We start from the raw sequence: 56,306 nt of genomic DNA, 5'->3' as shown, positions 1-56,306 counted from the left end.
GCAGGCGCTGGGCTTCGGCTTCCGCTGCGGTTTCCTGGGCTTGCTGCACATGGAAATCGTGCAGGAGCGTCTGGAGCGCGAATTCGACATGGACCTCATCACCACGGCACCGACCGTGATTTATGAGGTCGTGCAGCGCGACGGTACGACGATCACGGTCGAGAACCCGTCGAAGATGCCGGACCCGGGCCGTATCGAAGAGATTCTCGAGCCGATCGTCACGGTCAACCTGTACATGCCGCAAGAGTATGTGGGCTCAGTGGTCACGTTGTGCCAGCAGAAACGCGGCTTGCAACTCGACATGCAATATCACGGGCGTCAGGTCAAATTGATCTACGAAATCCCGATGGCGGAAATCGTGCTCGACTTCTTCGATCGTCTGAAGTCGGTGTCGCGCGGTTATGCGTCGATGGATTACGAATTCAAGGAATATCGCTCGTCGGACGTGGTCAAAGTCGACATGCTGATCAACGGCGACAAGGTCGACGCACTGTCGATCATCGTGCACCGTTCGGAAAGCCGTCGTCGTGGCAATCAGGTCGCGGCGAAGATGCGCGAAATCATCCCGCGTCAGATGTACGATGTGGCAATTCAAGCCGCGATTGGCGCGAACATCATCGCGCGTGAGAACATCAAGGCGTTGCGCAAGAACGTGCTTGCCAAGTGTTATGGCGGCGACATCTCGCGTAAGAAGAAGCTGCTGGAGAAACAGAAGGCTGGTAAGAAGCGTATGAAGCAGGTGGGGAATGTGGAAATTCCGCAGGAAGCGTTCCTCGCCATTTTGCAAGTCGAAGACAAATAACGTAGCGACAGGTCCCGCATGAATTTCGCCCTGATTCTTTTGATCCTGGTGCTGGTTACCGGGGTGGCCTGGGTGGCCGACAAGTTGGTGTTTCAACCGGCGCGCCGCCGGGCAGCACAGCAGGCGGTGACGCAATTCGATCAGCAGCAGCTTGTATTGCAAGGGTCCGGCATTCAGGGCTCTGGCGTGCAGGAGGGTGGTGCAGTCGCGAGTGCGCGCGCCAAGGTGCGTGACGACAAGCTGCGTCAGCCGTGGTGGCTCGAATACTCGGCGAGCTTCTTCCCGGTGATTCTTGCGGTGTTCGTGCTGCGCTCGTTCGTGGTCGAGCCGTTCAAGATCCCGTCGGGCTCGATGATTCCGACGCTGCTGGTGGGTGACTTCATCCTCGTGAACAAGTTCGACTACGGCATTCGCCTGCCGGTGATCAACAAGAAGGTCATTGATCTGGGCGAGCCGAAGCGTGGCGACGTGGTCGTATTCCGCTACCCGAAAGATGAGTCGATGGACTACATCAAGCGTGTGATCGGTGTGCCGGGCGACGTGGTGGCCTACGAGAACAAGAAGCTCACGGTGAACGGCGAGCCGGTGCCGGAGACGGCACTGCCGGACTTCTTCGACGACGAGCACATTGCTTACTACAAGCAGTTCGAAGAGACGGTGGGCGGTGTGAAGCATCGCATCCTGAACGATCCGAACGTGCCGCCGTACATCATGGGTGCCGACGATTTCCCGAACAAGCAGAACTGCCAGTACAACAGTCAGGGTGTGATCTGCAAGGTGCCGCCGGGCAACTACTTCATGATGGGCGATAACCGCGACAACAGCGCGGACAGCCGCTACTGGGGCTTTGTGCCCGAGCAGAACATCGTGGGCCGGGCGTTCTTCATCTGGATGAACTTCTCGAACCTCAAGCGTCTGGGCGGCTTCCAGTAATTGGAAGGTGCGCCGGATATTCACCGAGAGGTGAGATCCGGAAGCCTTGAAGTATTAATGCGGGAATTGGCGATAAATCGCTGATTTCCGCATTATTGTTTCTGATTTTGTATTTAATCATGCGGCTGGCTTGGGTCGCCGGGGGAATCTCTCTGCAATCACCCCGGCGTTGTCTGAGCCACCGTCCTCACGCGAGTCTGAAAAGCCCGTCGGACGGCGGTTTCGCCCGTCGTTTCTTGGCGACGACGCGCGCCGGGGCGGGAGCGTCGCGCTATACTTGCGCCATGCCTCAATCACTGAATCAACTGGAAGAACGCCTCCAGTATCGCTTCCACGATGCGGAATTGCTTTGCCAAGCACTGACGCATCGTAGCCATAGTGCCGCCAATAATGAGCGGCTGGAGTTTCTCGGCGATTCCATTCTGAATTGTTCCGTTGCGGCCATTCTGTTTCGTCGTTATCCCAAACTCGACGAAGGCGATCTGTCGCGTGTGCGGGCCAATCTCGTCAAGCAGCAGTCGTTGTACGAAATTGCGCAGGTGTTGGGCGTTTCCGAATTTCTGCGCTTGGGTGAGGGTGAGCTCAAGAGCGGTGGTTTCCGCCGTCCGTCGATTCTGGCCGACACGCTTGAAGCCCTGTTTGGCGCGATGTACCTCGACGGCGGATTCGAAGCGGCGTACGCCGTGATCGAACGTCTGTACACGCCGGTGCTCGAACACGTCGATCCGAGAACGCTCGGCAAGGACGCGAAGACGTTATTGCAGGAGTACCTGCAAGGTCACAAGATCGCGTTGCCTCAGTACACGGTGACGGCGACGCACGGCGCGGCGCATAACCAGCAATTCGAAGTCGAATGCGCGGTGCCGAAGCTCGACATCAAGGTAGGTGGCGCAGGCGCGAGCCGCCGTGCGGCCGAGCAAGCGGCGGCCAAGAAGGCGCTTGAAGAAGTGCAGAAGATGCCGGCACTCGCGAAGCCCAAGGCCGAGAAGAGCGCGAAGGCGGCCAAGAAACGTGCGGCGAAGGCCGCGGCGTCGGAGGCGAAGAAGGCCGATCAGGCGGCGGGTACGCCATCGCCGGAGACGCAGGCGAAGGAAGTGCCGAAAGACACCAGAGACGCCAAGGACACCAAGGATGCCAAGGATGCCAAGGATGCGAAAGCCACCAGCATTCCGGTGCCGGCGATGACCGCCGCGCATGGTCATGGTGCAGCGCGTGTCGCGATTCCGGCCGCGGAAAAAGCGACAGATAAAGCGACTGACAAGGCGACAGACAAGTCGGCAGACAAAGCGGCAGACAAGGTCGAAGCTGCAAAGCAACCACCGGCAGCCGCCTGAGTACCATTCAAGGGGAGGGCGCAGTGCGCCGCCCCTATCACGAGAGTTTCCAAACATGAACGATAAGACGGATTTTCGCTGCGGGACCGTGGCGATCGTCGGGCGTCCGAACGTCGGCAAATCGACGCTGCTTAACGCCCTCGTCGGTCAAAAGATCAGCATCACTTCACGCAAGGCGCAGACCACGCGCCACCGCATCACCGGCATCTGCACCACGGACGACGCCCAGTACATCTTTGTCGATACCCCGGGTTTCCAGACACGTCACGCCACGGCACTGAACCGCTCGCTTAACCGCGCGGTCACGTCCACGCTGTCGAGCGTGGATATCGTGCTGTTCGTCATCGAAGCGGGCAATTTCGGCCCGGACGACGAGAAAGTGATGAAGCTTCTGCCTGACAACGTGCCGGTGCTGCTGATCATCAACAAGCTCGACCGTATTACCGATCGCGCCGAGATGCTGCCGTTCTTGCAAAAAGTGGGTGCCGTGCGCGATTTCCGTGAAATCATCCCGCTCTCGGCCAAGCGTGCCGACGACATCAAGCGTCTGCTCGGCGTGCTTCGTCCGTACCTGCTCGAAGGCGAGCCGATTTACGGTGAAGACGATCTGACCGATCGCAGCGAGCGCTTCATGGCGGCCGAAATCCTGCGCGAGAAAGTGTTCCGCTGGACGGGTGATGAGCTGCCGTACACGAGCACGGTGATCATCGACAAGTTCGAAACGGAAGGCAATCTGCGCCGCGTTTTCGCGACGATTCTGGTCGACCGCGACAACCACAAGGCGATGATCATCGGCAACAAGGGCGCGAAGCTCAAGCAGATTTCCACCGACGCGCGCATCGATATGGAGAAGCTCTTCGACGGCCGCGTGTATCTGGAAGTCTGGATCAAGGTCAAGGGCGGTTGGGCCGACAATGAGGCCGGCCTGCGGGCGTATGGCTACGAGTGAACTCGACACGACTCGTGACGAGATTGCTACGTCGGCCGACCTGACGCCGACGGCCGGCAAGGCGTCGGCTGCCCGGGCCGCATCCCCATCTCAGATGTCCCAGATGTCTCAGCCGTCCCCGCCGGCCCGCCCGGCGCGTCCTACTCGTTCCTCGCGCTCGTCCAGTGCCGCGACGCGGGTGGTCGATGACGAAGCGTCGGAAGCCTTTCGCGAGGCCGACGTGACTGGCAAGGGCAAGGTCGATGCCGACCCGCCGCCAGCCAAAACTGACAAGACTGCCAAGGCCACCAAACGCGTGCGCCGCGCGCCTTCACCGGCGCGTGCTGCGGAACGCGAGCAAAGTCGTGTCACCGAGCAGCCGGGCTTCGTGCTCCACAGCTACCCGTATCGCGAAACCAGCCTGATCATCGACGTGCTCACGCGTGATCACGGCCGTATCGCGTTGGTCGCCAAAGGGGCCAAGCGCCCGCATTCGGCGCTGCGTGGCGCGCTGCAAACGTTTCAACCGCTCTCGCTGGCGTGGCTTGGCAAGGGCGAACTGCGCACGCTGACCAAGGCCGAATGGGTGGGCGGGCTGCGTCCGCTCGAAGGCGACGCGCTGCTCTCCGGTTTCTACCTGAACGAACTCCTGGTGAAGTTTTGCGCGCGTGACGATCCGCACGACAAGCTCTTCCAGCATTATCTGACGACGTTGCACCACCTCGCCCATGGCGAGCCGGCCGGCATCATCCTGCGCGCCTTCGAGCGTGTGCTGTTGCGTGAGACCGGTTATGCCGTGGCGTTCGACCGATGCACGCAGACGCGCGGCAAAGTGGTGCCGGAGCGTCAGTACGTATTTCACCCCGACTGGGGTGTGCGGCCGGCGCGCGGCGACGAGTTGTCTGACTGGCCCGTGGTGAGCGGCCAGACGCTGCTCGACATGGAGCAAGACGATTACACGCGTGCGCAGACCGTGCAGCAAAGCAAGCTGCTCATGCGCTTTCTTCTCAACCACCATTTGGGCGGCGTGCCGCTCAATACCCGGCAGATCCTGCTCGACCTGCAAAAACTATGAGCCTCTTCTTTCACGGCAACCCCATCGACCTCGGGGTGAATATCGATCACGTCGCAACGGTGCGCAACGCGCGTGGCACGACATATCCCGACCCGATCAAGGCGGCGTTGCTGGCCGAAGAGGCGGGTGCGGATGTCATCACGTTGCACCTGCGCGAAGACCGTCGCCATATTCGCGACGACGATGTGACGAATTTGCGCGGTCTGCTCAAGACGCGCATGAACCTCGAATGCGCGGTGACGGAAGAAATGCTCGCCATCGCTTGCAAGGTCAAGGCACACGATGTGTGCCTCGTGCCCGAAAGCCGTCAGGAGCTCACCACCGAAGGCGGGCTGGATGTCGTGGGGCTCTACGATCAGGTGGCGGCCGCCACGCAACGGCTCAGCGAGGCGGGCAGCCGCGTGTCGTTGTTCATCGATCCGGAGGAAGCACCGATTCGTGCGGCGGCTCGCATGGGCGCGCCGGTGGTCGAACTGCACACCGGGCGTTACGCCGAAGCGCATGACGAAGCCGAACGGGAAGCCGAGTTCGCCCGCATCGAACGCGCGGTCGCGCTCGGTGTATCGCTGGGTTTGAGGGTCAATGCCGGACACGGCCTGCACTACGAAAATGTGCAGCCCATTGCGGCCATCGAAGGCATCAGCGAGTTGAACATCGGGCATGCCATCGTGGCGCACGCCATCTTCGCCGGTTGGGAAAATGCCGTGCGCGAGATGAAAGCGATCATGGTCGCCAGCCGTATCGCGGCGCGCGGCTGAGCGGCCGGACGACTGCGCTCGCTGACGGTTACGACACTCACGCAAACGCGAACCCTAACCCGCTCCCATGAGTATTCAGGACACGCCCCCGCCCGACGGACTCGCTGCATCCGATACGGCCGGCGCTAGCCAAGACGCTACGCCGACGCCATCGATCGCAGCACCGGCCACAGCAACCACGTTAGTGACGCCAGCGACGCCGACCACCCTCTACGGCGTGGGCACCGACATCCTCCAGATCAGCCGCGTCGTAGGCGTGATGGAGCGCACCGGCGGGCGCTTTGCCGAGCGAGTGCTGGGACCGGAGGAACTCAAGGTTTATCACGCGCGTCAGAACCGGTCTGCCGTTCGCGGCCTCGCGTACTTGTGTACGCGCTTCGCTGCGAAAGAAGCCGTGTCCAAGGCCATCGGCCTCGGCATGCGCTGGCCGATGACGTGGCGCGCCGTGCAGACGCTCAATGCACCCTCGGGCAAGCCCGTGGTGGTGGCGTCGGGCGAGCTGGCCGAGTGGCTGGCCGCACGGCAACTGTCGATCGAGATTTCGATCACGGACGAAAAAGAATATGCGGTCGCGTTCGCGATCGCTTCACGCAAGATTGCATCGGAGAATACGCAATGACGAAGCGCAGGCCGGGTCCGGTGATGCTGGATGTCGTCGGATTGACCCTTAGCCAAGACGACATTCGCCGCATCGAACACCCGTTGACCGGGGGTGTCATCCTGTTCGCGCGCAATTTCGATGACCGCGCGCAACTGTGCTCGCTCACGCAGCAGATTCGTGAAGTGCGCGACGACATCCTGATTGCGGTCGACCACGAAGGCGGGCGCGTGCAGCGCTTTCGCACCGACGGCTTCACGCATCTGCCCGCGATGGGCAAGCTCGGCAAGCTGTGGCACGACGACGTCTTCAAGGCGACGCGCGTGACGACGGCGGTCGGGTACGTGCTCGCCGCCGAATTGCGCGCGTGCGATATCGATCTGAGTTTCACGCCGGTGCTCGATCTCGACTACGGCACGTCGCAGGTGATTGGCGACCGGGCTTTCGACAGTGACCCGCGTGTCGTGGCGATGCTCGCCAAGAGTCTGAATCACGGCTTGCTGCTCGCCGGCATGGCGAACTGCGGCAAGCATTTCCCGGGGCATGGTTTTGTGGCGGCTGACTCGCACCACGAGATTCCGGTCGACGAGCGCTCGCTCGACGAGATTCTCTCGATCGATGCGCAACCTTACGATTGGCTCGGCATGTCGCTCGCCGCGGTGATGCCCGCGCACGTGATTTATCCGCAGGTCGATCCGAACCCGGCAGGCTTCTCCGCCAAGTGGCTCAAGGAGATTTTGCGCGGCAAGTACGCCTTCGACGGCGTAATCTTCAGTGACGATTTGTCGATGCAGGGCGCGAGCGCCGCAGGCGACGTCGTCACAGCCGCACACGCCGCGCTGGATGCCGGATGCGACATGGTGCTCATCTGCAACAGCCCGGAGAAGGCCGACCGTTTGCTGCGCGAGATGAAGACGGATATCGACTCGGTGTCACAGCGCCGTATCAAGCACCTCAAGGGCCGCGGCAAGGTGCATGGCTGGGAGAAGATGCTCGCGCAACCGGAGTATCAGGCGGCGAAGCGGCTGATTGCCGAGACGTTCGGCGGGTAATTCCCGCGTCCGAGTTTCGCGCCCAAACAAAAAGCGCTCGACCCCGAAGGGGCGAGCGCTTTTTTGTGGCTACCGCGTTGCACACCGCACTGCGCCATCCGGAGATGGCACAGGCGCGTGGCAATCGCTTAAGCGCGGCTCTTGTATTCGTCGGTACGGGTGTCGATCTCGATCAGATCGTCCGTGTTGACGAACAGCGGCACTTGAATTTCGAGCAGACCGTTGATCTTGGCGGTCTTCAGCACGCGGCCCGACGAGGTGTCGCCCTTGACGGCCGGTTCGGTGTACTCGACCTTGCGCACGAGCGTGGTCGGCAGTTCGACCGAGATGGCCTTTTCGTCGTACAGCACGATTTCGCAAGCCAGGCCGTCTTCCAGATACTTGATGGCGTCGCCCATGTTTTCGGCTTCGACTTCGTACTGGTTGTATTCTGTGTCCATGAACACGTACATCGGGTCGGCGAAGTACGAGTAGGTCACTTCCTTCTTGTCGAGCATGACGACGTCGAACTTGTCGTCAGCCTTGTACGACAGTTCGCCACGGCCTTCGGCCAGCAGCTTCTTGTACTTCAACTTCACGACGCTGGAGTTCCGGCCCGACTTGACGTATTCGGTCTTCAGCACGACGTTCGGCTGACCATCGATCATGACAACGTTGCCGACGCGGAGTTCTTGAGCGGTTTTCATAAAAAACGAGATCCTGTGACGAAATAAGCGATTTGCCGCTTGTTGAGCGCTTCCATACGCTCATTCGCCGCTTGATTCCCGCGCCCGCCCGGAATGGTCCGGGGCAGCAGGTTCAGCAGCAAAGCGTTGAAAAACCAGCTATTTTACCTGATTTTCCACGAAGCTTGCCAACTGTCGCGCAAGGTCGGGCAGGGCCCCCTGCCGGCTCGCCCAGCCACGTGCATGGCCGGTGAGTGCAGGCAGGGCGGCGGCCAGTGCGGGCCAGTCGGGCGGCGTCTGAGCATAGCCGTTCCAGAGGTGCACGAAAGTCCGCAGGGCTTCGCGTGAAGTCTGGGGCAGGGCAATGTCGCCCGTGGCTGGATCGGCGTTCTCCGCCAGATATCGGCCCAGAAACGCATCGAGCTTCACGTGGTGAACGTTGTCGTCCTGCGGGTAGATATGCCAGACGAACGGCTTTGCCGCCCATTGGGCCCGGACGAAAGAGTCTTCGCCCCGCACAAAATTCAGATCGCACGCCCACAGCAGCGCATCGAAATCGGCCTGCGGGACGAACGGCAAACCGTACACCGTCAACGAACCCCGGGTAGCCGACTCGCGTGCGCCCAGCGCGTCACACCCAAACCAAGCGCCGAGCGCCGGGGCGATACGTCCTTGTGGCACCAGACACACTACTGGGGTAGCGCTGTCGGCCCATTGCGCCAGCAAGCCCGGAAGTGCTGCATTCTCATACGCAAATAGAGATACGACGAGGGCATCCTTCGGCGCGGCGTCCCGCCCCAGCGTGCGTTGCCACCAGCCGTCCCGCAATTCGGGGGAAGCGTAGAAAGCATCGCGCCGGGAGAACAACTCACGCTCACGCGCCAGACCGCCAGTGCGCGCCGTGAAGCCGGGGAAGAAGAACGTCTTGATCAAGCCGAGTTGCGGGTGAATCGAGCGCTGCAAGTGGCAGTCTTCCACCCAATCCTCGGCGCTTAGGTATTCCAGATTGATCCACACGGGCGCGCGTCCGGCTTGTTTGTACGCATGCATGGCCTGAACGTAGGTGTCGGGCACGTTGCATGCGAACGCTTCGATGACGATATCGCCCGGGGCGTTGTCTTCGGTGATCGGTCCGAAGTCCGCACCCCAATGCCGCACGTCGACGCCGTCACAGCGTTGCTGGGCCAGCGTCGGATCGATGTCGGGCCGCAGATAACGGAAGCTCGTCAGATCGTCGACCCACAGCCGCACCGACCAGCCGTGCTCGCGTACGAGTTGCCGGGCGAGCCGCCAGCACACGCCGATGTCGCCGAAATTGTCGACGACGGTACAGAAGAGATCGCAGCGCGGCACGAGGGGCAAAGCGGCGGGCGGCGAATCGAGGTGAGGCGTGGGCAGGGACATTACGAGGCGGCGACGCGGATTGGTCTAAACTTGCGATTCTAGTCCTTGTGACGCGTGACACCGCGACAGCGCTCACGCCAACGGCGAATCAAACGCCGCTTGATCCGCTCGCAGGACGCTTCAGATGCCCAGAGTTCATGACCGAAGACGCCAACGACGTCACGCCACCCCGCAAGTCTCGTAAAGCGAAAGCCGCCTCCGAGGCAAAGGCTGCGCAGGCGCCCGCGCCCGAGCAAGATGTTTCGAAGGCTAAAGCCGATGCCCCCCCCGCTTTCGATGCGCGCGAGGTGCTCGCCCAGTTGCCAAATCTGCCGGGCGTTTATCGTTACTACGACGCCGCAGGCAACGTTCTCTACGTTGGCAAAGCGCGCAATCTGAAGAAGCGGGTGTCGAGCTACTTCAACAAGACCCAGCTCTCGCCGCGTATTGCGTTGATGGTGGCGCGCATTGCGAAGCTGGAAACCACGGTCACGCGGTCCGAGGCCGAGGCGCTGCTGCTCGAAAACAACCTGATCAAGGCGCTGCACCCGCGTTACAACATCCTGTTCCGCGACGACAAGTCGTATCCGTTCCTCAAGCTCACGCAGCATAAGTACCCGCGCATGGCGTACTACCGGGGTTCGGTCGATCGCCGGGGGCAATACTTCGGCCCGTTCCCGAGTGCGTGGGCGGTGCGCGAGAGCATTCAGATTCTGCAAAAGGTGTTTCAACTGCGCACGTGCGAAGACTCGGTGTTCACCAACCGCACGCGCCCCTGCCTGTTGCATCAGATCGAGCGTTGCAGCGCGCCGTGCGTTGGTGCGATCAACGACGAGGATTACACGCGCGACGTGAACAACGCCGCGGCGTTCCTCTCCGGACGCCAGAAGGAAGTGCTCGGCGCTCTCGAAGCGAAGATGATGACGTACGCCGAGGCGCTCAAGTTCGAGCAGGCGGCCGTCGTACGTAATCAGATGCAGGCGCTTTCGGGCGTATTGCAACAACAGTCGGTGGAAACGGCGGGCGATGTCGATGCCGATATTCTTGCCGTCGCCTACGCCGGTGGCCGTGCTTGTGTGAACCTCGCGATGGTGCGCGGCGGCCGTCATTTAGGTGACAAGGCGTACTTCCCGGCGCACGTGGAGCGAGGCGTCGAGGGCGGCATCGCCGACGAATTCGACGAAGACGACGTCGTGCCAGAAGCAGTGACGCAACCTGTTGATGCGGGCGACAGCACCGAAGCCACCAACACCGAATCGCCCCTCTCCCCGGAGATCGTGTCGGACATGCCGTCCGACACGCCGGCAGCATCGCTCGAATCACGTTTGCTGGAAGCCTTCGTGGCGCAGCACTATCTGGGGCAGTCGGTGCCGCCGGTGCTGGTCGTGAGCCATGCGTTACCCAGCGACGAACTGCTGACGGTGCTTTCCGAGCAGGCCGGGCGCCGTATCGTCATGGTGCGTCAACCGCAGGGCCAACGCCGCGCATGGCTCGACATGGCGGAGCAAGGTGCACAACTGGCGCTCACGCGCTTGCTGACCGAGCAGGGCAGTCAGCAGGCGCGCACGCGTGAGCTGGTGCAGACGATCGGGCTCGACATCGACGACGCAGCGTTGCTGCGCGTGGAGTGTTTCGACATCAGCCATACACAGGGTGAGGCGACGCAGGCGTCGTGCGTGGTGTTCCACCATCACAAGATGCAAACGAGCGAATACCGTCGCTACAACATCACCGGGATTACGCCCGGTGACGACTACGCGGCAATGCGTCAGGTGCTCACGCGGCGCTATGGCCGTCTGATGGAGGCGGCTGCCGAGAAGGTGAGCGATGCGGCGGACCCGTCGTCCGTTGCGGCCGACGTGGCACGTGCCGAAGCCGAGACGGCGGTCATGCCCGACACGTCGTCTGGTGATTCGCAAGACACCAGCGCAACGGCAGACACCATTGTGAAAGACGCGGCCGCACCGTCGGATGTTTCCGATGTTGAAGCCAATCTGCCGCAACTGGTACTGATCGACGGCGGCAAGGGACAGGTGGAAGTGGCGCGGCAGGTGTTCGTCGAGTTGGGCATCGACATTGGCCGGCTGGTCGGTGTTGCCAAGGGCGAAGGCCGCAAGGTCGGGCTGGAGACCTTGGTCTTTGCCGATGGCCGTGCGCCGCTGGAGTTGGGGCGCGAGAGCGCGGTGTTGATGCTGATCGCGCAGATTCGCGACGAGGCGCACCGCTTCGCCATCACGGGGATGCGTGCCAAGCGGGCGAAGGCGCGCCAGACGTCACGACTCGAAGAGATCGAAGGCATTGGCGCAAAACGCCGTCAGCGCCTGCTGATGCGTTTCGGCGGCCTGCAAGGCGTGGCCGCGGCAAGCGTTGACGAACTCGCCAGTGTTGAAGGCATTTCCACGACGTTGGCCGAGCAGATCTTCCGCCAACTGCACTGACGCGCGGGGGCGTCCACGGACGGCGGCGCTGCTTCAATCGCCACCCCTCACTTATCGGTATCGCCATGAAACAGCAGGCGCATCACCGTATCGTTGTCGACCGTCTCGCCGGAGAGCGTGCGCGCGAGTAACTCGCCGCCGACGACAGGGGGCGCGAAGATCATGTCGGGCTGCACGCGCTTGAGCTTGCTCAGGTGCTTGCTGTCGTTGACCGACGCGATGGTCCGCACCGTGGGTGCGATTTCCTTGGCGGCGAGCACGATGAACGCGTTCTCCGAGTCGTCGGCGCGCAGGGCGAGCACGGCTTTCGCGTGTTCGATACCGGCATGCGTGAGCACGGCGTTGTCGCTGGCGTCGCCGTGCATCACGTCGGCGTCTTCCGGATACGGATTATCCACACCGCTCGCGATGATGACCGTAACGGGCCAGCCGCGTTTGGTGAGTTCGTGGTGCACGTTGATGGCGAGCGGCGACGCGCCGGCCACGATGAAGTGTTGTTTGCGGATCACGTGCGTAAATCTCCCGGCGAGAATTTTCTTGAGATTGCCGCCGACGAGCGGACCGATGACCACCGTGAGCGACGTCGCGAACACACTGATCCCGAAGATGATGACCGATGCCGTGAAGAGCCGGGCGTCGGTCGAGTGCGGCACGATGTCGCCGTACCCGACGGTCGTCATCGTGACGATGGCGAAGTAGAAGGCGGTGGCCAGATCGGTGACGGGCGGGGCGAATTCGGCGCCGAGATACATCGTGCCGAACGTGGCATAGACGATCAGGGCGAACACGGCGACGAGCGTGTAGAGCGTGGCGGCGGCGAAGCTTGCGCGATCGAATTCGCGCCAGTACCAGAGCAGCAGCAGGACGCAGACGATCGACAGGGCGAAGGTCAGATCGAAGCGGATGTTGAGATGAACGTTGATGATCGCCGCGAGCGTGAGCATCACGAGCGAAAAAGCCCATGCGGTGCGCGCGCGGATGACCAGCCCGCAGGCGAGGGCAACGAGCGAGAGGCCGACGAGCGCGCGGGGCAGGTGAGAAAAGTCGATGCGCTCGATGGCGTTCAGGCCGAAGAGCAGACGGGGCAGATGACGGGCTTCGATGCGCTCCAGCGCCGAGAGATCGCCGCGCACGAAAAGGTCGACGAGCAAGCTGCCGGGCACGCGCAGCAGCACGGAGGCGACGAGCAGCAGCCCGTTGAGGCCGACCAGCAGGCTGATGATCACGTGCGGCGGCAGCAGACGGCGTCGCAGGGTGGGCAGAGACGACCAGAGCAGTTTCACGAGATCGGAGCTAATGGCGGGTGGTTGCGAGCAAGATAGGGGCACAGTCACGCATATGTCAACCGGGCAGCGGTGCCTCGGCCTTGTCGCTGCGGGGCATACACGGCACAATGCGGGTCTGGTACGGCTGCCGAGTGCGCCGTGTGTCGACTGCCGTTTGCCGAACTCATGCTGCCATGCCTTTTAATGTCCCCATATTCCTGACCTGGCTTCGGATCGTCCTGATCCCGCTTGTGGTTGGCGTTTACTACTTGCCGACGACTTGTCTGACCCCGGTCCAGATGAATTGGGTGGCGTGCGCGATCTTTGTGCTGGCGGCGCTGACCGACTGGTTTGACGGGTTTCTGGCGCGCCGCTGGAACCAGACCTCGGCCTTCGGGGCGTTTCTGGACCCGGTGGCTGACAAGCTGATGGTGGCGGCGGCCCTGTTGATGCTGTTGCAGATGGGGCGGATCAATGCGTTGGTGGCGTTGATCATCATTGGCCGCGAGATCACGATTTCGGCGTTGCGTGAGTGGATGGCGCAGATTGGCGCGTCGCGCAGCGTGGCGGTGCATCAATTGGGCAAGATCAAGACGGCGGCGCAGATGGTGGCGATTCCGTTGTTGCTGTTCAACGGCACGGTGGTGTGGAACGGGTTGCGTTTCGACTCGCGGTTCTGGGGCACGTGGCTGATTTACGTGGCGGCGGTGCTCACCTTGTGGTCGATGCTGTATTACTTGCGCCGCGCGTGGCCGCAGATTCGCGAGCGTGGCGGGGGTGAGATGTGAGCGTAAATCACTGAAAGTGCGGGATTTGCGCGGTGGGGGAGAAAATTCTTCACAAATTTTCAGTGCAGGTGCTTGACACTGAATCGACGTTTGGACATAATCTCCTTCTCGCTGCTACGGCGTTAGCCCGGCAGCGAAATTTTGAGTAGTGTGGATTGGTAGTACGCATGAAAATGCGGGAGTAGCTCAGTTGGTAGAGCGCAACCTTGCCAAGGTTGAGGTCGCGAGTTCGAGACTCGTCTCCCGCTCCAGTTTTCACACTGGACATTGAGTGAATGAATCCTTGATGTCGGGTGTCATGCGGGAGTAGCTCAGTTGGTAGAGCGCAACCTTGCCAAGGTTGAGGTCGCGAGTTCGAGACTCGTCTCCCGCTCCAAATCCAGAGGGAAGCCTGGCTTCCCTTTTTATTTGCCGAAAAGCCCACGGCGATCGATCCGAAGGGCGCCCTCGATGGCGACAGCGAGTGGTTACAATGCGGCATACCTGATGGCGGGATGGCAGAGTGGTCATGCAGCGGCCTGCAAAGCCGTGAACGCCGGTTCGATTCCGACTCCCGCCTCCAAAATTCAAAAGCCCTGACTTGTCAGGGCTTTTTCTTTTGCTGCGCCCGATTTCATACCCACGTAATGCCGCTGAAAGTGGCATAAACCGGTCTCTGCCAACCGGGAGTTGGTGTTTCGCCACTCGGAATAGATGGACAATTGCCGTGTACGTGAGTTGAGGAATGGCAATTAAAAGGCTTCGGGGTAGTACGTGAGAGTACGTCGTCAAGCGCAGCGGCCTGTTGCCCAAACCAATCTATCTGCGATTTGAGAGCGAGGCCGAGGGCGACGATTATGTGCGCCGTCTCGAAGCGCTGCTAGATGCGGGTGTCGTGCCCGAAGAGTTTGCGCCGACTGCGGCCGGTAAGTTAACGCTCGCCGAACTGAATCGAGCATACCAAGTTGCTTTGCACGTGCCTGACGAAGATCGAGCGCTGCTAAATGTCATTCACGCGCGTCTCGGCAAAACGCTGCTCCTGACGCTCGACTACAAGTGGGTCGAACGTTGGGTGTCCGATATGAAGCGCGAGCAGAACCTCGCGCCGTCGACGATCCGCCATTACGTTGGGGCGCTGAGTCGGTGTCCCGCGTGTCACGGCCGAAGGTTTCTGTACCCCGATTCGAACACGCGGGCCGCAATGCGCACCGACCTTTGTCCTGCATGCTCTGAATCGGGGAGGGCCAAGGTGGACCACCCGGCACGAGCACGTGCACTCGGCGTCGCACTCGATGTGTACCGTAAGCGATGGGAAAAGGTCTTTCATGACATGCTCGAGATTTTGGACTGTCTCGACGCAGAAACGGCAGTGACGGTGCGTTTTCAATGTCGTCGATGAGGGTCGAAAGTTACTTTTTCGGAACTTGAGCCGCCGCAGCGGCGGGGGGGCCGTACGGCCGCCATGTGATGCCGGGAGCGTAGCAGTCGACCATTCTGGCGCTAATTGGTTGAGCGGCTAAGTCATCAAAAGACTTGCTAAAAATTCCGTGTTTGGCGGGTGGGTTGAACTTGGCGGCAATTCCTTTCTGAGCACTCATCGATAGCAAAAGTACTCTCTCATCTTTGCTGACACCGGCGCAGGCGTGAACAGTTGTGAAGTCATATTCCATCGCGAGATGTGCGATCAGCAGTTTGTCGCCTTTCATCATTGCGAAGGTGCCGAGTGCGACCCCGAGAGCCGGGCCTGCCAGGAAGGCAAAAAAGAGTTGAAATAGGAAAGCCCGCCGATTTATCAATCCGCGCACTGTTCCCACGGTCATCGAGTCCCGGCGTGCAAATTGGATCAACCCACGGAGGAGCGAAACAAAGTTGTGCACGGTGACGTAACCGGCCACAACAAACATCACAGAACTCAGAATCACGGCAATTGTGAATGCCGCCTCCATCGCGGTTGAAAGCACGATGGCGTTGGTGAGTTCATAAGGCGATATCGGGAAGATCGAAGATGCTTTATCTCGCACCGAAGATGCGCACCAGGTGAGAGATCCAGCGATGACGGCGCCTGCAAAGATCTTCATCGGCAGAAGCTCAGCGAGCGCGCGTACGACCTTTATCTGCCACGCCGCACATGCTGAGATCAACAATGTCAACCAACCTAGTCCTAAGAAGATAAACACACTCGGCCAGAGTTGGGACGGCGACTCAAACCAAGCGAGCAGTAGCCAGACGCCGTATAGACCAATGTTTGCTGCCACCAATCGAGCGAATAGTGCCGGTTCATGAACGTACTCGCGAGAATCAAAAATTACCCCATTTCTGAGTGGCGCAATAAACGGCCAAAGTAGGGCGTCCCTCATGTTTTTGAGGTATCTGAGCCGATGTGGGGGGAAATGAGTAAGGTTCATGCTGGTCTGATTTTGTTATCGGTTGAGTTCGTATAGCTAACCAATGTTACCCGCAGATTTCGCGATGGATATTGCACGTCGGGGAATTCTTGAAATACAATCTGCTCCATCCAGTGCCCCCGGTGGTGAATCCAACGGCGCTCATTGGTGAATCGCTGGCACCGCGCGTTAGTCGTGCAAACCTCTCGGGACATGACAAACGGAGCCTGTGAGGTGGGGTTGGGGAAGGTCCGCCCTAGATTATTGCGAAGAACACAGTGAAGCCCTGAACGTGAAAGCGTTCGGGGCTTTTTGTTTTGTCCAACCGGCCGCGCCCGTCTCCTCACGGCCGACCGCTCGTCGCCGTCCACCGCTATGGACGTGCGGCGAGCACCTAACCCGTGAACGTATGCCATCGAGCGCTCCCCGCCCACGCCGAAAGCCGAATTGTCGCGCGCTCGTTCGCGATGGCTCGGCATATTGCGATCAACACAAACGCGTTGCGCGTGGCTCGTTCGTTGATCGTGAGCGTGGCACTCGGCAACAGCGGGCTACGGAGCTGGATGGGACGCCAAGCGACAACGCGTATTCGCGCGTGACAAGTTCTTATGCCAAGCGTGTTTGCGGGCAGGGCGTATTACGCCCGTCGGCGACAAACCCTATAGCGCTTGGTGTGATCACATCGTACCGAAATGCGTTCGTATAACGATAAGCAAGGCGAAAGCGCCTGGGGCGACGAGCAGCGCTCGAAGTGGGAAGCGATGCGTGCCGATCTGAAGCGCATCGATGAACTGATCGAGCGCGAGGAAGAACTGCGCGCGCTCGATCAAAGCTTTGTCGAGGGCAACGCGGCCGAACTGGCGAAGAAGGCCGCGCGAGAAAACGGCGGGCAGTCGGACGACGAAAAGCGGGCCGTTGTTTTCGACCGCTTCGTACGGGTTGGCCTTGCCGAGATGGAGCCGGAAGAACGTAAGCTCCTGAACGAGAGCCGAGCGCAGGCGGCGGGCGACGGCAAGGATGGCGGTTATACGGTGCCCAAGACCTTCTTGGCGCAGGTCATCGAATCGATGGTGTCTTTCGGGGGGATCGAGTCGGTCGCACAAATCCTGAATACCGACGCCGGCAACGCAATCGAATGGCCGACGAGCGAATCCGGCAGCGACGAAGGCGAGCTTGTCGGAGAAAACAACGAGGCGGGCGAAAGCGACGTCGAGTTCGGTACTGGCAATCTCGGTTCGCATAAGCTGACGTCGAAGCTGATCCGCGTGTCGAACGAACTCCTGGCTGATTCCGGCATTCAGATGGATTCGTATCTGGCGACGCGCATCGCCGGGCGTATCAACGGCGAACTGGTGAACCTTTACCGTGTGGTTCAGAATCATCTGGAAGAATTTGTGCGGCAGTTCAAGTGGGCGCTTTCCAGCAGGGATGTGTTCAAGTGGCTGCAAGACACGCCACCTCGTGTGCTGACGGATATTCAGCGTGCTGCCCGGTTCTACTACCTTCAGCAAAATTGCTTTGGTGGCAAGGTGGAGGGGCAGTCGTTCGGCACGGCTACAACGGCACCACCGGGTCTCAATCTGCTGCGGCTGGAGGAGAACCTGTCGGCCGCTCATCTCAGGCTTTCGAGCGCATATATCGAAAATCAGGAGTGGCATGCCTGCATCGAGCGCTATGACCGTGAGCAGACATTCTTCTATCTCGACCCGCCCTACTGGCAGACGGAAGGCTACGGGGTGGCGTTTCCGTTCGAAGAGTACGAGCGAATGGCCGAATTGCTCGGCAGGCTCAAGGGGAAAGCGATTGTGAGTCTGAACGACCACCCCGACATTCGGCGCGTGTTCGCGGGATTCGAGATCGACGCATGCGACATTAAATACACGGTCGGGGGTGCGAGCAAGCCTGCGGACAGAAAGGAGGTGATCATCTACAGCTGGGACCGGCACGCGGAGCCAGTTGGGCTCTTCGGGTAGGCCGTGTGCACCCGTACCACAGCACGCCGTGCGTATCGGTGGTGCGGGCGCTTCCGAGCGTCAAGCCGTTGCGGCTTCCGTCGGCTCAGAATTTGCCGTCAGGGTGAGGTGCAGGCCGAGGGCGCTTACCACTTTCACTATGGTGGCAAATTCCGGGTTGCCTGTGTCCGACAGCGCCCGATAAAGTACTTCACGAGCGATCCCGGATTCTCGTGCGAGCGCACTCATTCCACGCGCACGGGCGACCGCGCCAAGCGCCCGCTGAATCTCGCGCGGGTCCCCCCCTTCGAAGGCGAGCGACAGATAGTGTCGGATCGTCTCGTCGTCCTTGAGCGCCTCAGCGGCGTCAAATTCTTTCAACTCACTCAGTTTCATTTTTCAGTCCTCCAGCTCGTCAGCCAGCTTCTTTGCGTGCTTGATGTCTTTTGCCTGTGTCGACTTGTCTCCACCGCAGAGAAGCACAACCAGCACGGCACCGCGTTGCACGAAGTACACCCGATAGCCCGGGCCAACATCCACCTTCAACTCCGATACCCCTTCGCCTACCGGCTTCAGGTTTCCGGGGTTGCCGAGCGCAAGACGGTCGAGCCGTTGCGCGATGGCGGCGACGCCCTTGCGGTCACGCAGACCGGAAAACCACTTGCTGAACTCGGGGTGTTGAAGGATTTCGTCATGAATCTAACTGCAATCCATGGGTTACAGTTTTGCAACGAAAAGTTGCCTTGCAAAGATTTACTCGTGGCCGGGCTAGGAGAACCGTTTGCGTAGCCACGCGACTACCAGTGCATGCTGCGCTTCAGCATCGGCATACGTGAACAAGTACCCTGAGCGACCTTGGTAGCGCCCGCCGGTAATGGTCGTCCAAAAGAACGCTCCGTGCTCATCGGGCATGCCTGCGAAGAACGTGAAAACACGCACGTTGGTCGGCGGAATATCCGTAACCCATCTTGGACACAGTGGCCCAGCCATCCGCCTGCACCAGTCTGCCCAGTCGTCCGCAGGCAAGACGTTATGGTCGGCATCAAGCTTGTACCGCTCATGCGGTGGCTCTAGGGGATCGGAAAGGATGGTTGGCACGATTAACACTGTTGTTTTGTACAGTATATTGCCTCAACCCTTCGGTGCGTCAAGTGTTGAGTCTTGTGCCGAGCGGGTAAGTGACGATATGAGAACCCAAGGGACACGCTGCGTACTGCCGCTCGACCCGAGATGCTTGTGTCTCCAGCAGTTGGCGGGGAGGGGGCACCAGCGGTGCCGGTATGGTTGTTTGCACAAGGGAAAACACCAAATTCTGGTCGATTAGAGTAAAAACTCTAGACTCTACGCCGCACAAAGTCACTTTGTCTGAAACAACGACGGAATGCGCCTGTCCCAACGAAAACGGCCGCACAATGTGCGTTGTTTTTCAATATCGCAATAGCGCAAGGCTATTTGACAACATATTGGCTAATCGATAGATTCGGGCGCACAACTATTATTAACGTCGTGTCCAGTGCAGGGTTCTGAGTGCTGGAATCTTCACGTACGTCTCGGGCGGTGGCTCCAAGTTGAGCGCCGAATGTTCTTTTTTCATGCCAAGGAGCTGTTATGGACGCTTTCGGTCGCGCACCGTCGCTTGAGGTTGGCCCTCAGGGATTGGATCAGCGGGTCGCCGTCTATAAGGAATTCTTCACGCCGTCGGCCAGTGCCCTTGCTGCGGGTGCGGCACAGGCACAGCAATTTAAGATCGTGTCGATGTATGACGAATCGGTTCGTGTGACGTATAGCAATCACACTCGGTGACGTTAACCCGGTCGTTCGGTCGGGATGCAGTCAAAACAAATCGAATGAATGCGGACTAGTGGCCGGCTCTTTGCCGGCCACTAGTCTTTTCGGGGAGACATTTAGTATGCCAAATTGGTCTGAGATTTCAGACGAGATTGCTTCCGCCGAGGCAGGGGGAATAGAGGACGCGGCGGGATATGTTCGAAACAAGTACATGCTTGCCTTGTCAGAGCATACCGGCCGGAACGTGATTGCCTACTACTCGGGGTGGCTTACGTTAGAGGCCCGCCCAAGTGGAATTGAGATCGACGACGACGACAAGGGCGGGTTCATGACCGCCGTTCACAAGTTGCACCGACCGAACGGGTTAGATCTCATTTTGCACACGCCGGGTGGGAATATCGCGGCCGCCGAGTCAATCGTGTTCTATTTGCGCGAACAGTTTGGTACTGACATCCGAGTCATCGTTCCGCAGATCGCCATGTCTGCGGGCACAATGATCGCCTGCTCCGCACAGTCCATCGTCTTGGGCAAGCAGTCCAGCTTGGGGCCAATTGACCCGCACCTAAACGGAATTTCTGCCCCGGCGGTCCTTGAGGAATTTGATCGAGCGGTTCGGATGGTGCAGGAAAACCCGGCTAGCATTCCGTTGTGGCAGACGATCGTAGGGAAGTATCACCCAACGTTTTTGGATAGCTGCCGTCGCTCAAGAGACATGTCTAAGCAGATTGTGCAAAGCTGGCTCACGTCCGGCATGTTTGCTGGTGACGCTGATGCAGCGCAGAAGGCGCAGACGATCAGCGAGAAACTGTCGAACCACGATGAGCACAAAGAGCACGGTCGCCACATTCACTTTGACGTCTGTGAAGCATTGGGTTTGAAGATTACACGTCTGGAATCTGACCCGGATCTTCAAGATCTGGTCCTGTCGGTGCACCATGCGTTTCATCACACCTGCCGTCGATCCCGAGTGGTGAAAGTCATCGAGAATCACAACGGAAGTAGTTGGGTGAAAACTATTGAGTGAGGTGGCGGGAAGGGTGGTGCGGAAAATAACAAATTGAATATAAACGATGTTAAGCGGCCTGCAAAGCCGTGAACGCCGGTTCGATTCCGACTCCCGCCTCCAAAATTCAAAAGCCCTGACTTGTCAGGGCTTTTTCTTTTGCTGCGCCCGTTTCCGTTCCCGCAATATTTCCCCGCCACATCCGGCAATCCCACCCCTATCAAATTTCAGCTAGTATGCGACCAAGTCATGGGTCGCAGCAGGCATCCTGACCCTTGTCGCCGTTCGAGGGAATACCGCTTCTGGTGGTGTGTGAATCTCGGGGGAGGCTTGCAGAATGTTCAGACGACTGTCGCTCATTTCGGCGTCCATCGCGCTCGGTTGTGTCGGCACGGTCCTGCCAGTGCTGACCAGCATCTACATTGCGCGTGAAGACGCGCAAAAGCGTGAGCAGGAAGACCTCCAGCAGTTTGCCGCGAAAGCGGTCATGCGCGCCGAGCAGGTCACTTATCAGGCATTCGCCGCCATCGCCGACTTGTCTTCGGGAATAGAGCCGCGCTGTTCGCCCGCCTACATTGCACGAGCGTCCCGCGTCATCTTCAACTACGGCTACGTTCAGGACGCGGGCGCCTACGGCGACTCGCAATACCTTTGTTCCCCGTTGCTTGGCGACGTGCGCGACAAACACTACGTGCTACCGGCACCGAGTTGGCGCAGTAACGACGGATATCTCATCTGGCTCCGGCAGCGCAACCCCATCAGCGACGTTCGCGACGACATTCAGTTCGGGCGCGACGGCAATTACGTGTCGATCAATCCGCAATCGTATGTGGACATCATCGACCCGGCGCGGCGTCCCATCGCGGCCGTCAACATCGACACCAACAGCATCATCGCCATGTCGTACGGCGCCGACAGCGACGACATGCTCAACGCGTGGCGGCGTGGCGGCAAGATCAAGAGCGACACATGGCATTACGCGGTCGCCCGCTCGTCGTCGCGACCCATTGGCGTCGTCGTCAAAGCGCCTCGCAGTGGGCTGATCGCCAACTGGACGGGGCTGCTCGCGGTCTGGCTCGCTATTGGGGTAGCCGTAGGCGGACTGATCGGCTGGCTTTCGTATAAGCGAATCTCCCGCCAAGTCTCATTCCCCGCCACGCTCGAATGGGCCATCGCACGCCGGTACATCGAGGTGCACTACCAACCGATCGTGCGCCTTGAAGACGGCGTTTGCGTCGGTTCCGAAGCACTCGTTCGCTGGAATTTGAACGGCCAGAATATCCCGCCGGATATTTTTGTTGCCGTCGCCGAAGAGAACGACCTTATCCAGCCGCTGACGGATCTCGTGCTCGAGAAGACGGTCCGGGAGCTTCAGGAATTGCTGCGAGCGCAGCCATCGTTCTATGTGTCGATCAATGTGGCAGGCGAAGATTTACAAACCGACCGGTTTATTAAAAAGCTGAATACGAGTTTGTCGGGCACGGGCATCCATCCGTCTCAAATCAGAATCGAGGCGACCGAACGCGGTCTGCTCAAAGCCGAGTCAGCACGAAAGATCATCGCTGCGCTGCGGCAAGCCGGTCACCCTGTGTATATCGATGACTTCGGCACCGGTTATTCCAGTCTGTCTTACTTGCAATCCTTCACCGTCGACGTGCTGAAGATCGACAAATCGTTTGTCGACACGATCGGACAGGGGGCGGCTTCGAGTGTCGTTGCGCCGCACATCATTGAAATGGCACACGAACTGGGCCTAGGCATCGTGGCGGAAGGTGTCGAAACCGAGGCTCAGGTTGAGTACCTGAAGAGCAAGGGCGTCGAATACGGCCAAGGCTGGCTCTTCTCGAAAGCGATGCCGGCGGCGAAGTTGATTGCGTGGCTTAAGGCGCGTAGTCAGAGTTCGCCCAATCAAAATGGGCCGGAAAACACTTCGACCCATTGAGATAAGCGCACCACGAAGCGTCGATCGATGTCGTCGAGCTTCGTGAAATTACGGCAAGTTGCGACTGCCCGGCTCCTTGTGCCGGATTTCCGCTGAGTAGGGCAGTTGTGTCACGCCGCGCTCATCGATGGAGAAGCTCATCAAATCTTCACCGATAACAAAATTCCCGCGATAGGCCGCCTGAACGCGCTCGCGCAATTCATCCACTGTGGCTCGCGGGATGCCCGGTTGGCTATAAAGCGAGATGTGGGCAAAGACCGCGAGTTTCGGCTGAGTTTCCGCGAGAATTCGACCAGCATTCTCCGGGCTGGCGAGATAGCCATAGAAGTGATTGACGTAATCCGGTGCTGCGCGCTCCAAAGCGCGACTACCGATTGCGACACTCTGCACCATAAGGTCTGCGTGCTTCGAATGCACGACGAGGTTTTCGGAATACGTCGTGTCATCGGTAATGACCACCGCATGCCCGTCGTATTCGATGCGATAGCCGAAGTCAGGTTTGACGTGGCCGTGTTCGATCAAAAAGGCTGTGACCTTCACCCCATCCTTTTCATAAACGGTCCCGGGCTCGACCCGCGTCGTCGTGAAGTGTGTAGCCGGTTCGACTACTTCACCTTCCAGCATGCGCATCCGGTTCTGATCCTTGAACATGAGTTCGATGCCTTGCGCGACGTTCTCTATCCCGGCCGGACCAAAGAGACGCATGGGCGTTTTTAAACGTCCATCATCGGTCGGCAGTGGTGCCGTCGCATAGAGATCGGGCAGTCCGGTGATATGGTCCGAATTCAATAAGCTGATGAAGACGGCGGAGATGTCGCGAAGCGGAACCTGCCGTTGATGCAAGCGCATGGCGACACCACGTCCCGCATCGAACAACAGTTTCTGCGAGCCCGCTTCGACCAACACGCTGATCCCGAACCGGTCGATGTTCAGAATCGGCGTACCCGTACCGAGCAGCGTCACCTTCATCGCTGCCGTGCTCAATGGCGCATAGCCAACGGCACATATCAACGTTACGATCGCTCCACACTTTTGAAGCATGTTCTTCATACGGGTCTCCGGTCGTTTTGAGGTATCGATAAATCTCGCGTAGGTAGCATTACACGGCGCTTCTGTACGTCGGTAATGCTTTCTTTTCAGGTGCTGATAACTTCCCGGTATCGGGGTATTCCATGCCATCAGTCGTAGAAGGACATCTTCTCGCTCGCTTGCGGGCGCGGCATCTGGCGTTGCTCGTCACGCTTGCGGACACGCTCAGCATTCACCGCGCGGCGGCACGTCTTCACATGACGCAGCCCGCCGCGAGCAAATCGCTTCGTGAATTGGAGACGCTGTTCGGCACCCAACTATTCGAGCGCCATCCACGTGGCTTGCGCCCGACGGCGGCGACCCAGATCGTGATTGATCGGGCACGCATCATGCTGGTCGAAATGCAGAAACTCGGCAGCGATCTCGAGCTCATTGCCAACGGTGCGCTAGGCAAAGTGCGCGTCGGCATCATGCCGGTCGCGATGCCCACGCTGTTGAGCAAGGTCTTACAGCAATTAGGAAACGATGCCCCGCGCGTGGTGGCGGAGTTTCATGAAGGATCGCTTGACTGGATGCTGGGGGCGCTCTCGCAGGGCAAGCTCGATTGCGTTATTTGCCGGCTGGGCGACGGCACAGCGGCGACACACTTTCGCAGAGAGGCGCTGTTTGACGAGAGCGTTTGCATCGTCGCGCGAAGCGGTCATCCGATCGCTCGGCGCAAGACCATCACGGCGGCCATGTTGGCATCGGCCGATTGGATATTCCCGGGCGGCGATGCGCCGTTGCGAACATCGATCAGACAATTCTTCACCGACGCTGCGATGCCAGTGCCGGTGCCCAAGGTCGAATGCGTGTCGGTGCTTGCGAACCTACAGATGCTGCAAGACACCGATTGGCTTGCATTCCTTCCTCGGCCAATTGCGCTTCAATATGCGAAGCTCGGTGTCATTGCGATTCTGAACGCGTCGCACGATTGGCCGATGCCAGCCGTTGGATTAGTGACGCGCGCGGAGACACAACAGACGCCGGCGCTGGATGCCTTCGTGAATGCGGTCCGAAGCGTGACCAGCACTAGCTAACCAAATCACAATGAATTTGCAGACTCTCCGTCTCATTGTGATGAATCGAAAACCCTTGGCTGACGAGCGCTGACTTCACCAACGTCAGTGCCGAAGCACAACGTGCCATACGACGCCGCTGCCACGAAGGCGGTGTAAAAACACCTAACGGCAGCATTCGCACACGTCGACCATGCAAACGAAAAGACACGTCGACGTGTGTGCCGTCGACATCATGTCCGTTGCTGCCGAAGATATCGGCGAGTTCGTTGTGTCGTGTGGGGTAGAGCAAGCGGAATACACCGATACCCAGCGCACGAAACTGGCGCCGCGCGAACCCGAGATTTGAAGCTTTCGGCTCGAAGCCCCTCGTGAGAATCAAAGCGATCTCGGGCGGTAATTCATGCTGTATCGCCTGAAGCTTGCTCAGCGCCCGTGCGTCGACATGCACCTGACGCGCAGGCCAGCGCGGCCGCACGATCAGGCCGTCCAAGTCCCCCGGAGACAACGTAAGCAAAGTCAAAGGCACCTCTCGCGAGTTAGCGAAATCAAATCACCTGCCGCAACACCCCGGTCACCACCACGCTGATCACCACCGTCGGCAACAACGAAAACCGGGTCGCCACCAGCAACGTCACCGCAAGCGCGACCAAATCGGCCGGGTTACGCGACACGAAGGCCGGCGCAATCACCGAGATCAGCACGCAGCCGGGCACGCTCTCCATAATCGCTCGCATACGCGGGCTCAACGTGCGATCACGCAGCGCTACAAAGCCGACAATACGCGTCGCATAGGTCGACGCGGCCATCAACACGATGGTCAGGACCGTCATCGCATCAAGCATCTTTCTTCTCCAGAAGGACGGCCGTAAGCAGGCCTGCACACGTCCCCGCGGCAACGTACCAAGCACCCGGCACGAACAGATAAGTGATCGCCGACACCACCAGGCTCACGAACCACGGGCGGCTGGCCTTCATGCCTTTCCACATGCCCCTGAGCAGCACGACGAACACTGCCGTGAACGCCATGTCGAAGCCGTACTTCTCGATATCGCCCAACACCGGACCCAGCACCGCACCGAGTGCCGTGAACGCCACCCACGTCAGCCATAGATTGATCGCGGCGCCGACGTAATACCCGAAGCTGATGCGCTCCTTGCCGCGCGCGTCGGCATCGGCCAACGCCATGGCCCAGCTCTCGTCGCACATCAGGAAGAGAGCGGCAAGCGCACGCCGCAACGGCACGTGACGCATACGCGGTGCGAGCGCCGCACCCATCAGAATGTGTCGCGCATTCACGAGCAGCGACATGGCGATGATCAGCGCGATATGCGGCGGCGATGTCCAGATGCGGATCGCCGTGAACTCGGAGCCGCCCGCGAAGTTGAGGCCGGTCATCAGGGGCACTTCGATGGCGCTCAAGCCCTTCTGGGCGGCTTGCGCCCCGAGCACCAACGCGAAAGGGATAAAACCGACCATCACCGGCAGCGCCGCGCGCATGCCTCGTGCCAATTCGGTGCGAAACGGCGACGCCTGCGCCGCGACCGATGGCGAATACAAGCCACTCATTACACTTCCTTCTACAAAAACGCCGACGCCAACCGCGACGTCGCGTCGTGACATCGAACACGCAGTCTTCTCTTTAGAACCCGTCGCGTGGGAATGCGAGAGCGAAAGACTAGCGCAGCCGACAGGGGGCTGGCTTGTACGATCTTGCGATTGAGGACTTCAGGGGGAAATGACCTGCTTAGGTGCTCACCAGCCTATCCACTTACACGGCATCCGACACCGGCAACCATCGCCCGGAATTCGCGCACAACACGGCGGCGGCGCCGTTCGCGAGAACCTGCGCGTCCTGCGGCATTGCCGAATTCGACGGCAACACGTCGAAGGCCATCCCTAGCGCCTGCACGACACGGCTATCGTCCACCGCTAGTTCCCACGTGAGAAACATCTGCACGTCGTCCAGCGCATTCAAAGGGTTCGCGGGGTTCGCGAAATCGGCTTCATCAAAGCCGTCGTGATCTCGCCGGATGACAGCATGCGGCTGACAGGTGTCGAACACCAGCATCGTGCCGCGCGTCAGGGGAATGCGGTATCCACCATTCCCGGCATACGGGAAATGCACGTCCAGCCCGCAGTCATCGCTCAGGAACAAATTGCAGAACACGAAGCCGCCGTACTGCTCGCCATCGTGGTGATAGCGCGCACCGCGACACGCCATCAGCGCGACATCGCTCGCCGACAGCAAACCCGGCAGCCCTTGCGACGCCGTCCAGTCATACGCCGCCTGCACGCATTGCGAATAGTCCGGCCAACGCATGCGTGCCCGCGCGAGCGGCATCGGTTCGACATCGCCGGCGGCCAATGCCATGTGCGACGCAATGTCACGCGTCCAATCCGCGACCAACCGCTCGGGCGGCGCCGGCACGTCCACGACACCCGACAGCACAACACCGCTCACGCGGCGACTGCGCAGTGTGTCGTCATGCCAGAAGAGGGAAGTGAGGGTGGTCGACGTGTCGTGCACTTGATAGTTTTGAGAGGGGGTGAGGGCCGAACTGGCCAAAAGAAGGCTCAAAAGGCCGTGCTAGGATACGCCGTTCGCGCGGGCACCGCTCCCGCCCCCCCGCCGCCATGCTGATCGACGACTTCCTGCCGCGCTTTGATTTTCGTGAATCTCACGCGATCGCCATTCGCGCGCCGTCCGCTGTCATTCTGGATTGCGTGCAACGCCAGCGTGCGCAGGACGACCCGTTGGTCCGGTTGGCCATCCGGATCCGGGAAACACCCGCGCGGTGGCTCGGCCGCTCAAACCGGCCACCGCTCGATCTCGGCGACTTCACGTTCCTCGGCCGCGACGCCGACCAAAGCCTGGCCTTCGGTCTGATCGGCGCGTTCTGGCAGAGCGATTACGGATTGGTGGAAATCCACTCGGCGGACGCCTTCTGTCGCATCGACAACAACGACGTTTGCCAACTCGTGATGGGCTTCGACGTGCAGACGAACGGCAGGGGAGAAAGCATCCTCACGACGGAAACACGCGTCTTTTGCCCAACGCCTGCCGTCTGGCGCAAGTTCGCCCCGTACTGGTATGTCATCCGCCCGGTCAGCGGCCTCATCCGGCGCCGCATGCTGGCGCGCATTCGCCGCGAAGCGGAAAGTCCCGTGCGCATCGAACGGCAGTCCTGAGGTCGATTCGGAGACCGGCATACCTTGTCACAACCGGCCACGCCACGGCCGGTCTCGTTCCATTCCCCAAAATCCTTCTTGCGTCCCGTTGTCACTCACGGCCATAATGCGAGTAATTCTCATTTAACTTTTCCGTGCGCGGATGCGGCGGGCTGCCGGAAGACTGCCGTGGTTGCGCATTACTACACCGAGCTGGTCAATTTCTTCGCGAAGTCGCTGAACAATCGCGACAACGCGAAAGACCTGGTGCAAGAGGCCTATGCGAAGGTGCTCGCCTTGCAGACGCGCGGCACGGAGATTCGTGACTGGCGCGCCTTGCTCTATCGCACCGGCAAGCACCTGATCGTGAGCGACGCGCGCCGCCATGATGCCGAAGCGCGCATGCTCCAGACGCTGGCGCTCATTGGCGCCGACCATGCGCCGTCGGCCGAACATCACGTGGATATCCGGCAGCAGCTCGAGCGGCTGCTCAGCCGTCTGGAACGCATGCCGCGCAAACGCCGCGACGCGTTCATCCTCGTGCGCATTCACGGCATGAGCTATGTCGAAGCGGCTGGCCACATGCAGGTGTCCCTCGAAGCGATCGACAAACACGTCGTGCGCGCCGTCATGGATTGCGTGAGTTACCGCCCATGAACGCCCGCGCCACCCGGACTCCCGGCACTCCCGATTCTGCCGGCACCACGCCCACCACACCCAACTCGCGCGCGTTGAAGCCGTCTCGCCGCCAGATCGCCCACGCGCTCTCGCTCATTGGACGCACGCATCACGGCGACGCCGATGACGCCGCCGCTGCTGCCCGCGAACTCGCCGACTGGCGCGCCGAGGCCCCGGTGCACGATGCCGCTGCCGGTATCGCGCAAACGTATTGGGAACAGACCGACGGTACCGCGTTGCGCGACCGTGTCGCCGTGCCGAAGCGAAGCGATAGCGCAGCGCGTCACTCTCGCCGCCAGATGCTGACGTGGCTCGGCGTTGGCGGGCTCGCGATCGTGTTCGGCGGCGCTGCACGGCGTCAATGGTTGCAGCCGACGCTGACACTGGCGCTGCGCACCGGCAAAGGGGAAGTGCGCCCGCATGCGTTACCCGATGGCAGCGTCGTGACGCTCGCGCCGCACACCGACGTGCAGATCACCTATTACCGCAACCGCCGCGAGTTTCAACTCTCGCGCGGCGGACTGCATCTCGACGTGCAACCCGATACGTCGCGGCCACTCAGCGTCGCCACGCAGTTCGGCAATGTGCGCGTGCTGGGCACGGTCTTCACCGTGGCGCTGCGCGACGATGGCATGGACGTGGCGGTCGCACGCGGGCGCGTCGCCGTGTGGGCGCGCTCGCCCGACGGCGAGGTCCATGTGAATCGCGACCCCGACGTCACGCTGAGCGCGGGGCAAGCCGTAGGAACCACGCCGCGTGGCATCGGCTCACCGCAAGTCGTCACGTCGCAGAGTGTGGGGGGCTGGCGCGAAGGGTGGCTGGTCTTTCAGGCCACGCCGCTGCCGCAGGCCATCGCGCAGTGGAACGACTTTCTGGCGCAACCGGCGCAGCAGATTCGCATTGCCGATGCCGATATCGCGACCTTGCGCGCGATGCAACTGACGGGCACGTTCCCGGTGTCCGATCCGGCGGGCTTTCTCCAAGGCTTGCCCGCGATGCTGCCGGTGCGTGTGCGCCGGGAGAACGGTCAGGCCCTCATCACGGCACTTCATTAAGTCAAAAACTTTTTGTCTGTCTTTTGCGTTCTCGTGCGTCTTCACCGGGTAAGCCAACAGAAGACTCACGGAAATGACCAGACATCTGCACGCTTTGCCCAACTCGAAACGCTCGGCCACGCTGCCGCATTCCCGCGCCATTGACCTTCGCCGCGACCGTCAGGTCTGGCAACGTGCCACGCTCATCAGCATTGCTGTCGCCTGCCTCTGCGCGGCCTCGCTCCCGACGGAGGTCCGTGCTCAGACCCCCACGGCCGCCAACGCGAGTGTGGCCGCCATGCCGCTCGACCTGACGCTGCCCGCACAACCGCTCGCCCTCACCATCGACGCGCTGGCGCGTCAGTCGGGCGTGGGTATCGGCTACGACGCGAGCCTTGCTGTCGGCAAGGTCGCCCCGGCACTGCAAGGCCGTATGACACTGGGCGACGCCCTCGCACGGGCACTGGCCGGTTCGGGCCTCGCGGTGAGTATCTCGGGCCGCACGGTGTCGATTCATGCGGATACGGTGGCGTTACCCGCGACGAACGTCACTGCCGGTACGCAACGTGTGACCGAGGGCACCGGCTCGTACACGACACGCGTGACCGATGGCGCAACGCGCATGGATCTGTCGCTGCGCGAAACACCGCAGTCGATGACGGTCATCACGCGCCAGCAGATCGAAGATCAAAACCTCATGTCGCTGACCGACGTGCTGCGGCAAACGCCCGGCATCGTGGTCGATACGCTCGACGAGCGGGCGAGCTTTTCGTCGCGTGGCTTTGATCTCGCCACCATGATCGACGGCGTGCCGACCCTCTCGTACGACACCATCGCCGGCATGCGCAATCTGCTGAGCATGGTGATGTACGACCGGATCGACGTGATCCGCGGACCGGCCGGTCTGCTCAATGGTGTCGGCAATCCCGGCGGGGCGATCAACCTCGTACGCAAGCGCCCGGGTAAGGACTTCGCAGGCTACGTCACCGCGGGTGGCGGATCGTGGGGCCGCTACGATCTCGAAGCCGACGTGGGCGGCAAGCTCAACGAATCGGGCTCGTTGCGCACACGCGTGGTCGGCTCGCACACGGCGGGCAACAATTTCGTAGACGACAAGCGCTCGCGCGAAGACGTGTTCTACGGCATTGTCGAAGCCGACGTCACCGACAACACCACGATCTCGGTCGGCTACGAGTATCAGAAGAACAAGATTCACGGCGCCAACTTCGGCCAGAGCCCGCTGTTCTACAGCAACGGTGCCGCGACCAACCTGCCGCGCTCGTTCAATTCCTCCACGCCGTGGAGCCTGTGGAACATGACGACCGATCGCGTCTTCGTCGATCTCGATCATCGCTTCGACTCGGGGTGGAAGGTCAAGGCGGAAGGCTCGTGGACGCGCAATCAGCGCGAGCGCTACAGCGGCGATATCTGGCTGTATCCGGCCAACATCAACGCCAACACGCAGATGGGCACGATGCAGCTCGCGAGCAATCCGGCGTACGGCATCAACAAGGCGTTCGATGTCTACGCGACGGGGCCGTATCACCTGTTCGGGCGCACGCATCAGGCCACGTTCGGGGCGAGCATCAATCACAACGACTACAACTACGGCAACGATTCGGCGGTGCCGAATGCGTTCGATCGACGTCCGGTCAACATTCTCGATCTCGGCAGCATCGCCATGCCGTCGTTTGCCTATCCGCTCAACCGGCTCGGCGGCACGACACAGCAAACGGCGATCTACGCTGCGACGCAGATCAAGCCAATCGATCGCGTATCGGTGATTCTCGGCGGGCGCTTCACGTGGTATCGCGCCACGTCATGGGCGCGGTACTGGAACAACGGCACGAACGGCGCCATGGTGACCGGTGCGCCGATCGAACAGAACGCCGTGTTCACGCCGTACGCGGGGTTGGTGGTCGATGTCAGCGAGGACTTCTCGCTGTATTCGAGTTACACGAGCATCTTCACGCCGAACACGGTGCAGGACACCTCGGGCAATACGCTGGCGCCCAAGCGCGGCAACAACATCGAGCTGGGCCTGAAGGGCGAGCATTTCGGTGGACGCCTGAACACCGCCGTGGCGATCTTCCGCACGTATGAAGACAACCTCGCCGTGGCCGACGGCACGCTCACGCCGGGCGGCACCGCCGCCTACAAGGCGGTGAGCGGTGCGAAGACGCAAGGCTTCGAGGCGACCGTTGCGGGGCAGGTGCTGCCGGGCTGGCAGGTGCAGGCCGGCTATACGTACAGCGCCAAGCGCGACCGTTCCGGCGCGCTGGTCAATCCGACGTATCCGCAGCGACTCCTGCGCATCGCGACAACGTATCGACTGCCCGGCGTATTAAGCAAGGTGACGATCGGCGGCAGCCTGAGCTATCAGAGTGCGATCACGTATGTGGAGACGTACAGCGGGCTGACGGCGCGTCAGGGCGGCATCACGCTGATCGATCTGCTGGCGCGCTACGACGTGACGCGTCAGTTGAGCGTGTCGCTCAATCTCGGCAACGTGACCGACAAGCGCTATTGGGCAGGGTTGGGCGGCTATAACGGCTACACCTATGGCGCACCGCGTAATGGCTGGGTGAAGCTGACATATCGCTTCTGACGCATCGCTTCTGACACATCGCTTCCGAGTGCGCGTGATTCACGCGAGTGATCCGCATGAGCGCCAGACCCGGCAGCGGGCCTGAGCGCTCGTCGCGGACTCACTCAAAACCCGACTTGCTTCAGGAATTTATCGAGCGGCACCGACCACATCTTGCCGCCGTAGGTGAGCAGCATGTGGCCGTCGTGACCGGGCAGATCGTCGGTGTGGACAAACTGCACCGGGCTGCCGCCAGCGGCGAAGGCGTCGAACCAGCCCTTCGGCGCGTCCGGTCCCCAGTACTGGTCGTTTTTCGCATAGAGCCACAGACCGGGGATCGTGGTGGTCTTGCCCATCTCGCCGTAGATCGCCTTCATCTGTTCGGGGTCGCAGCTATGACCCGGCGCCTTGTCGGGTGAGCCCCCGGCCCCGCCGGAAAAGTTGATATAGGCGACGACACCGGGCGGCCGTGCGGCGGCCGTCGCCACCGTCGTGAAGCCACCGACCGAGCGGCCTTCCAGAACGATGCGGTCCTTGTCGGCCCACGGCTGCGACCGTGTCCAGTTCACGGCGGCGAGATTCGCCTCTGAGGTGACCTTCCAGAGTTGACGGAAATCGGGGCGGCGCTTGCATTCCCCTGCATTGCCGAACGATGCCCCCGAGTTCTCCCGATCCGGGCCACCCGTGGCACCATATCCGACACGAATCGGCGCGACGATGGCGAAGCCTTTTCTGAGCCAGAACCGCACATGCCCCTGAAGAATCGGGTGATCCAGCTTGGCGCGCACCAACGGATCGCCGGAGCGGCCATGTTCGAAGATCAGGACGGGGAACGGGCCAGTGCCGCTGGGTTTGTAGACTTCGGCGCGCATCGACACGTCGCTGCCGAACGTGCCTGCACCGGGCATCGGAATGGCGACGATCTCCGGTTTGATCTCAGCCGTAGCCGCAGTCGCGGCAGGGGCCTCGGACTCGTTTTCCTCTGCATGCGCGTACGGTGCGCTGGCGAGCAGCGTCATCGGCAGCATGGCCGCGAAGATCGCTGCGAGGCAGCGGCGGGCAAGTCGGCGAGGCAGCAGGCGAACGCGTGGGGTGGCGGGCATCATTTTTATATTTGCCTTCAGTGAGGAAATGCGGCGAGGAAATGCGGCGAGAAGATGCTGCGAGTGAGCGCGATGATCGAAGCGTAACGAGCGAAGCGCGACTCGGTTCGCCGACATACTACCCCCGCCAAATGCCACCGGGAACAGGTTGCGAGGGGTGCCGCACCGGCGATGTGTTATGCCGTATTACTCGGCTTACGAAGCAAAGTAGCGCCCGGGCGTCGTGTTGAAAGTCCGCCGGAAAAGGGCGATGAATGCGCTGGCATTGTCGTAGCCCAGATCGAGCGCCACGGTGTTCACCGGCGCGCCCGCGGCCAGCAGTTCCACCGCACGAAGCAACCTCGCACGCTGCCGCCACGCGGTAAACGTCAGCCCGGTCTCTTCCACAAAGCGGCGGCTCACGGTGCGCGGCGCGGTATTGGCCCACGCGGCCCATTCGTCGAGCGTGCGCTCGTCGGCAGGGTTGTCGACGAGCGCGGTGGCGATGCGTCGCAAGCGCGCATCGCCCGGCATCGGCAGCAGGAAGGTGTCGGCATCGCTCGCGGAAATCTCGTCGAGCACCACGTTGACGACGCTCGTCTGTCTGCGATCCGGTTGATCCAGATCCCACTCAGCGGCGCGCAACACCGCCTCGCGCAGCAGGCCGGTGACTTCGATGGCGCGCGGCGTGTCGGGCAGGCCGCCACACTGATCGGGGCGCACGTACACCGCCCAGCCGTAAAACGGCCCGTGCGAAAACGCCGCATGCGGATGATTCGGCGGAATCCACACGGCGCGCGTCGTGGGGATGACCCACGTGCCGAAGCTCGTGCGCACGGTCAGCAACCCGGCGAGCAGCCCGAGCAATTGCCCCGAATCATGCTGATGCGTTTGCGACCCGCGAGGCTCGTCGATACGTCCCATCACGGCGATGATCGGCGGATCGGTCGCGTCCATGCAATGCACGCGCGCGATCTTCGGCAGCAGGTGTTCGGGATACGTCATGACGGGTGTCGTGATTCGTTGGGTGCGCGTTAATTGTGGCGTATTTGCGCTATTGAATGGCAGAAATAATCTATCACTGCCACCGGCCCCGGCGATATGCTGCGTCAGCAAACCTGTAAAGGAGGGTACGTCTGTGACACACACCGCTATCGATCTCGATCAACTCTACGACCCGCCGTCGGAAATGATCGTCAAAGGTGTCATGCCGAGTCTGTTGCCGTTTCACGTCGCTTATCTGAAAGCCGCGACGTTCTTTTGTCTGGCTTCAGGCAGCGCACAGGGGCTCGATGCCTCACCGCGCGGCGGCGAACCCGGCTTTGTTCACGCGCTCGATGAGAAGACGGTGGCCTTTGCCGACTGGCCGGGAAACAACCGCATCGCCTCGCTGCGCAATCTGAGCGAAGACAGCCGCGTCGGCATGCTGTTTCTGTTTCCGGGACTTGAGGTTTTCATGCGCATCAACGGGCATGGCCAGATTTCCACGTCGCCGGACTTGCTGGCGCGACTGAAGGAAAACGAGCGCACGCCGAAGACGGCCATCGTCGTCACGATCGACGAAGTGCTGTTTCACTGTGGGAAGGCGATCAACCGCGCGAAGCTCTGGCGGGCCGAGTCGCAACTCGACCGCAAGGCGGTGCCGTCGTTAGGCGAGATGAAGGCCTCGCTCACCGGCATCGATAAGGCAAAGGCGCAGGAGATGGACGAAGGGTATTACCGCGCGGTGCGAGGCAATCTCTACTGAGCTGACCGAGTCGCTTGCGCCGACGGCGTGAGTCAGGTGACTCAGTTTTGCGCCGCCGATTCTTGCGCGCGGCGAAGGCGTTCGCGGCTGTTCGTCAGGTGCGTGCGCATGGCCGCGCGGGCAGCTTCCGGATCGCGGCGGGCGATCGCGTTGTAGATGTCTTCGTGCTCGCGGTTCACGCGATTCAGATACGTCACCTGATCGTCGTCAGCGAGCGCAGCGGAGTTCACGCGGGTACGCGGAATGATCGTGTTGCCGAGCTGTTCGAGGATGTCGTGGAAATAGCGATTGCCGGTGGCGGTCGCCACTTGCAAGTGAAACGCGACGTCGGCCGTCACGGCATTGCCGGTGCGCTGACGTACGTGCATCTCGAAGTCGTCGAGCGCCTGACGCATGAGCTTGAGCTGCGTGTCGGTACGACGGTTCGCCGCCAGTCCAGCCGCTTCGGTTTCCAGCGAAATGCGCAACTCCAGAATGGCCAGCACATCGAGCATCGTGAGGATGCTGTTGGTGTCCACCTGCAACGCGTTCTCGCGCGGCGCTTCGAGCACGAAGGTGCCGATGCCGTGACGCGTCTCCACCAGTTGCGCCGCTTGCAGTCGCGAAATCGCTTCGCGGACCACGGTGCGGCTCACGCCCAGACTTTCCATGATGGCCGACTCGGTCGGCAGCTTGTCGCCGGGCCGGAACGTGCCGGCGCGAATCTGCTCGGACAAGGCGCTCACCACCTCTTCCGTGAGGCTGCGAGACTTGCGGCGAGGACGTGCGGGCAACGAGCTGTTCATGGACATGGCGTCGGATAAAGAGGTGATGACGAAAAAAACGCCCCCAGTTTACCTTATCGACCGTCGCATACATACGACAACCGATAAGAATCGACCGCCGACGCCGGATAAGGCACCGACGGCCCAAAGTGCGCCTTCTCGCGACCACTCATGAAGCACCGGCCGGCGCGCGCACGGCGCCGGCCATCGGAACAGACAACAGACAGGCAGACGTCAGAAGTCGACGCGAATGCCCAGCATGCCGACGAACTGCGAGCTCGTCGACGACGGCGTGGCGTTCTGCGAGTCGCCCACCACCGGACCGGCGTTGATGATGCTCGTGGCATTCGCCGAGAGCGACTTGCCGTTGGCGTGCTGCCACGCTTCGAGCGCATACAGCGACGTGCGCTTCGAGAGCGAATACACCTGCGCCAGCGAGACCTGATGATAGGTCGCGGCATCGTTGATGCCGTTGGCCTTGGACGCGGCCGTATAGCTGTACGCGGCGGCCAGACGCCACTGCGGTGCCACGATCCACGACGCATGCACGCCGGCCGTGTTGAAGATTGCCGTGTCGTGGAACAGCGACGCGGCGCCCGGCTTGTACTGCACGTTGCTGTAGCTCGCGCCGAAGGTCAGGCCGCCAATGGTGTACACACCGGCGAACGCGATGTGTTGCAGCACGTCGGCCGTGACATACCCCTGATTGACGGCCGAGGTGCCGTACGTGCCGGTCGATGCACTGTTCCAGCTCGTGCCGCCGCCACCCACGTTGTTCATGCGCAGGTAACCGGCTGCCAACGACAGCGGGCCGCCGTCATAACGCAACGCGCCGGAATACGTATTGCCCTTGCTGAAGGCCCCCGGTTGTCCGCCGAAACCGTATTGCAGGCTGGCCGTCACGCCCCACAGTACCGGCGACGTGTACGTCACCGAGTTGTTGATGCGGATGGTCGTATCCAGGCCGTCGATATCGCCCGGGTGTGCGCCGGTCGCGCCCGTCACGTAGGCGACCGGGCCGATCGTGCCGACCATCAGGTAGTACGGCGTGTACTGACGGCCGATGGTGACCGTGCCGACGGTGTCGTTCTTCAGACCCACGAAGGCCTGACGATTGAACAACACGCCTGCCGAGCTGAACGCGCCCGTGTTGACGTCAAAGCCGTTTTCCAACTGGAACAGCGCCTTGGTGCCGCCGCCCAGATCTTCGGTGCCACGAATGCCCCAGCGGCTGCCTGCCAGATTGCCGTTGCGCAGATACGTGTTGGACTTGCCGTTCTGGTTGCTGCTGTACGTCAACGCATCGTCGACGATCCCGTACAGCGTGACGTTCGATTGTGCGAACGCCGGTACGGCGCCGGCGGCGAGCCCGGCCAATGCGAGCCCGGCAATCAGTTTCGTTTGTCTCACGACATCTCCTCAGGTGGTGTGTTTTCTTGTGTTTCTGAAATTACGGTGCATCGGTGCTTCAGTACTTCGGGACTTCGGATACCGCGTGTGCAGGGTTCAGAAGCAGGTTCAGAAGCAAGTTCAAAAGCGCGGTGCCTTGCCGCTCCAGCCGGGTTGGTACTTGCGCATCTGAACCGCGTCGTTACGGGTACGCACCCCGCAACGCAGGTACTGCTCGTGCAGCTTGGCCAACTGGTCCTGATCGATCTCGAGCCCGAGCCCCGGGGCCTTCGTGAGCGTCACCGCACCGTTGCGGATCGCGATCTTGCCGCCACGTACGACTTCCTCGTCGGCCGCCTGCCACGGGTAATGCGTATCGCAGGCATACGACAGGCGCGGCACGCTCGCCGCCAGATGCGTCATGGCCATCAGGCTGATGCCAAGGTGCGAATTGGAGTGCATGGAGAGGCCGAGATCGAACGTCTCGCACATGCGGGCGAGCACTTGCGTGTCGCGCAGACCGCCCCAGTAGTGGTGGTCGGACAAGATGATCTGCGCACCATTGACGCGCACGTTCTCGCGGAACTGGCGCAGATCGGTCACGACCATGTTGGTGGCGAGCGGCATGCCGGTTGCGCGATGCAGTTCGGCCATGCCTTCGAGCGTGGGCGTCGGGTCCTCGTAGTACTCGAGATCGCCCTCCAGCTCGCGGCCCATCCGGATCGCCGTGGTGAGCGACCAGTTGCCGTTCGGATCGATACGCAGCGGCTTGTCGGGGAAGGCGCGTTTGAGCGCCTTGAGGCATTTCACTTCTTCGTTCGGATCGAGTGCCCCGGCCTTGAGCTTGATGCTGCCGAAGCCGTACGTGTCGATCATGGTGCGGGCTTGCGCGACCAGTTGCGTGGCGTCGAGCGTCTCGCCCCAAGGGTCGGGCGCATACGGGTGGTCGATGTGCTGGGCGTACTTGAAAAACAGGTACGCGCTGTACTGAACCTCGTTGCGTACGGCGCCACCGAGCAATTCGACCAGCGGAATGCCGAGATGCCGCGCCTGCAAATCGAGAAACGGCACTTCGAAGGCGGAGTAGATCTTCTCGGCGTCCTTGCGCGGGTCGGTGCCCGGTGCCAACTCGTACTCGACGCGCTCGCCACCCACGCCGCGCGCCACCACCGCCGCCACCCGGGCACGCAGGCCGTTGGTGTCGAACGGGTCCATGCCGATCAGATGCTCGCGGGTGTTTTGCAACAGCGTGAGCACCGGCGCGTCGCCATACGTCTCGCCCAGCCCGACATGGCCGTTATCGGTCTCGATTTCGATAATGGTGCGCAGCGCATAGGGCTCGTGGATGCCGGCCGCGTTGAGCAGCGGCGGGTCGCGAAAGGCAATCGGGGTGATGGTGATGCGCTGAATTTTCACGGTGTATCGGCCTCGTCTGCGGCACCGCAATCTGCGGTGCGCTGATATCTTTTACGTCATCGTATGACTGGCCGTAATTTAGGTGACGCATCCGGCGTCTCTCTATCGGTGTTTCCCCTGATCGTTGCCATTGTTTCCCATTGAAATGGGGCTTTAAACGCAATAAAAACAAAGGTGTCTCGTCATCCTAGGGAAATCTCTGAGGTGTTTCGCGGCGTCCCCCAATTGCAAAATGACAACGTCAGTCATATGATGACTTACGAGAAATTTAACCAAAAGAGGAGACAGCATGGCCTTCAGCCGCAGGGGATTCTGGCAACGCACGCTAGGCGCATTGGCATGTGCCGCCGTAGTGGGGAGCATCGCGAACACCGCCGCTGCCGCGCCGGTGACGCTCAACATCGTGGACGTGGCGGGCAACCTCGCGCTCACGCAGAAGGGCTTCGAAGCGTTCCGTGACAAGTACCCGGATCTGGTCTCCCGGATCACCTTCACCAACGCACCGGCCCCGCAATTGCCGGGCAAGATCAAGGCCATGCAGGCCGCTGGCCGCGCCGACATCGACATCGTGCTGACCGGCACCGATGCGCTCGCCGCCGGTATCCAGCAAAACCTCTGGCAACGTCTGCTGCCCGACTACAGCGCCCAACTGCCGGGCGTGCTCGACAAATACGCGCCGAATGTGCGCGCGATGCAGGAACTCTCGAAGGGCTATGGCCTCGCCGTGACCTTCATGCCGGCCGGCCCGCTGGTGGAATTCAATCCGGCCAAGGTGAGCAACCCGCCGAAGACGCCTGCTGAGCTGCTCGCGTGGTGCAAGGCGAACCCGGGCAAGCTGATTTACGCGCGTCCGGCCAACTCCGGCCCGGGCCGCACATTCCTGATGGGCCTGCCGTATCTGCTCGGCGACAAAGACCCGCACGATCCGATCAAGGGCTGGGACAAGACGTGGGCGTTCCTGAAAGAACTCGACACGTGCATTCCGTACTACCCGGGCGGCACGTCGGCCGTGATGAAGGAACTGGGCGAAGGCAGCCGCGACATGACCCTGACGGTCACGGGCTGGGACATCAACCCGCGCGCGCTGGGCATCGTGCCGGCGAGCTTCAAGGTGCAGGCGTTCGACAAGTTCACGTGGGTGAACGACGCGCATTACATGGTGGTGCCGAAGGGCGTGTCGAAGGAAAAGATGGACGTGATCATCAAGCTGATCAACTTCATGCTTGAGCCGGCACAGCAGGCGCTGACCTACGACGACGGCTACTTCTACCCGGGCCCTGCCGTGAAGGACGTGCCGCTGACGGCCGCCCCCGCGAAGAGTCAGGAAGTGATCGCCAAGTATGGCCGTCCCGAGTACACCAAGCTGATCGCGGACTTCCCGCACGCCGTGCCGCTCGACGCTACCGCGATGGTGGCGGCCTTCCAGAAGTGGGATGCCGAGATCGGCGCTCTGAAGTCGAAGTAACTCGGCAGATTCACAAGGGTTTCGTCATGAAGCACAACTTTCAGCACCTGCGCCTCGACAACGTTGCGCGTAGTTTCACCAACGCCGAAGGCCAGTCCGTTGCCGCACTGAACGGGCTGGACCTGACGATCGAGCGGGGCGAGTTCATCGCCTTGCTCGGCCCGTCGGGCTGCGGCAAGTCCACGGCGCTCAACTGCATTGCCGGGCTCACACCGCTCACGGGCGGCGCGATCTGGCTCGACGACGAGCGCATCGACATACTGCCCAGCGAGAAGCGCGGCTTCGGCATGGTGTTCCAGAACTACGCGCTGTTTCCGCACATGACTGTGCTCGAGAACGTGGGCTTCGGCCTGCGCATGCGCGGCGTGCCGCGTGCCGAGATCGAGAAGCGGGCGCGCGACGCCCTGCAACTCGTGCAACTCGTGGGGCACGAGCGCAAGCTGCCCGGTCAGCTTTCCGGCGGGCAACAGCAGCGCGTGGCCATTGCGCGCGCCATCGTGATCGAGCCGCCGGTGGTGCTGATGGACGAACCCTTGTCGAATCTCGACGCGAAACTGCGTATCGAGATGCGCGCCGAGATTCGCCGCATTCACGGCAAGCTCGACCGCGCCACGATCTACGTCACGCACGATCAGGACGAGGCGCTGTCGATGGCCGATCGTATCGTCGTGATGAAAGAAGGCGTGGTGCAGCAGATCGGTATCCCGCGCGACGTCTATTGCCGTCCGCGCAATTTGCACGTGGCGCGCTTCATGGGCTATCGCAACGTGCTGGACTTCTCGGTCACGTCGACGCAGGGCGATCACGCCCGCGTGTCGGCGGGCGGCGCGTCGTTCGAGGGTGTGCTGATGGAGTCGCCGAACGGCGGCAAGGTCAGCGTGGCGATTCGCCCGGATGACTTCGAACGTGCGCAAGCGGCCAACGACAACGCGTTCGAGGCCGTCGTGGAAACCGTGGAATACGGCGGCCACGACTCGCTGCTGCGCGTGGCGTCGCCGTTCGGCCCGCTCTATGCGCGCCTGCCCGGCGACTTCGCCGTGGGCGAGCGCGTGCCGCTGCATGTGCCGGCGGATCGTACGCTGGTCTATGCCGGAGAGCGGGCATGAGTGCCGCCACGTCTTCGGCACCGGTGGCCGAGCGCGGGGAGCGTGGGTGGCGCTTCGATGCACGCGGCTGGCTGGTCGTCCCGGCGCTGGCGGTGCTGGTGGCGATGTTCGTGTATCCGTTCGCCTATGGCCTGTTCCTGTCGTTCCAGCCGATGGACGGCGGCGGGGTGTTCGCGAACTATCTCAAGTTCTTCACCGAATCCACGCTCTGGCCGACCGTCTGGATCACGCTCAAGCTCGCAGTGCCGGCCACGCTGATTAACGTGGGCATGTCGATTCCGGCCGCGTTTGCGCTGCGTCGCAACACACCGGCGGCCAAGTTCGTGACGATGCTGCTCGTCGTGCCGGTCACGCTGGGAACCGTGCTGATCGCCGACGGCATGCTGACGTACTACGGGCCGAACGGCTGGTTTCCGCAGGCGCTGCACGCGTTGCATCTGTATAGCGACGAAGTGCGCCTGACGCACAACTACTGGGGCGTGCTGATCTCGCTGGTGATCTCGGGTTTCCCGTTCGCGTTTCTGTTGATTCTGTCGTACGTCACGGGTATCGACCCGACGCTCGCCCGCGCAGCAGGCACGCTCGGCGCCGGACCGTGGGAACAGTTCCGGCTGATTTATCTGCCGCTGCTGGTGCCGGGGCTGACGATGGCGGCGTGTCTGTCGTTCGTGCAGGCGTTCTCGGTGTTCCCGTCGGCGGTGCTGCTTGGCGTGCCGGCAGGTGCCACGCGAGTGGTGTCGATTGCGGCGTACGAAGCCGCGTTCGAAAGCTACGACTATTCGCTCGCCTCGTGCGTGGCGATCGTGATGGGCTTTGTGCAACTGCTGATCGTGGCGGGCATGCTCGGCGCACGCCGGGCGTTCTATAGCGGTCCGACCTCGGGAGGCAAAGGATGAGCGCCGCAGACAAACCTCTGGCCGGTGCCATGGCCGTGCAGAACGGAGACTTCATGACCACGCCGTCATCCGCGGGCAATACCACCGCTTCTCGCGAAGCAAAGGCCACACGCCGCCAGTCCCGCCGCGAAGGGCCGGGCGCGCGTATCTGGCGCGTGCTGGTGTGGGGCGCGATGATCTTCTTCCTCGTGAACGTGGGCCTGATGATTGCCACCGTCACGATGAACTCGGTGGCCACACGTTGGTTCGGCACGCCGCTGCCCGAGAGCTTCACGCTGCATTGGTATGCGCAGGCGTGGAACGACTTTCAACTGGCCAACGTGCTGTGGGTGACGTTCGAAGTGGTGGGCGCGGTGGTGTTGCTGTCGATCGCGTTGGGTGTGCCTGCGGCGTATGCGTTGGCACGCGCGCAGTTCCCGGGCAAACGTATTGCGATGCTGGTGTTTCTGCTGCCGCTGATGGTGCCGCCGGTGACGTATGGCATTCCGATGGCGACGGTGCTCTACAAGATCGGCCTTGGCGGCACGCTCTCGGGCGTGATTCTCGCGAACCTCGTGCCATCGCTGCCGTTCGTGATTCTGGTGATGACGCCGTTCATTGAGCAGATCGATCCGAATCTCGAAGCGGCCGCCCGCATCTTCGGTGCCAACACGTTCAAGTATTTCCGCCACGTGCTGCTGCCGCTGTTGGTGCCGGGCATGCTCGCGGCGGGTCTGCTGGTGCTGGTGCGCACCATCGGCATGTTCGAGCTGACGTTCTTCACGGCGGGGCCCGATACGCAGACGCTGGTCGTGGCGTTGTACTACGCGGTGTTTTCTACCGGGGTGCGAGCGCCGCAGTCGATCGATGCGATGGCGATGATCTATATGGCGATCACCTTGCTGTGGGTGCTCATCGCGCTGCAATTCGTGAGCCCGACGCAGTTGGTCAGCCGTGTGAAGGAAGCGCCGAAGGGCGAGTAGACGAAAGCAACGAAAAGCGGTTTGTCAGGCAGGTGCGCCGAATATCCCCCGGCGCGGTCTGCCCGGTGACGGCCATCCGAGGGGGCTCGGATGGCCGTTGTCGTGTGCAGCGGCGAAATGTAAATGCTGCACTGCACCTAAGGGCGCGGCGCAAAGCGGCCACGGGCGTTGGTGACAAGCGGAAAATATCGATAGCTCGCGATGGAATAAAGCGCTGCGGGCGAACGTTCTGTGAATGTCGACACCGACAATTACCTGAGGAGCCAATCTGATGAACCAACGTCAATCGATGTCCGCTGTTCTGACCGCTCTCGTCGTCGCCGCCGGCGCGTTTGCCGCCACCGCTGCGCACGCGGAAGTCCCGTTCAAAGCCTCGAACGGCATGATGGTCGACGGCCAGAACCGTACCGTCTACACCTTCGACAAGGATGTGGCCGGCAGCGGCAAAAGCACCTGCAATGGCCCGTGTGCCGAGGCCTGGCCGCCGGTGATGGCCACGTCGGGTGCCGCCGCAGAAGGCAACTACACGATCATCACGCGTGACGACGGCATGAAGCAGTGGGCCTACAAGGGCAAGCCGATGTATCTGTTCACGAAAGACGCCGCCCCGGGCGACATGAAGGGCGATAACTTCAAGGACGTGTGGCACACCATCAAGCCCTGAGTGAAGTGAAGGAAGTGAATTTGGTGAGCGAGGCGTTGGGGTGTCTGAACCATTTCACGCAGGTGACCCAACGCCGGCTGGGCGAAGCGGGAGGCCGCGGATGCGAACTCCCGTCGGGCAGGTTTCGCGGCGGCTCAGTATAATTTCGCGGCGTACGCTGGCGGTCATCGCCGGCGACGCTTCGGACTGGCTTGCCGCCAGGCACCCTCCGCCAGGAAATTCGCCGATGACCGGTCAGGATTTGCCCAGCATGCTCCCGGGCCTGCTGCCTCGCCTCTGGGCATTCGCTCTGCGCATCGCAGGCGATCGTCACGATGCCGAAGACCTCGTGCAACGCGCCTGCGTGCATGCGCTTGAGCGCGTGCATCAATGGCAGCCCGGTACGTCGGCATTGAGCTGGATGTACAGCATCGTGCATACCACCTGGATCAACGAGATTCGCTCGCGCCGCGTGCGCTCGCGCGGCAGCCTTGCGTGGGAAGACGCCGACGTGGAAACGGTGCCCGACCTGCACGCCGCGACGCCGGAAGATCTCGCCAGCTATCACCAGGTATTCGGCGCCGTCGACCAGTTGCCGGAGGCGCAGCGTCTCGTGGTGCTGCTCGTCGCGGTCGAAGGCCTGAGCTATCAGGAGGCCGCACAGGTGCTCGACGTGCCCATCGGCACCGTCATGAGCCGTCTGTCACGCGCTCGCCGCACCATCGGCGACCGGTTCCGCAACCCAGAGGGGCAACCCCGCCGGATCGATAACACTGCCGGCGCACGTGAGGAGGACGCGTGATGAACGAAGACGATATCCGCCTGCTCGCGTACGTCGATAACGAACTGGCCCCGGCCGAACGCGCCGAAGTCGAAGCCGCGCTGGCCGAGTCGCCGGTACTGGCCGATGTGGTGGCCTCGCTGCGCGCATCGCGCCTGCCGTATCGCGAAACCTTCGCGTCGCAGTCGCTGCCACCGGTTCCCCAAAGTCTGAGCGCCAATCTCGACGCCTTGCTGCGCGCGCATGCGCAACGTCAGCCGATGGGCTCGGGGGCAGGCGAGCGTGGCGTCAGTGGCGGCGGCGGTATTGCCCGACCGGCGGCGACTGTCGCGAACGACGAACCGCCAGCATCGTTGGCGTCATCCAACACGTCGGCAGCGGGGCGCCGTGTGCGTCCGTGGTGGCTGGCCGCAGCCTTTGCGGCGGGTGTTGCCGCAACGGCTGTCACCATGCCGCTGTTGCCGGGCGTGTTGCAGAAAGCCGGACTCGGCGGCGCGGTGCTGACCAGTGCCACGACACCGCCGCCGAAGTCGCCGCAAGGGGTGACGTGGGTGCGCGCCGCCGCCGAGTATCAGCAACTCTATGCCCGCGATACCGTGGCGTCGACGAACGTGGATGACGGCGACACCGCGCGCACCGTGGCCGACATTCAGCGCGACGACAAGCTCGATATCCGCGTGCCCGATCTGAAGGCGCAGGGGTTGACGTTCAAGCGCGTGCAGCGGCTGCGCTGGCAGGATCGTGCGCTGGTTCAGATGGTGTATCTGCCAGAGAAAGGCGACCCGATTGCGCTGTGTGTGGTGAAGGATCCGCGTCCCGATCAGGGCGTGGCAGAGCAGCACATCGACCGCATGGGCGTGGTCACGTGGCGCAAGGGGCAAGTCGGTTATGCGTTGATCGGTGCGCCGGGTTCGGCGGATCTGAAAGCGATTGCGAGCGCACTCGCCGAAGGGCCGGTGACGCCGTTGTACGGCTGGCTGATGTCACCGGGAATGCCGGGGATGCTGGGGTTGCCGGGGCTGTCGGTGGCCGCGGCCGAGCGCCCGGCGTCCTGAGCGTTCAAAGCGACAGAATGTTCGGCAGCAGCGGCCGGTTGAGCCGCTGACTCCACCACTTCAACGCCTCGCCCATGCGCTCGGTACGCCATGCCAGCCAGAATGTCTCGGGCGGGCGGGGCTCCTCGACCTGCAATTCCACCAGCGCGCCCCGCGTCAGTTCCGCACACACGCAGGCGCGCGGCAGAAAACCGTGCCCCAGTCCTGCCAACTGCGCCGCAATCTTCGCCTGCATGCCGGGCACGGTAATCCTGCGCTGACCCAGCAACAACCCCACTGAACGATCGGCCAGCGAGCGCGCCCCGTCGCCCACGACGATAGCGGTGTTCTCCAGCAGATCGTCCCGCGTGAGCGGGCGCTTCAGCTTGGTGAACGGGTGGGTGGCGCTCACGCAGAACGCGAAATCCAGCGTGCCGATCGCCACCGCCTTGTAGCCGCCGCTTGCCGGCCCTTCCCCGGCGGCCACGACCAGATCGGCCCGCCCTTCACGCAACAGCTCCCACGTGCCCGTGAGCGTCTCCGTGCCAATGCGCAGACGCGTGCCGCATCTCAAATCTTCGAACGCGCAGATATCGGGATTGAAGGCGCTCGTGGGGATCAGCGAGTCGTGTACCAGCCGGATTTCCGCCTCGTAGCCGGTGGCGATCTGCCGCATGCGCGATTCGAGCTGGCCCGCAGCCGCGAGCAGCCAGCGTCCCTCCTTGAGCATTTCCTGTCCCGCGTCGGTGAGCGTGACCCTCGGGCCGTTGCGCACGAACAGCGCAATGCCGAGCTGATCTTCCAGCTTGGAGACGGCGTAAGAGATGGTCGACGGCACCTTGTGCAGCCGCTCGGCGGCGGCGGCAAACGAGCCGTAGCGCGCGATGGCATCGACGATTTCGATGGCTTCCAGAGACAGTTTGAGCACGGATGAATCTCCAAAAATTCCATCATCGAAATTTTCGATGGTAAGTCGACAAAACCTTCAACCTTGGGTGCCTTGATTCCGACGAAACTTCTTCCAACGCGGCGGGAAACACAGACGAAAGCATACATGAGCCGCCGATGTTGATTTAGTGAATTTTATCGAACAGCAAGACGCAATTTCCCGTTCATTTTTTCTTTTTCTGACATTAGGAGACTTACCATGGCCCTCACCAAACCCGTCGCCGTTGCCAAGCCCGGTGCTCTGTTGCTCACGCCGCAAGACCACACGCTGATCATGATCGACTTCCAGTCGCAAATGGCCTTCGCTACGCACTCCATCGACGCCGTCACGCTGCGTAACAACGCGGCGCTGGTCGCGAACGCTGCTGCCGGTTTCGGCGTGTCGACGATCCTCACCACCGTGGCGGAAAAGAGCTTCAGCGGCCCGATGTTCGACGAAGTGACGGCACCGTTCCCCGGTCAGGCGATGCTGGACCGCACCTCGATGAATACGTGGGAAGACGAGGGCGTGATCCGCCGTGTGAACGAGATCGGCAAGTCGCGCATCGTGCTGGCGGGCCTGTGGACCGGCGTGTGCATCGTCGGGCCGGCCCTCTCGGCGATCGATCAGGGCTTCGAGGTGTATGTGATCACCGACGCCAGCGGCGATGTGTCGACCGAGGCGCATGAGCGTGCCGTCGAGCGCATGATTCAGGCGGGTGCCCGCCCGATGACGGCCTTGCAGTATCTGCTTGAGTTGCAACGCGACTGGGCGCGCACCGACACGTACGACATGACCACGGGTATTGCGAAGAAGTGGGGCGGCTCGTACGGTATCGGCATCAACTACGCCAAGACGATGTTCAACGCCCACGAAGCCTGAGCCGGAGCGTCACAATGAAGCCCTACCTTCTGTCACTGGCCATCGGGATGCTCGTTGGCGTGATCTACGCGCTGTTCCACGTGCGCTCACCGGCCCCGCCAGTGATCGCTCTGGTAGGGCTTCTCGGGATTCTGCTCGGCGAGCAGATCCCGCCGCTCGTCAAAGGGTGGGTCAAGCCTGATGCTGTTACGACCTCGTGGTTGCGCCAGCAGGTCAAGCCGCATGTGTTCGGCGAATTGCCGCGCTGCGACAAGACCGATGTCGCGGCCACGACCTCCACGACCTCCACGCCCTCCACGCAGAAAGACCGCACCTGATCCTCGCGGAATTGCGACGCTCCACTTCGTCAAGCCAAGGAAACCGACATGCACGATACGACTGCCTCGACTGCTCCCGACCTCATCCTGCACAACGGGCGCTTCACCACGCTGGACCGCACCAATCCGACGGCGAGTGCCGTGGCCATCAAGGACGGCCGTTTCGTGCGCGTCGGCCGCGCCGAAGACGTGCTGCCGCTCGCCGGCAGCGCCACCCGGGTGGTCAATCTGCAAGGCAAGCCGGTATTGCCCGGTCTGATCGACAACCACCTGCACATCATTCGCGGCGGGCTCAATTTCAATCTGGAATTGCGCTGGGACGGCGTGCGCAGTCTGGCCGATGCCATGGGCATGCTCAAGCGTCAGGTGGCGATCACGCCCGCCCCGCAATGGGTACGCGTGGTGGGTGGTTTCACGGAACATCAGTTCGTCGAGAAGCGCCTGCCGACCATCGCCGAGCTCAACGCGGTGGCCCCCGATACCCCCGTCTTCATCCTGCACCTTTATGACCGTGCGCTGCTCAACGGGGCGGCGCTGCGCGCCGTGGGCTACACGCGAGATACCCCTGCGCCGCCGGGCGGCGAAATCGTGCGAGACAGCGCGGGCAACCCGACAGGGCTGCTGCTGGCCAAGCCGAATGCCTCCATCCTTTACGCCACGCTGGCCAAGGGCCCGAAGCTGCCGCTGGAGTATCAGGTCAATTCCACGCGTCACTTCATGCGTGAGCTCAACCGTCTGGGCGTGACCGGCGCCATCGACGCAGGCGGGGGCTTTCAGAACTACCCCGAGGACTATCAGGTGATCCAGCAGTTGGCCGATGCGGGCCAACTCACGATCCGGCTGGCTTACAACCTGTTCACGCAGAAGCCGAAGCAGGAGAAGGAAGACTTCCTGAACTGGACCGCGACGTCCACGTACAAGCAGGGCGACGATTACTTCCGCCACAACGGCGCGGGCGAGATGCTGGTGTTTTCTGCGGCCGACTTCGAAGACTTCCGTCAGCCGCGCCCGGACATGGCGCCCGAGATGGAGGGCGAACTCGAAGAGGTGGTGCGTGTGCTCGCGCAGAACCGCTGGCCGTGGCGCCTGCACGCGACTTACGACGAAACCATCGAACGTGCGCTCGATGTGTTCGAGAAGGTCAACCAGGACACGCCGCTCGCAGGCCTGAACTGGTTCTTCGACCACTGCGAGACGATCTCCGAGAAGTCGATCGACCGCATCGCGGCCCTCGGCGGCGGCATTGCCGTGCAGCACCGGATGGCCTATCAGGGCGAGTATTTCGTCGAGCGCTACGGTGCGGGCGCAGCCGAGGCCACGCCGCCCGTCAAGCGGATGCTGGAGAAGGGCGTGAACGTGTCCGCCGGTACCGACGCGACGCGTGTGGCCAGCTACAACCCGTGGGTATCGCTGTCGTGGCTGGTCACGGGCAAGACCGTGGGCGGCATGCAGCTTTACCCGCAGGCGAACTGCGTGGACCGCGAGACCGCGTTGCGCATGTGGACCGAGAAGGTCACGTGGTTCTCCAACGAAGTCGGCAAGAAGGGCCGTATCGAGGCAGGCCAGTTGGCTGACCTCATCGTGCCCGACCGCGACTTCTTCGGCTGCCCTGAATCGGACATCGCCGACACGACGGCGCTGCTCACGATGGTCGGCGGCAAGGTCGTCTACGGTGCGGGTCCGTTCGCGTCGCTCGACGAAGGCACGCCGCCGGTGGCCATGCCCGACTGGTCGCCTGCGCGCACCTTCGGTGGCTACGCCGGTTGGGCCGACAAGGAAGCGCCGGCAAACGGCACGCCCATGCAAAAGGCATTGCACAACGCAGCAGCAGCGTGCGCCTGCGCCAACAACTGCAATGTGCACGCGCACCAGCACGCCACGGCGTGGAGCAGCAAGCTGCCGGTCTCCGATCTGAAGGGCTTCTGGGGCGCGTTGGGTTGCGCCTGCTGGGCGGTGTGACGATGGCCACGTCAACCGTTGCGCGTTGGCAACCCGCGCCCGCCTTGCGGTGGATTGCCCTGCTGTTGTTGTGCGCCGCCTACTTGCAGGGCGGCCTGGACAAGGCGATGGACTTCAATGGGGCCATCGCCGAGATGCAGCACTTCGGCGTGTCGCCGGCGGCGCCGATGGCCGCCGCGGTCATCGTGCTTGAGTTGGGCGCGTCTGCGCTCATCCTCACGGGCGTCTACCGCTGGCTCGGGGCCGTGGCGCTGGCGGCGTTCACGCTGTTCGCGACGTTCGTGGCCCTGCGCTTCTGGGAGATGCCGCAACCCGGGCGCTTCATGGCCGAGAACGCGTTCTTCGAGCATCTGGGTTTGGTTGGCGGTTTTCTGCTGGTGGCATGGCACGACTGGAAGTCACGTGCGGATGCCTGAACGACAACGGTAAGTGCTTCGTTTTTTCGATCCTGTTTCCTCACCTATTTGGAACGCATCATGACGACTCTGACACTGCGCGACGGCACCGAGCTTTACTACAAGGACTGGGGTTCGGGCCAGCCCATCCTCTTCAGCCACGGCTGGCCGCTGAGCGCCGACATGTGGGACGCGCAAATGCTGTTTTTCGCCGAACGCGGCTACCGTGCCATCGCGTTCGATCGCCGGGGTTTCGGCCGGTCGAGCCAACCGTGGACCGGCTACGACTACGACACGTTCGCCGACGATATTGCGGAACTCATCGAAGCGCTTGATCTGAAGGACGTGATCCTTGCGGGCTTCTCGATGGGCGGGGGCGACGTGACGCGCTACATCGCACGCAAAGGCAGCTCACGGATTGCCAAGCTGGCGCTCATCAGCGCGGTGACGCCGTTGTTCGTCAAGACGGCGGACCACCCACAGGGCCCCGACGCCTCGCTGTTCGCCGGGATCCGTGCCGGGCTTGCCGCCGACCGCCCGCAGTTTATTGACGACTTCAGCACAGTGTTTTACGGCACCAATCGTCCGGGCGCGAAAGTGTCGCAGGGAGTCTTGAAGCAGACGTTGCAGATCGCGTTGCAGGCGTCGATCAAAGCCACCATCGACTGCGTGACTGCCTTCTCAGAAACGGACTTCCGTCCCGATATGGCGAAGATCGACGTGCCGACCCTCGTGATCCACGGCGACGACGATCAGGTCGTGCCGATGGAAGCCACGGGCAAGCTCGCGGCGGAAATGATCAAGGGGGCGCAGTTCAAGGTCTACGCCGGTGCGCCGCACGCTACCGCCAGCACGCACGCCGATCAGCTCAACGCCGACCTGCTGGCGTTCATCCGGGGCTAAGAGGCCAAGAGGCCAAGAGGCTAAGAGAAAAAAGGGGCGGGTGCCCCGGGGGCGCGGAAAGCTTAAATCAGCGCCCCTCACCGAGACATTGACATGACCACGTCATCCACGCCGATTCAGGTTCACGACAACCCGTCGAAGCACCGCTTCGAATATCTGGCACAGGGCGAGCACGCCGTTGCGATTTATTCGATCGAAGGCAACGTCATCACGTTCATCCATACGCTGGTGCCCGATGCGCTGCGTGGGCAGGGGATCGCGACGAAGCTTGTGCTCGCGGGGCTCGCCTCTGCGCGTGAGCGCGGACTGCGGGTCATTCCGCAGTGCCCCGTCTTTGCGGCGTACATGCGCGCCCATCCCGAGACGCACGATTTGCTGGCCGAAGCGGGCCGCGTCTTGCTGGGCCTCTGACGATCGATAGACGCCGGACCTTACGACGATACGGAGCTGTCATGACATCGCTTGCCGCCACCGATTCAGTTGACGTCCAACATCCCCGGGTTCGACTGCTCGGGGGTGCCTATTCCGCACGCGCGTTCGAGATTCGCGACTTCCTGAGCCGAAGCGTAGTCACCTACGATTGGGTAGAACTGGACGAGGCCGCCGCGCGTCGCATTCCCGGTATCCGGGGGCTGGACGATCCGGGCCTGCCAGTGTGCGAATTTCCCGACGGCACGCGGTTATTCAACCCGAGCGTTGCCGACGTCGCCAAGCGGCTGGGATGGGTGGAAAAGCCCCGCCGAAAGGCATACGACGTGTCGATCTACGGTGCCGGTCCGGCCGGGCTGAGCGCGGCAGTGTATGCCGCGTCCGAAGGCTTGAGCACCGTGCTCGTCGAGCGCGATGCAATCGGCGGGCAGGCGGGCAACTCGTCGCTGATCGAAAACTATCTGGGCTTTCCACAGGGCATCAGTGGCGGCGAACTGGCCGAGCGCGCACGCCAGCAGGCGGTGCGTTTCGGCGCGGAGATTCTTCGGCTGCGCGAAGGTATCTATGCCGTCTTTGGCGACGGTGGCATTCACGTCGATCTGGCCGATGGCACACAGCTTTGCGCGAGCACCAACATCTGCGCGACCGGCATCGAGTGGCGTCGGCTTGGCTTGCCGGACGAGGCACGGTTGCAGGGACTGGGTCTCTTTTACGGCGCTGGCGCCAGCGAAGCGCCCATGTGCACCGGTGAGACGGTGTATGTCGTGGGGGGCGGCAACTCGGCAGGGCAGGCGTCCATTCACTTGGCCGCGTATGCCCGCGAGGTCGTCATTCTGGTGCGCGGCGCGCGCTTGGCGGATACGCTGTCCGACTATCTGATTCAGAAGATACAGGGCACGCCCAACATTCGGGTGGCCGTGGGCTGCGAAGTGAGCGCGCTGCATGGCGGCAATTTTCTGGAAGCGATCACGGTTCGCGAGCGCGAGAGCGGTGCCGAGCAGGTACTGGCGACGCATCATTTGTTCGTCTGTATCGGCGGACTGCCGAATACCGATTGGGCACGCGACACGGCGATCGCACGCGACGGGTCTGGTTATCTAGTCACGGGGCCCGACCTCACGCCGGCGATGTTGGCAGCCGCGCGCTGGCCGCTGGCGCGTGCGCCGTTTCCACTCGAAACCAGCGTGCCCGGTTCTTTCGCCGTGGGAGATGTGCGGCACGGTTCGATGAAGCGCGTCGCGTCCGCGGTGGGCGAAGGCGCGATGGCTGTTGCGTTTATCCACCAGCATCTCGCAACCCTTTGAGGAGAGATCGCCATGTCCAAACGTTGCACGCATACCGACAGCATTCAACACGTCACGCCCAGTGCGCTGGGGTGTGAAGAGTGTTTGAAATCCGGCAGCCGCTGGGTGCACTTGCGACTGTGTCGCACCTGCGGCCACGTGGGCTGCTGCGACGACTCGCCGAACCGTCACGCCAACGCGCACTTCCACGAAACCGGCCATCCCATCATCGAAGGTTATGACCCGCCGGAAGGCTGGGGCTGGTGCTATGTCGATCGCGTCATGCTGGATCTGGGTGACGACACGACGCCGCAAAACGGGCCGATCCCGCGCTACGTCTAAAACGTTTAAATGACCCGAAGAGGTTTTCATGCAACTTGAAGAGTCCACACCCTCCGTCGATCCGCGCGATCCGTCGCTGCGCAGCGCCTCGCTGGACGATCTGTCGGCCCGCCGCCTGCCACGCCCCGATAGCGTGACGGCGGTCATCGAGCATCACGTGCGGGCGGAATCCGTCGCGGCGTACGAGCAGTGGCTCAAGCGCATCGTCCCCATCGCGGAACGTTTTCCCGGGCATCGCGGCGTTCATGTCCTTCGTCCCGTGTCGGGCTCTACGGTCTATACGGTGACGTTGCGGTTCGATTCGCTGCCGCACGCGGAGGACTGGTTCCAGTCGGACGCGCGGCAAACGTTGCTCGGTGAAGTCACGCCGTTTCTCGCGCGCGATGAGCAGCGCCAGACAGTGACCGGGCTTGAGTTCTGGTTCCACCCGGCGCCGGGGCAAAAGCCCGCGAAGCGCTACAAGCAGTTTTTACTGACCCTGTCGGTGATTTTTCCGCTGACGATGATCGTGCCGCTTCCCGTGCGCTGGCTCGCGTTGCAGCTGCCGTGGCTCGACAACTTCGTCGTGACGAAGCTGCTGGCGGCGGCGATCATTGTGGGACTGATGACGTACGTCATCATGCCGCGCGTGACACGCGCGGCTGCACGATGGTTGTACGAGTGAAGTGAAAGCGGCGTGGCGCAGCGACTCGTCAAACCGAGTCGCTGCGCCACGGGGGTCAACGCGTTAGATTTCGTGTGGGTTTCGCGTTGACGATGCAGCATCTCGTGCATCGAGTTTGCGTCAGGCTTGTTTCATCGTGTTAGCGCCCCGTCGACCAGACGCCACAGACCGAGCGGATTGTCTTGACGCAGCGCGTCCGGCAGCAACGCGTCGGGCAGGTCCTGATAGCAGACCGGGCGCAGGAAGCGATCGATCGCCGTGGCACCGACGGACGTGAACATGGCGTTCGACGTGGCCGGGAACGGGCCGCCGTGCACCATCGCGTGACACACTTCGACGCCGGTCGGAAAACCGTTTGCGAGAATGCGTCCGGCGCGGCGCTCCAGACTCGGCAGCAGACGGCGTGCCGTCTCCACATCGCCGGCATCGAGTTGCAACGTGGCGGTGAGTTGACCTTCGAGCCGCTCGGTGATGGCGATCATCTCGTCGACGTTCTCGCACGCAATAACGACCGACGCCGGGCCAAACACCTCGTCGTGCAACGCCGGAGTGGCGAGAAACGCCGCTGCCGTCGTGCGGAAGAGGGCCGCTTGCCCCTGACATCCCGTGCCTGCCTGACCGCGTGCCACCAGCGACACATTGCCCTCATCAGCCAGACGTGCGACGCCCTTGTCGTAAGCCTGATGAATGCCCGCCGTCAGCATCGTGCCTGCCGCCTTGGCGGTGAGCGCTTCACCGGCGGTTTGGCAGAAGCGCTCCAGCGCATCGCCCGCGATACCCAGCACCAGCCCCGGGTTCGTGCAGAACTGACCGACGCCCATCGTGAGCGAGTCGGCGAAGCCCTTGGCGATCGCGTCACCGCGTGCCGCGAGTGCTTCGGGCAGTACGTACACCGGATTGATGCTGCTCATTTCCGCATACACGGGAATCGGCACCGCCCGCGCTTGCGCGATACGTTGCAAGGCAAGTCCACCGGTGCGCGAGCCCGTGAAGCCGACGGCCGCAATCGCCGGGTGCGCGACCAGTGCCTCGCCCACCGCGCGCTCACCGACGAGCAGCGAGAAGACACCTTCCGGCAGCCCCAGCTTCTGCACTGCGGAGCGCACGGCGCGAGCCACGAGTTCCGACGTGCCCAAATGCGCCGAGTGTGCCTTCACGACAACCGGACAACCGGCAGCAAACGCCGATGCCGTATCGCCACCCGCCACCGAGAACGCCAGCGGGAAGTTGCTCGCGCCGAACACGGCGACCGGACCGAGGCCGATCTTCGACAGGCGCAAATCGCTGCGCGGCAACGGCTGGCGCGCAGGTTGTGCCGGATCGATCGTGGCGTCGAGAAAATGCCCGTCGCGTACCACCTGCGCAAACATCTGCAATTGACCAACCGTGCGGCCACGCTCGCCTTGCAAGCGCGCTACGGGCAGGCCGCTTTCGGCATGAGCGCGCTCGATGAGCGCGTCGCCCAGATCGAGAATCGCCTGCGCGACGGCTTCGAGAAATTCGGCGCGCTTGGCCAGCGGCAACGCGCGGAACGGATCGAACGCGGCGCGCGCGAGTTCGCAGGCACGGTCGACATCCTGCGGGGTGCCCGCGCCGAACGCGGGCGCGATCCGCTCGCCACGCGCAGGATCGAACGCGTCCAGCGAGCCCGCGCTGCCGCGCACGTCGGCGCGGCCAATCAACATCTCACCGGTGATCTGCATGCGGGGCTCCTTAGCCTTCGACCTTCTTGATGAGCGCGTCGAGCGCTTCGAGTTCCTGCGGCAGCAAGTCGGTCAACGGTGCGCGCACCGGGCCGGCGTCGTGGCCGACGAGCTTCGCGCCCGCCTTCACGATGCTCACCGCATAACCCGCGCGACGATTGCGAATTTCGAGATACGGCAGGAAGAACGTGTCGAGCAGGCGGCCCATCGTGGCCTGATCGTCTTCACACACGGCGCGGTAGAACGCCATGGCGGTCTTCGGAATGAAGTTGAACACGGCCGACGAGTACACCGGCACGCCCAGTGCGCGGTACGCTGCGGCATAGACTTCGGCGGTGGGCAGGCCGCCCAGATACGAGAAGCGGTCGCCCAGACGGCGGCGAATCTGCACCATGCGTTCGATATCGCCCACGCCGTCCTTGAAGCCGATCAGGTTCGGGCACTTGTCGGCCAGACGTTCGAGTTCGTCGGCGCTGAGCTTCGAGTTCGCGCGGTTGTAGACGATCACGCCGACGTTCACCGATTGGCAGACCTGTTCCACGTGGGCGGCGATGCCGTCGAGGCTGGCTTCGGTCAGGTAATGGGGCATGAG

55 protein-coding genes, 4 tRNA genes and 2 pseudogenes (2 of these 61 running past the window's edge) are annotated in these 56,306 nt (G+C 62.1%); 42 read left to right on the top strand and 19 right to left on the bottom strand.

The window, feature by feature from the left end; genetic code table 11:
- The 8 genes from lepA to nagZ all read left to right on the top strand — a co-directional run.
- Positions 1–802: the end of a translation elongation factor 4 gene (gene lepA / locus CDV46_RS11545; RefSeq protein ID WP_058375942.1), read on the top strand. The gene continues 1,004 nt to the left of window position 1, outside the view; the window shows 802 of its 1,806 coding nt (coding positions 1,005–1,806); the start codon falls outside the window, past its left edge; the stop codon is at positions 800–802.
- Between the two features lie 18 nt (positions 803–820).
- Complete coding sequence (gene lepB, locus CDV46_RS11540) at positions 821–1,735, top strand: signal peptidase I (protein ID WP_058375941.1); 915 nt, start codon at positions 821–823, stop codon at positions 1,733–1,735.
- 284 nt (positions 1,736–2,019) lie between these two features.
- The gene (rnc, locus tag CDV46_RS11535) at positions 2,020–3,069 is read left to right on the top strand and encodes a ribonuclease III (protein WP_087722581.1); all 1,050 of its coding nucleotides are present in this window, start codon (positions 2,020–2,022) and stop codon (positions 3,067–3,069) included.
- A gap of 55 nt (positions 3,070–3,124) precedes the next feature.
- Complete coding sequence (era, locus tag CDV46_RS11530) at positions 3,125–4,018, top strand: GTPase Era (protein WP_058375940.1); 894 nt, start codon at positions 3,125–3,127, stop codon at positions 4,016–4,018.
- A gap of 94 nt (positions 4,019–4,112) precedes the next feature.
- A complete protein-coding gene (gene recO, locus CDV46_RS11525; protein ID WP_254916034.1) occupies positions 4,113–5,072 on the top strand; it encodes a DNA repair protein RecO in 960 nt (319 codons plus the stop codon).
- Positions 5,069–5,830, top strand: a complete 762-nt coding sequence (pdxJ, locus tag CDV46_RS11520) for a pyridoxine 5'-phosphate synthase (RefSeq protein ID WP_087722580.1) — start codon at positions 5,069–5,071, stop codon at positions 5,828–5,830. Before recO ends, pdxJ begins: the two co-directional genes overlap by 4 nt.
- 184 nt (positions 5,831–6,014) lie before the next feature.
- On the top strand, positions 6,015–6,449 hold the full coding sequence (gene acpS / locus CDV46_RS11515) for a holo-ACP synthase (RefSeq protein WP_087722770.1): 435 nt from the start codon (positions 6,015–6,017) through the stop codon (positions 6,447–6,449).
- Positions 6,446–7,480, top strand: coding sequence for a beta-N-acetylhexosaminidase (gene nagZ / locus CDV46_RS11510; RefSeq protein WP_087691269.1), 1,035 nt, complete (start codon positions 6,446–6,448; stop codon positions 7,478–7,480). The genes acpS and nagZ overlap by 4 nt, the downstream gene beginning before the upstream one ends.
- 128 nt (positions 7,481–7,608) lie before the next feature.
- On the opposite strand, the gene efp is transcribed toward nagZ, so the two are convergent.
- Positions 7,609–8,166, bottom strand: a complete 558-nt coding sequence (gene efp / locus CDV46_RS11505; protein ID WP_087722579.1) for an elongation factor P — start codon at positions 8,164–8,166, stop codon at positions 7,609–7,611.
- Between the two features lie 138 nt (positions 8,167–8,304).
- Positions 8,305–9,549 carry an elongation factor P maturation arginine rhamnosyltransferase EarP gene (earP, locus tag CDV46_RS11500; protein ID WP_087722578.1) on the bottom strand — a complete coding sequence of 415 codons (1,245 nt, stop codon included), beginning with the start codon at positions 9,547–9,549 and terminating at the stop codon, positions 8,305–8,307.
- Between the two features lie 137 nt (positions 9,550–9,686).
- On the opposite strand from earP, the gene uvrC reads away from it, so the two are divergent.
- A complete protein-coding gene (uvrC, locus tag CDV46_RS11495; RefSeq protein ID WP_087722577.1) occupies positions 9,687–11,966 on the top strand; it encodes an excinuclease ABC subunit UvrC in 2,280 nt (759 codons plus the stop codon).
- Between the two features lie 47 nt (positions 11,967–12,013).
- On the opposite strand, the gene kch is transcribed toward uvrC, so the two are convergent.
- Positions 12,014–13,249: a voltage-gated potassium channel protein gene (gene kch, locus CDV46_RS11490; protein ID WP_249277702.1), complete on the bottom strand. Its 1,236-nt coding sequence runs from the start codon at positions 13,247–13,249 to the stop codon at positions 12,014–12,016.
- 176 nt (positions 13,250–13,425) lie between these two features.
- On the opposite strand from kch, the gene pgsA reads away from it, so the two are divergent.
- The 5 genes from pgsA (at position 13,426) to CDV46_RS11465 (ending at position 15,397) form a co-directional block, all read left to right on the top strand.
- On the top strand, positions 13,426–14,019 hold the full coding sequence (pgsA, locus tag CDV46_RS11485; protein ID WP_058375934.1) for a CDP-diacylglycerol--glycerol-3-phosphate 3-phosphatidyltransferase: 594 nt from the start codon (positions 13,426–13,428) through the stop codon (positions 14,017–14,019).
- Between the two features lie 175 nt (positions 14,020–14,194).
- Positions 14,195–14,270, top strand: a tRNA-Gly gene (locus CDV46_RS11480).
- 49 nt (positions 14,271–14,319) lie between these two features.
- Positions 14,320–14,395, top strand: a tRNA-Gly gene (locus tag CDV46_RS11475).
- A gap of 112 nt (positions 14,396–14,507) precedes the next feature.
- A tRNA-Cys gene (locus tag CDV46_RS11470) sits at positions 14,508–14,581 on the top strand.
- 222 nt (positions 14,582–14,803) lie between these two features.
- Complete coding sequence (locus CDV46_RS11465; protein WP_087722576.1) at positions 14,804–15,397, top strand: hypothetical protein; 594 nt, start codon at positions 14,804–14,806, stop codon at positions 15,395–15,397.
- A 10-nt stretch (positions 15,398–15,407) separates the two neighbouring features.
- Here the strand turns inward: CDV46_RS11465 and CDV46_RS11460 are convergent, their stop codons facing one another.
- Entirely contained in the window at positions 15,408–16,148 is a 741-nt protein-coding gene (locus tag CDV46_RS11460; RefSeq protein WP_140413347.1) for a hypothetical protein, read from the bottom strand.
- 926 nt (positions 16,149–17,074) lie between these two features.
- Between CDV46_RS11460 and CDV46_RS27400 the strand changes: the two are divergent.
- Both CDV46_RS27400 and CDV46_RS27395 read left to right on the top strand, forming a co-directional pair.
- Positions 17,075–17,710 (top strand): annotated as a pseudogene (locus tag CDV46_RS27400) (phage major capsid protein); the annotation flags it as partial.
- A gap of 9 nt (positions 17,711–17,719) precedes the next feature.
- Positions 17,720–18,355 (top strand): annotated as a pseudogene (locus CDV46_RS27395) (DNA adenine methylase); the annotation flags it as partial.
- Between the two features lie 60 nt (positions 18,356–18,415).
- Here the strand turns inward: CDV46_RS27395 and CDV46_RS11450 are convergent.
- Positions 18,416–18,730 carry an addiction module antidote protein gene (locus CDV46_RS11450; protein WP_087722573.1) on the bottom strand — a complete coding sequence of 105 codons (315 nt, stop codon included), beginning with the start codon at positions 18,728–18,730 and terminating at the stop codon, positions 18,416–18,418.
- A gap of 3 nt (positions 18,731–18,733) precedes the next feature.
- Complete coding sequence (locus tag CDV46_RS11445) at positions 18,734–19,033, bottom strand: type II toxin-antitoxin system RelE/ParE family toxin (RefSeq protein ID WP_087722572.1); 300 nt, start codon at positions 19,031–19,033, stop codon at positions 18,734–18,736.
- Between the two features lie 1,210 nt (positions 19,034–20,243).
- On the opposite strand from CDV46_RS11445, the gene CDV46_RS11435 reads away from it, so the two are divergent.
- The 3 genes from CDV46_RS11435 to CDV46_RS11430 all read left to right on the top strand — a co-directional run bounded on the left by CDV46_RS11435 (position 20,244) and on the right by CDV46_RS11430 (position 23,067).
- Positions 20,244–21,146 carry an SDH family Clp fold serine proteinase gene (locus CDV46_RS11435; RefSeq protein ID WP_087722570.1) on the top strand — a complete coding sequence of 301 codons (903 nt, stop codon included), beginning with the start codon at positions 20,244–20,246 and terminating at the stop codon, positions 21,144–21,146.
- Positions 21,147–21,149: 3 nt separating this feature from the next.
- Positions 21,150–21,248: transfer RNA gene (locus CDV46_RS27100), tRNA-Ser, on the top strand.
- A gap of 214 nt (positions 21,249–21,462) precedes the next feature.
- Positions 21,463–23,067 (top strand): EAL domain-containing protein, encoded by a 1,605-nt coding sequence (locus tag CDV46_RS11430; RefSeq protein WP_087691273.1) that lies wholly within the window; start codon positions 21,463–21,465, stop codon positions 23,065–23,067.
- A 48-nt stretch (positions 23,068–23,115) separates the two neighbouring features.
- Here CDV46_RS11430 and CDV46_RS11425 read toward each other — a convergent pair whose 3' ends face one another.
- Positions 23,116–24,117 carry an MBL fold metallo-hydrolase gene (locus CDV46_RS11425; RefSeq protein ID WP_087722569.1) on the bottom strand — a complete coding sequence of 334 codons (1,002 nt, stop codon included), beginning with the start codon at positions 24,115–24,117 and terminating at the stop codon, positions 23,116–23,118.
- A 122-nt stretch (positions 24,118–24,239) separates the two neighbouring features.
- Here CDV46_RS11425 and CDV46_RS11420 point away from each other — a divergent pair, with 122 nt between their 5' ends.
- The gene (locus tag CDV46_RS11420) at positions 24,240–25,175 is read left to right on the top strand and encodes a LysR substrate-binding domain-containing protein (RefSeq protein ID WP_087722568.1); all 936 of its coding nucleotides are present in this window, start codon (positions 24,240–24,242) and stop codon (positions 25,173–25,175) included.
- Here the strand turns inward: CDV46_RS11420 and CDV46_RS11415 are convergent.
- The 4 genes from CDV46_RS11415 to CDV46_RS11400 form a co-directional block, all read right to left on the bottom strand.
- Positions 25,168–25,677: a hypothetical protein gene (locus CDV46_RS11415; RefSeq protein ID WP_254916019.1), complete on the bottom strand. Its 510-nt coding sequence runs from the start codon at positions 25,675–25,677 to the stop codon at positions 25,168–25,170. The genes CDV46_RS11420 and CDV46_RS11415 overlap by 8 nt on opposite strands.
- Before the next feature lie 25 nt (positions 25,678–25,702).
- The gene (locus CDV46_RS11410) at positions 25,703–25,999 is read right to left on the bottom strand and encodes an AzlD family protein (RefSeq protein ID WP_087691276.1); all 297 of its coding nucleotides are present in this window, start codon (positions 25,997–25,999) and stop codon (positions 25,703–25,705) included.
- Positions 25,992–26,723: an AzlC family ABC transporter permease gene (locus CDV46_RS11405; RefSeq protein ID WP_087722567.1), complete on the bottom strand. Its 732-nt coding sequence runs from the start codon at positions 26,721–26,723 to the stop codon at positions 25,992–25,994. The genes CDV46_RS11410 and CDV46_RS11405 overlap by 8 nt, the downstream gene beginning before the upstream one ends.
- Positions 26,724–26,925: 202 nt before the next feature.
- Positions 26,926–27,735 carry a hypothetical protein gene (locus tag CDV46_RS11400; protein WP_441339325.1) on the bottom strand — a complete coding sequence of 270 codons (810 nt, stop codon included), beginning with the start codon at positions 27,733–27,735 and terminating at the stop codon, positions 26,926–26,928.
- A 56-nt stretch (positions 27,736–27,791) separates the two neighbouring features.
- Between CDV46_RS11400 and CDV46_RS11395 the strand changes: the two genes are divergently transcribed.
- The 4 genes from CDV46_RS11395 to CDV46_RS11380 all read left to right on the top strand — a co-directional run bounded on the left by CDV46_RS11395 (position 27,792) and on the right by CDV46_RS11380 (position 32,645).
- Entirely contained in the window at positions 27,792–28,346 is a 555-nt protein-coding gene (locus tag CDV46_RS11395; RefSeq protein WP_087722565.1) for a hypothetical protein, read from the top strand.
- Positions 28,347–28,514: 168 nt separating this feature from the next.
- Entirely contained in the window at positions 28,515–28,982 is a 468-nt protein-coding gene (locus CDV46_RS11390) for a sigma-70 family RNA polymerase sigma factor (protein ID WP_087722564.1), read from the top strand.
- A complete protein-coding gene (locus CDV46_RS11385) occupies positions 28,979–30,058 on the top strand; it encodes a FecR family protein (RefSeq protein ID WP_087722563.1) in 1,080 nt (359 codons plus the stop codon). Before CDV46_RS11390 ends, CDV46_RS11385 begins: the two co-directional genes overlap by 4 nt.
- A gap of 73 nt (positions 30,059–30,131) precedes the next feature.
- The gene (locus tag CDV46_RS11380; RefSeq protein ID WP_087722562.1) at positions 30,132–32,645 is read left to right on the top strand and encodes a TonB-dependent siderophore receptor; all 2,514 of its coding nucleotides are present in this window, start codon (positions 30,132–30,134) and stop codon (positions 32,643–32,645) included.
- Positions 32,646–32,749: 104 nt separating this feature from the next.
- Here CDV46_RS11380 and CDV46_RS11375 read toward each other — a convergent pair whose 3' ends face one another.
- Entirely contained in the window at positions 32,750–33,643 is an 894-nt protein-coding gene (locus CDV46_RS11375; RefSeq protein ID WP_140413346.1) for a dienelactone hydrolase family protein, read from the bottom strand.
- Between CDV46_RS11375 and CDV46_RS27615 the strand changes: the two genes are divergently transcribed.
- Positions 33,537–33,794, top strand: coding sequence for a DUF2530 domain-containing protein (locus CDV46_RS27615; protein ID WP_140413345.1), 258 nt, complete (start codon positions 33,537–33,539; stop codon positions 33,792–33,794). The two genes, CDV46_RS11375 and CDV46_RS27615, sit on opposite strands and share 107 nt — an antisense overlap.
- A gap of 128 nt (positions 33,795–33,922) precedes the next feature.
- On the opposite strand, the gene CDV46_RS11370 is transcribed toward CDV46_RS27615, so the two are convergent.
- Positions 33,923–34,711 carry a helix-turn-helix domain-containing protein gene (locus CDV46_RS11370; RefSeq protein WP_087722560.1) on the bottom strand — a complete coding sequence of 263 codons (789 nt, stop codon included), beginning with the start codon at positions 34,709–34,711 and terminating at the stop codon, positions 33,923–33,925.
- 184 nt (positions 34,712–34,895) lie between these two features.
- Here CDV46_RS11370 and CDV46_RS11365 point away from each other — a divergent pair, with 184 nt between their 5' ends.
- Complete coding sequence (locus tag CDV46_RS11365) at positions 34,896–35,453, top strand: MSMEG_1061 family FMN-dependent PPOX-type flavoprotein (RefSeq protein ID WP_249277730.1); 558 nt, start codon at positions 34,896–34,898, stop codon at positions 35,451–35,453.
- A gap of 41 nt (positions 35,454–35,494) precedes the next feature.
- Here CDV46_RS11365 and CDV46_RS11360 read toward each other — a convergent pair whose 3' ends face one another.
- From CDV46_RS11360 to CDV46_RS11350, 3 genes are all read right to left on the bottom strand, one after another.
- Complete coding sequence (locus CDV46_RS11360) at positions 35,495–36,238, bottom strand: FadR/GntR family transcriptional regulator (RefSeq protein ID WP_087691286.1); 744 nt, start codon at positions 36,236–36,238, stop codon at positions 35,495–35,497.
- 213 nt (positions 36,239–36,451) lie between these two features.
- A complete protein-coding gene (locus tag CDV46_RS11355; protein ID WP_254916017.1) occupies positions 36,452–37,627 on the bottom strand; it encodes a porin in 1,176 nt (391 codons plus the stop codon).
- A gap of 120 nt (positions 37,628–37,747) precedes the next feature.
- Positions 37,748–39,022 carry a glucarate dehydratase family protein gene (locus tag CDV46_RS11350; RefSeq protein WP_087722559.1) on the bottom strand — a complete coding sequence of 425 codons (1,275 nt, stop codon included), beginning with the start codon at positions 39,020–39,022 and terminating at the stop codon, positions 37,748–37,750.
- A 289-nt stretch (positions 39,023–39,311) separates the two neighbouring features.
- On the opposite strand from CDV46_RS11350, the gene CDV46_RS11345 reads away from it, so the two are divergent.
- From CDV46_RS11345 to CDV46_RS11315, 7 genes are all read left to right on the top strand, one after another.
- The gene (locus tag CDV46_RS11345; protein WP_087691288.1) at positions 39,312–40,487 is read left to right on the top strand and encodes an extracellular solute-binding protein; all 1,176 of its coding nucleotides are present in this window, start codon (positions 39,312–39,314) and stop codon (positions 40,485–40,487) included.
- Positions 40,488–40,513: 26 nt separating this feature from the next.
- Complete coding sequence (locus CDV46_RS11340; RefSeq protein WP_087691289.1) at positions 40,514–41,593, top strand: ABC transporter ATP-binding protein; 1,080 nt, start codon at positions 40,514–40,516, stop codon at positions 41,591–41,593.
- Entirely contained in the window at positions 41,590–42,489 is a 900-nt protein-coding gene (locus tag CDV46_RS11335; protein WP_087722558.1) for an ABC transporter permease, read from the top strand. Before CDV46_RS11340 ends, CDV46_RS11335 begins: the two co-directional genes overlap by 4 nt.
- Complete coding sequence (locus CDV46_RS11330) at positions 42,486–43,451, top strand: ABC transporter permease (RefSeq protein WP_087691291.1); 966 nt, start codon at positions 42,486–42,488, stop codon at positions 43,449–43,451. Before CDV46_RS11335 ends, CDV46_RS11330 begins: the two co-directional genes overlap by 4 nt.
- A gap of 271 nt (positions 43,452–43,722) precedes the next feature.
- Positions 43,723–44,115, top strand: a complete 393-nt coding sequence (locus tag CDV46_RS11325; protein WP_087691292.1) for a COG4315 family predicted lipoprotein — start codon at positions 43,723–43,725, stop codon at positions 44,113–44,115.
- 226 nt (positions 44,116–44,341) lie between these two features.
- Positions 44,342–44,896, top strand: coding sequence for an RNA polymerase sigma factor (locus tag CDV46_RS11320; RefSeq protein ID WP_058375918.1), 555 nt, complete (start codon positions 44,342–44,344; stop codon positions 44,894–44,896).
- The gene (locus CDV46_RS11315) at positions 44,896–45,930 is read left to right on the top strand and encodes an anti-sigma factor family protein (RefSeq protein WP_140413344.1); all 1,035 of its coding nucleotides are present in this window, start codon (positions 44,896–44,898) and stop codon (positions 45,928–45,930) included. The genes CDV46_RS11320 and CDV46_RS11315 overlap by 1 nt, the downstream gene beginning before the upstream one ends.
- A gap of 4 nt (positions 45,931–45,934) precedes the next feature.
- Here the strand turns inward: CDV46_RS11315 and CDV46_RS11310 are convergent, their stop codons facing one another.
- On the bottom strand, positions 45,935–46,837 hold the full coding sequence (locus CDV46_RS11310; RefSeq protein WP_087691293.1) for a LysR family transcriptional regulator: 903 nt from the start codon (positions 46,835–46,837) through the stop codon (positions 45,935–45,937).
- Between the two features lie 219 nt (positions 46,838–47,056).
- Between CDV46_RS11310 and CDV46_RS11305 the strand changes: the two genes are divergently transcribed.
- The 9 genes from CDV46_RS11305 (at position 47,057) to CDV46_RS11265 (ending at position 54,011) form a co-directional block, all read left to right on the top strand.
- Entirely contained in the window at positions 47,057–47,719 is a 663-nt protein-coding gene (locus CDV46_RS11305) for an isochorismatase family protein (RefSeq protein WP_058375915.1), read from the top strand.
- Between the two features lie 14 nt (positions 47,720–47,733).
- Positions 47,734–48,036 carry a DUF1427 family protein gene (locus CDV46_RS11300; protein WP_087722557.1) on the top strand — a complete coding sequence of 101 codons (303 nt, stop codon included), beginning with the start codon at positions 47,734–47,736 and terminating at the stop codon, positions 48,034–48,036.
- 48 nt (positions 48,037–48,084) lie between these two features.
- A complete protein-coding gene (locus CDV46_RS11295; RefSeq protein WP_087722556.1) occupies positions 48,085–49,995 on the top strand; it encodes an amidohydrolase in 1,911 nt (636 codons plus the stop codon).
- Between the two features lie 2 nt (positions 49,996–49,997).
- Entirely contained in the window at positions 49,998–50,411 is a 414-nt protein-coding gene (locus CDV46_RS11290) for a DoxX family protein (protein ID WP_087691520.1), read from the top strand.
- Positions 50,412–50,471: 60 nt separating this feature from the next.
- Positions 50,472–51,293 (top strand): alpha/beta fold hydrolase, encoded by an 822-nt coding sequence (locus CDV46_RS11285; RefSeq protein WP_087691296.1) that lies wholly within the window; start codon positions 50,472–50,474, stop codon positions 51,291–51,293.
- A 93-nt stretch (positions 51,294–51,386) separates the two neighbouring features.
- Positions 51,387–51,704, top strand: coding sequence for a GNAT family N-acetyltransferase (locus tag CDV46_RS11280; RefSeq protein WP_087722555.1), 318 nt, complete (start codon positions 51,387–51,389; stop codon positions 51,702–51,704).
- 41 nt (positions 51,705–51,745) lie between these two features.
- Positions 51,746–53,026, top strand: coding sequence for an NAD(P)/FAD-dependent oxidoreductase (locus CDV46_RS11275; RefSeq protein WP_087722554.1), 1,281 nt, complete (start codon positions 51,746–51,748; stop codon positions 53,024–53,026).
- A 12-nt stretch (positions 53,027–53,038) separates the two neighbouring features.
- Entirely contained in the window at positions 53,039–53,347 is a 309-nt protein-coding gene (locus CDV46_RS11270; protein ID WP_039367056.1) for a UBP-type zinc finger domain-containing protein, read from the top strand.
- Positions 53,348–53,375: 28 nt separating this feature from the next.
- Positions 53,376–54,011 carry an antibiotic biosynthesis monooxygenase gene (locus CDV46_RS11265; protein ID WP_087722553.1) on the top strand — a complete coding sequence of 212 codons (636 nt, stop codon included), beginning with the start codon at positions 53,376–53,378 and terminating at the stop codon, positions 54,009–54,011.
- A gap of 131 nt (positions 54,012–54,142) precedes the next feature.
- Here the strand turns inward: CDV46_RS11265 and CDV46_RS11260 are convergent, their stop codons facing one another.
- Positions 54,143–55,714, bottom strand: coding sequence for an aldehyde dehydrogenase (NADP(+)) (locus tag CDV46_RS11260; protein WP_087722552.1), 1,572 nt, complete (start codon positions 55,712–55,714; stop codon positions 54,143–54,145).
- A 10-nt stretch (positions 55,715–55,724) separates the two neighbouring features.
- Positions 55,725–56,306, bottom strand: partial view of a 5-dehydro-4-deoxyglucarate dehydratase gene (gene kdgD, locus CDV46_RS11255; RefSeq protein ID WP_087691300.1) — the 3' portion only. The gene runs 330 nt beyond the window's last position; the window shows 582 of its 912 coding nt (coding positions 331–912); its start codon lies beyond the right edge, outside the window; the stop codon is at positions 55,725–55,727.

It is taken from the genome of Pandoraea sp. PE-S2T-3, from assembly GCF_002179965.1.
GTDB lineage: Bacteria > Pseudomonadota > Gammaproteobacteria > Burkholderiales > Burkholderiaceae > Pandoraea.
The sequence above is the reverse complement of the archived record's forward strand: the minus strand, read 5'-3'. Positions and strand labels throughout refer to the sequence as shown.

Excerpts from the sequence above, each read along its gene's own strand:
- CDV46_RS11260 (WP_087722552.1), bottom strand. The coding sequence starts at position 55,714 with ATGCAGATCACCGGTGAGATGTTGATTGGCCGCGCCGACGTGCGCGGC.
- CDV46_RS11335 (WP_087722558.1), top strand. The coding sequence starts at position 41,590 with ATGAGTGCCGCCACGTCTTCGGCACCGGTGGCCGAGCGCGGGGAGCGT.
- lepB (WP_058375941.1), top strand. The coding sequence starts at position 821 with ATGAATTTCGCCCTGATTCTTTTGATCCTGGTGCTGGTTACCGGGGTG.
- CDV46_RS11280 (WP_087722555.1), top strand. The coding sequence starts at position 51,387 with ATGACCACGTCATCCACGCCGATTCAGGTTCACGACAACCCGTCGAAG.
- CDV46_RS11330 (WP_087691291.1), top strand. The coding sequence starts at position 42,486 with ATGAGCGCCGCAGACAAACCTCTGGCCGGTGCCATGGCCGTGCAGAAC.
- pgsA (WP_058375934.1), top strand. The coding sequence starts at position 13,426 with ATGCCTTTTAATGTCCCCATATTCCTGACCTGGCTTCGGATCGTCCTG.
- uvrC (WP_087722577.1), top strand. The coding sequence starts at position 9,687 with ATGACCGAAGACGCCAACGACGTCACGCCACCCCGCAAGTCTCGTAAA.
- CDV46_RS11420 (WP_087722568.1), top strand. The coding sequence starts at position 24,240 with ATGCCATCAGTCGTAGAAGGACATCTTCTCGCTCGCTTGCGGGCGCGG.
- pdxJ (WP_087722580.1), top strand. The coding sequence starts at position 5,069 with ATGAGCCTCTTCTTTCACGGCAACCCCATCGACCTCGGGGTGAATATC.
- CDV46_RS11315 (WP_140413344.1), top strand. The coding sequence starts at position 44,896 with ATGAACGAAGACGATATCCGCCTGCTCGCGTACGTCGATAACGAACTG.
- CDV46_RS11375 (WP_140413346.1), bottom strand. The coding sequence starts at position 33,643 with ATGACGCTGCTCGCCAGCGCACCGTACGCGCATGCAGAGGAAAACGAG.
- CDV46_RS11270 (WP_039367056.1), top strand. The coding sequence starts at position 53,039 with ATGTCCAAACGTTGCACGCATACCGACAGCATTCAACACGTCACGCCC.
- rnc (WP_087722581.1), top strand. The coding sequence starts at position 2,020 with ATGCCTCAATCACTGAATCAACTGGAAGAACGCCTCCAGTATCGCTTC.
- CDV46_RS11340 (WP_087691289.1), top strand. The coding sequence starts at position 40,514 with ATGAAGCACAACTTTCAGCACCTGCGCCTCGACAACGTTGCGCGTAGT.
- efp (WP_087722579.1), bottom strand. The coding sequence starts at position 8,166 with ATGAAAACCGCTCAAGAACTCCGCGTCGGCAACGTTGTCATGATCGAT.
- CDV46_RS11325 (WP_087691292.1), top strand. The coding sequence starts at position 43,723 with ATGAACCAACGTCAATCGATGTCCGCTGTTCTGACCGCTCTCGTCGTC.
- CDV46_RS11435 (WP_087722570.1), top strand. The coding sequence starts at position 20,244 with ATGCCAAATTGGTCTGAGATTTCAGACGAGATTGCTTCCGCCGAGGCA.
- CDV46_RS11265 (WP_087722553.1), top strand. The coding sequence starts at position 53,376 with ATGCAACTTGAAGAGTCCACACCCTCCGTCGATCCGCGCGATCCGTCG.
- CDV46_RS11450 (WP_087722573.1), bottom strand. The coding sequence starts at position 18,730 with ATGAAACTGAGTGAGTTGAAAGAATTTGACGCCGCTGAGGCGCTCAAG.
- CDV46_RS11385 (WP_087722563.1), top strand. The coding sequence starts at position 28,979 with ATGAACGCCCGCGCCACCCGGACTCCCGGCACTCCCGATTCTGCCGGC.
- CDV46_RS11345 (WP_087691288.1), top strand. The coding sequence starts at position 39,312 with ATGGCCTTCAGCCGCAGGGGATTCTGGCAACGCACGCTAGGCGCATTG.
- nagZ (WP_087691269.1), top strand. The coding sequence starts at position 6,446 with ATGACGAAGCGCAGGCCGGGTCCGGTGATGCTGGATGTCGTCGGATTG.
- CDV46_RS11300 (WP_087722557.1), top strand. The coding sequence starts at position 47,734 with ATGAAGCCCTACCTTCTGTCACTGGCCATCGGGATGCTCGTTGGCGTG.
- CDV46_RS27615 (WP_140413345.1), top strand. The coding sequence starts at position 33,537 with ATGGCGACGATCTCCGGTTTGATCTCAGCCGTAGCCGCAGTCGCGGCA.
- CDV46_RS11395 (WP_087722565.1), top strand. The coding sequence starts at position 27,792 with ATGCTGATCGACGACTTCCTGCCGCGCTTTGATTTTCGTGAATCTCAC.
- CDV46_RS11410 (WP_087691276.1), bottom strand. The coding sequence starts at position 25,999 with ATGCTTGATGCGATGACGGTCCTGACCATCGTGTTGATGGCCGCGTCG.
- CDV46_RS11360 (WP_087691286.1), bottom strand. The coding sequence starts at position 36,238 with ATGAACAGCTCGTTGCCCGCACGTCCTCGCCGCAAGTCTCGCAGCCTC.
- CDV46_RS11320 (WP_058375918.1), top strand. The coding sequence starts at position 44,342 with ATGACCGGTCAGGATTTGCCCAGCATGCTCCCGGGCCTGCTGCCTCGC.
- CDV46_RS11405 (WP_087722567.1), bottom strand. The coding sequence starts at position 26,723 with ATGAGTGGCTTGTATTCGCCATCGGTCGCGGCGCAGGCGTCGCCGTTT.
- CDV46_RS11380 (WP_087722562.1), top strand. The coding sequence starts at position 30,132 with ATGACCAGACATCTGCACGCTTTGCCCAACTCGAAACGCTCGGCCACG.
- CDV46_RS11425 (WP_087722569.1), bottom strand. The coding sequence starts at position 24,117 with ATGAAGAACATGCTTCAAAAGTGTGGAGCGATCGTAACGTTGATATGT.
- CDV46_RS11370 (WP_087722560.1), bottom strand. The coding sequence starts at position 34,711 with ATGACGTATCCCGAACACCTGCTGCCGAAGATCGCGCGCGTGCATTGC.
- CDV46_RS11285 (WP_087691296.1), top strand. The coding sequence starts at position 50,472 with ATGACGACTCTGACACTGCGCGACGGCACCGAGCTTTACTACAAGGAC.
- earP (WP_087722578.1), bottom strand. The coding sequence starts at position 9,549 with ATGTCCCTGCCCACGCCTCACCTCGATTCGCCGCCCGCCGCTTTGCCC.
- CDV46_RS11305 (WP_058375915.1), top strand. The coding sequence starts at position 47,057 with ATGGCCCTCACCAAACCCGTCGCCGTTGCCAAGCCCGGTGCTCTGTTG.
- recO (WP_254916034.1), top strand. The coding sequence starts at position 4,113 with ATGTCCCAGATGTCTCAGCCGTCCCCGCCGGCCCGCCCGGCGCGTCCT.
- CDV46_RS11290 (WP_087691520.1), top strand. The coding sequence starts at position 49,998 with ATGGCCACGTCAACCGTTGCGCGTTGGCAACCCGCGCCCGCCTTGCGG.
- CDV46_RS11295 (WP_087722556.1), top strand. The coding sequence starts at position 48,085 with ATGCACGATACGACTGCCTCGACTGCTCCCGACCTCATCCTGCACAAC.
- CDV46_RS11275 (WP_087722554.1), top strand. The coding sequence starts at position 51,746 with ATGACATCGCTTGCCGCCACCGATTCAGTTGACGTCCAACATCCCCGG.
- CDV46_RS11365 (WP_249277730.1), top strand. The coding sequence starts at position 34,896 with ATGATCGTCAAAGGTGTCATGCCGAGTCTGTTGCCGTTTCACGTCGCT.
- era (WP_058375940.1), top strand. The coding sequence starts at position 3,125 with ATGAACGATAAGACGGATTTTCGCTGCGGGACCGTGGCGATCGTCGGG.
- CDV46_RS11430 (WP_087691273.1), top strand. The coding sequence starts at position 21,463 with ATGTTCAGACGACTGTCGCTCATTTCGGCGTCCATCGCGCTCGGTTGT.